Raw genomic sequence first — 56361 nt, forward strand, 5'->3', positions numbered from 1 at the left:
GATATCAGATGATAAGAATGGCCTCAACGCTGAAGGGATACTGGCCTAACCAGCTCAGCTTCAGGGAATCGACAGCGTGGGTGATGAAGCTGCTCTGGACACTCGAAGGCGCTTCGCCTGGGCGAATTCCGGAACTGGTAAAGGACGTAAGTTCGATAGCAGAGATGGTCAGACTGCCGGGACGACGGGAGCGCTCGTTCCCAAGGGTGGTGAAAGAGAGCCCCTATAAATATCCGACAGCAAGAAGAAAAAATGCCAGTCAGGCTTAACTGACTGGCATTAGGCCTTCGGGCCCGTTTTTGTTTCTACTGTTTAGTGCGCGCCGCCGCCACCGCCGCCCGCGCCAAATGGCGGACGTGCAAACCACACCAGAACCAGCAAGATCAAAAATACTCCCGCTGATGCCCAGAAGATCTCATTCGCTGAGATAATCAGGCCCTGGTTGGTAATTTGCTGTGCAATGTAGGCTGAAGCTTGCTGCTGCGTCATGCCCATGCTTTGCAGTTGGTCATACATCTGCTGCGAATTCGGGTTGAATGGATTCACCGATTCAGACAGATAGCTGTGATGCATCGATTCGCGATCCGTCCACATGGTGGTGGTGATCGACGTACCGATTGAACCGGCCAGCGTACGCACAAAGTTCGACAGGCTCGATGCTGCTGCCATACGCTCTGGCGGCAACCCTGACAGCGTAATGGTGGTCAGTGGCATAAAGAAGCACGCCACGGCAAAGCCCTGAATAAACTGCGGCCATGCCGACGCACCAAAATCCATCCCCGGCTCAAACGTATACGCACGCCAGTAGAAGCACACCGCGTACATGATAAAGCTAAAGGTCACCAATCGCCGCATATCCAGCTTGTGGGCAAAGCGACCAATGATCGGCGACAGGATCACCGGAATGATGCCGACCGGCGCTGACGCCAAACCTGCCCAGGTGGCGGTGTAGCCGTATACCTCCTGCAGCAACTGGGGCAGCAACACGATCGAGCCGAAGTAAAGCATGTAAGCCAGGCTGATCGACAAACAGCCGATGGTGAAGTTGCGCTTTTTAAACAGCGACAAATCGACAATCGGATGGTCGTCCGTTAGCTCCCACACCAACAACACTGCCAGCGCCACCACGGCGACTACCGTGAGTACGATGATTTCCGTGGAGCCAAACCAGTCGAGTTCTTTACCCCGGTCGAGCATCACCTGCAGCGAACCAATCCCCACGACCAACAGCACCAGACCGACGATATCAATCGGGCGGATCTCGGTTTTGGTTTCGCGTCCTCGCAGGGTTTGCAGAGTCAGCGCGACGACGACCACACCAATCGGGACGTTGATAAAGAAGATCCAACCCCAGTGGTAGTTATCACTGATCCAGCCGCCGAGAATCGGGCCGCAGATCGGAGCTACGATCACCGTCATCGCCCACAGCGAGAGGGCCACGCTGCGCTTGGCCGGCGGGTAGTTGTTCAATAGCAAACTTTGCGACAGCGGAATCAATGGACCGGCAACCACACCCTGAATGATACGGAAGAAGATCAGCATCTCCAGACTTTCTGACATGCCGCAGGCCCATGAGGCCAGTACAAACAGAATGGTCGACCAGGTAAACAGCTTCACTTCACCGATACGTTTGGCTAACCAACCGGTAATCGGTATCGAGATGGCATTTGCCACCCCGAATGAGGTAATCACCCAGGTGCCCTGTGAGTTCGAGGCACCAAGGTTACCGGCGATCGTTGGGATCGCCACGTTAGCAATGGTGGAGTCGAGAACCTGCATAAACGTCGCCAATGATAAGGCGATGGTCATCAGGACTAACGGCGCACCTTCAAGCGGTTTTTGTGCCATCACAGCCTCCCGCGGAATTAATCGGCGTTGGCACGAACGATATCAGTAATCAGCTTGTTAACCGGCGCGAGGTCGATTGCCAATGCGTTACTTTCATACGCCGCTTGTGGACGCACGCTACTGGCCAGTGTGGCCCCGTCTTTGTTCTGGGTATCCACTTTGACTAAGGTGGAGAGACCAATACGCAGCGGGTGTTCGGCCACCTGTTGCGGGTCTAGCTCAATACGCACCGGTAAACGCTGAACCACTTTGATCCAGTTACCTGTCGCATTCTGCGCCGGCAGCAGAGAGAAGGCGCTGCCGGTGCCCATATCCAGACCGACAACTTTGCCGCGATACTCCACGTCATCACCGTAAATATCGCTGATTACGGTAGCGGGCTGACCGATGCGCACGCCGGAAAGCTGCGTTTCTTTGAAGTTGGCATCAATCCACAAATTCGTGGCAGGCACTACCGCCAGCAGCGGCGTGCTGGTGGAGATCTGCGAACCGACCTGAACACTACGACGCGAAATATAGCCATCCATTGGACTACGGATATCGGTACGCTGCAGCGCCAGCCAGGCATCACGCAGTTCAGCCGCGCTTTGTTTGACGGCGGGTTGCTGTTCCAGATCGGTGTTCAGGATCATCGCCTGGTTCGCGTTGTACTGCTGCACGGCGACATCAAGTTGCGCTTTCGCCGTGGCCACGGCATCACGTGAGTGCTGCAGTTCTTCACGACCAATCAGGTTTGATGCACCCAGCGGCTCACGACGTTTCAGATCGGCTTCAGCCTGATCCAGCGCGGTCTGTTGCAGCTTGATGGTGGCCTGATACTGCTTGCCGTTGATCATCAATTGATGCGTCTGGCGGACGCTGGTGGCCAGTGCAGTCTGCGCTTTTTCAAACGCCTGCTCCGCATCGGTTTTATCCAGCGACACCAAAATATCGCCTTTTTTCACGAAGTCAGTGTCATCGAACCAGACTTTATTCACGCTGCCGGAAACCTGTGCCATCACCTGCACCTGATTACCTGACACATAGGCGTCATCGGTTTCCTGGAAATGGCGCAGCACCAAATACCAGTAGGCCAGATACGCCACCCCAATCAATACAAACACGATAGCCAGCAGGATCAGCACACCTTTGCGCTTCTTCTTTTTATTCGCTGGCTGTTGCGGGCTTTGCGCTTCCGCGGTCGCACTCATGTTGTTCTCCACGTTTTCCATTTAGCCGGGCTGTGTTGATCCATCAACACGGTTTCCCGAGTCGAAAAAGCCAGCGTATAAGACGCTGGCCGGATAAAAGGGGATTAAAATAGCGATTTCGGAAGGTGATTGTGTCGCACTTCTTGCTATTAGCGCGACAGGGAAGCGATAACCTGATCTTCATCCATTTTATCAAGACGGTTAAGCAACTTACGCGTAATCGCTTCCAGCTGATCCTGCTCGGATGTAGAGAGCGAAGACCACAGGTACTGCAGACTCTGATGCTGCGGTGGCAGCAGCTGACGTAAGAATTCGTTACCTTTCTCTGTCAGGTGCAGATGCAGGCAGCGACGGTCATTATCGCTCTCGCGGCGCTCGATCCAGCCGCGTTTTTCCAGCTCATCGGCAATACGTGTTGCATTAGTGCGTGAGGAACCCAGCGCAGAACTCAGTTCTGAAGGCTGGATGCTCTGGTTTTCTTGCGCATCAAGTGTAATCAGCGCCATGAATAAGGTCTCGTTAATTCCCTGCGCCTTCAACATCTTGTTGCGGTTATCCAGCAGTTTTCCCTGCATATGCATGCACAGACGAGTCAGGATGATTTCCTGCAACGGAAAATCTTTATGGCGGTTAGCACGGATGTTCAGCATCTGTTCAATGGGAGTAAACGAACTTTCCATTTTAAAAAAAACCTCTTAGTTGCAACTGGTATAGTAAGGATGGTGACAGATTAAGCGTAGTCATATTTTCCGCCAGTGATTGTTCGCACGATCACATTGTCAACATCTGGCGTTCCAGGTCGTTCCATAACCCTGGGCGCTTCGCCCTGACAACGTGCCACGCAGGATGGTTACATTGTCATCAATTCACATCGTGAAATATTTTTAAGAAAAAATAATTTCGCGAGAAAAAATAACTCTGGTGAATAACTGTGCTGCTAACCATAACAAACTCAATCATCAATGAATAGTCTCACTCACGTGATTGGGTTGGTCTTTACGCTTTCTAAACACTTTAGCTGAACGCATTACATCACGAAATCAATGGTTTAATTAACTTAATCGTAACAATTCCGGCACCAATACCGTACCAGCTAAAATGATGAATTGCATTCGTTGAGAGAATTTAACCTCAGGCATTGCAGAGATAAGTCTCGATTTAGCAGCATTCATGGCGGAAGAAAGGCGTAGATAATCATTTGTGGTTAATAGTAACCCAAAAAATTATTTCAATGGTGTGTTAATTGACAGGACGTACCAGTGCGCTATAACGCACGAACTGTGCGGGGATTGAGAACAAAAGCGGCCAAAAGGCCGCTTTTAAGGGAAGAGAATTACTTTGCCGCCGCTTGTGCGTCAGAAATCCACTTATCAAACTCGGCCTGATGGCCTTTGATCCAGCCATCTACGTGACGATTGATGTCAGCTTCAGAAGCCTGACCCGCATGCATGGCCGCGTTTTCGGCGTTGATATCACCAATCGGCAATTTCATTTCAGCAAACAGTTTTGCCGCCGCCGGGTTTTTCTCAGCCCAGGCTTTGTTGGCCACAATGTGCATAGTGTTGACCGGGAAACCGTAATTTTTACCATTAGGCAGTTTGGTGTCCACTTTGCTCTGCTCGCCTGGCAGGGAAGAGAATGGCACTTGCAGCCAAACCACATCTTTACCCGGTTTGAGCACGTCGCTCAGCCAGTAAGGTGTCCAGGTGTAATAAAGGATAGGTTTGCCTTGCTTGTAGCGTGCCAGGGTGTCAGCCACCATCGCTGAATAGTTACCCATGTTGGCCGTAACCGTATCCGCCAGGCCATAGGCTTTATTCTGGTGGTTAATCACCGCTTCACAGCCCCAGCCCGGCGTACAACCCGTCATGTCGGCTTTGCCGTCACCGTTGCTGTCGAACAGTTTGGCGATTTTCGGATCTTTAAGCTGTTCGATGTTGGTGATGTGATACTGCTCGGCGGTTTTCTTATCGATCAGATAACCCTGAGCAGCGCCGCCAACGTAAGTGCCTTCACGGTAAAACTTGTTATCACCGCCTGCAGCTTTATACATGTCGTCATGCAGCGGTTTCCAGTTAGCGGCCACAAAGGTGGCATCACCCGCCGCGATGGTGGTGTAGGCCACGTTGTAATCGACTTCGCCCGGCTTCTCAACGGTGTAGCCCAGTTTTTCCAGCGCGCGGCTGACAATCAGCGTCTGGAAAGTTTCTTCTGCGATAGTGCTTTGCAGAGGTTTAACGGTGATGCCTTTACCCGGCAGGTCGGCGGCGGACACGTGCGTCGCGGCGAACGTCGTCAGGACGGCAGCGAACAGAGCTGTCTTGCGCATAGTCATTCCTTATTTTACGTGTTGCGTCGGAGACGGACGGCCACGCTGGGCCGTCCATAGAAATCAGGCTTTTTTACTGAAGGGGCGCAGCAGCAGGCCAAGAGGACCTGAGCTATACCAATGACGGTTGCCACGGCTGCGGCTGTCGCGGGCAACCGACTGAGTCAGGCGATCAAGGATAATCGCCAGAATCACGATGCCCACGCCGCCGACAGTTGCCAGACCCATATCTAAACGACCGATACCGCGCAGCACCATCTGGCCTAAGCCACCCACAGCGATCATCGAGGCGATAACCACCATTGACAGCGCCAGCATCAGCGTCTGGTTCACACCGGCCATAATGGTCGGCATCGCCAGCGGCAACTGTACTTTGAACAGCATCTGACGCGGGCTGGCACCAAAGGATTCGCTCGCTTCGATCAAATCGGCAGGTACCTGCTTAATGCCAAGAATGGTCAGACGCACCATCGGCGGTAGCGCAAAGATGATGGTCACCACCACGCCCGGCACGTTACCGATACCGAACAGCATCACGATCGGCACTAAATACACGAAGGCCGGTGTGGTCTGCATCGCATCCAGCAACGGTCGGATAATGCGTGCCGCACGTTCACTGCGTGCCAGCCAAATCCCCAGCGGGAGGCCGATGATGATACAGAACAGCAGGGCGGTCAGTACCAGCGCCAGTGTCACCATCGCTTGCGACCACGCGCCAATAGCACCAATCGCAATCAATGAAATGAGAGTCGCGATTCCCATGGCCGGGCTGGCAATTTGCCAGGCAATCAACGCAAATACCACAATCGCCACGGGCGCGGGCATGCCCAGCAGCAACTGCTGAAATGCGCTGAGGATATAGTCGACCGGCACGCGAATGCCCTGGAATACCGGGCGGAAATGGCTAACGACCCAGTCGATGCCTTCGGTCACCCAGCTGTCGAGTGGGATCCAGGTCTTGTGGAACGGATCCATGATATTAAAATGCTCGGGAGCCGGAGCGGGCGCGCTGTTGAGCCAGTCACTGCTACTGGCGGCACTGCTGGCAGCATCATGTCCACCGCTCGCCGCTGATGGGTCACCCCATGCATCGGCTGAACCACTGCTACTGGCTGCGCTGCTGGCAGCATCATGTCCACCGCTCGCCGCTGAAGGATCGCCCCATGCATCGGCGGAACCGCTGCTGGACGTGCTGTCGGCGGGTGCGCTGCTGCTACTTCCGCCCCAGGGATCGATACTGCTGGCTGCCGCGCTCGAATCTGTGGTCGCGGGTTGCTGCGTGGTCTGGCTGGCGCTATCCCACGGATTGCTGGTTTGTTCACTCATGACTGGGCTCCTTCACGATCTAAAGCGCGCAATAGCATGCTTTTGGAAATAATACCGATGTACTGATTTTCTTCGCCGACCACCGGCACCGCGCAGGGCGCTTGTGCAACGTGGGAGAGCAAATCGTTCAGTGAGGTATCCGCAGGAACCGCTAACGGCGTCTCAAGCAGGGCGCTATCCAGACCTTCACCCGCAGCCAGTGCCGCTTTAAGTGAATCGGTTGAAACTACGCCGACAAATTTCTGTTTCTCCAGCACATAGCCATATTCGCGGTCTTCATCCTGAAGCAGTTTAATGGCGGAACGTGGGCCAAAACCGGCCGCTTTACGAATCAGTGCGCCGGCGCTACGACGGGCAATATCCCTGGCGCTAAACACATGGCTAATATCGACACCCCGGAAGAAGGTGCGCACATAATCGTTAGCGGGATTATTCAGGATTTCATCCGGCGTACCGACCTGTACCACTTCGCCACCCTGCATGATGGCGATGCGATCGCCAATACGCATCGCTTCATCGAGATCGTGAGAGATAAACACAATGGTACGCTGATGTTTCGCCTGCAGTTTCACCAACTCATCCTGCATTTCAGTGCGGATAAGCGGATCGAGGGCGGAGAAGGCTTCATCCATCAGTAAAATATCGGGATTGATCGCCAGCGCGCGCGCTAATCCGACACGTTGACGCATACCGCCGGAGAGTTCATCTGGATAGGAGTGAGCATAATTATCCAGTCCCACCTGACGCAATGCTTCCAGCGCTTTTTCCTGACGTTCCTGTAACGGCACGCCCGCTAATTCCATGCCGAAGGCGGTATTATTCAGCACCGTCATATGGGGCATTAATGCGAACGACTGGAATACCATGCTGATCTTATTTCTGCGCACTTCACGCAGTTCAGCATCCGATATTTTCGCAATATCGACACCGTCAATGATCACCTGGCCGCGAGTGGGCTCGATCAGACGATTGAGAAGGCGAACCATGGTGGATTTCCCTGAACCGGAGAGCCCCATGATGACGAAGATCTCGCCTTCTTCAATGGCCAGACTGGCATCTTTTACGCCGACGGAGAGACCGGTTTTCGCCAGAATACTCTCTTTGCTTTCGCCTTTCTCAATCAGCTTAAATGCCTTTTCGGGGTGATCCCCAAATACCTTATATAAATTCTTTACTTCGAGTTTAATTGCCATGCAGTAATTAATTTCCCGGTTAAATGTTTAGCTATTTCTTGTAGTGATCTCGATTAAATTTAAGCGCCCTATAACCTAGCATAGTGAGAATATCTGACAACCCTTGGTGCGGATATTTAGCTGAGCGAGTGCGTGCAGATTGGCGATAATTCCAGTGCTCACAAGGGATGAGAGCGAATCATTTTTTTCTGAATTTTTTATGAAATTAACCCGCTTTCACGGCAAATGCTCAGTGAAACACGAATAAATTGCGCTTATGTAGGCGATATAATGGACGAATTAATGGCGCTAAAATGACAAAATAATGAAGGTGAGAAACGGAAATAACGAGAGAATATTTGGTAATCTGAACGGGAAATATCAAGGCGCTGAAAGGGCGCGCTGTGGCGCGCCCTGTGCTACATGCCAGAGGCTAGAAATTCCAGTCCTCGTCTTCGGTTTCCACGGCTTTTCCCATCACGTAGGAAGAACCTGAACCGGAGAAGAAATCGTGGTTTTCATCGGCATTCGGTGACAAAGCCGAGAGAATGGCCGGATTCACCGTCGTCAGCTCTGACGGGAACAACGCCTCATATCCCAGATTCATCAACGCCTTGTTAGCGTTGTAGTGCAGGAAGGTTTTCACCTCCTCTGCCCAACCGACATCCGCATACAGCGCTTCGGTATACTCCACTTCGTTTTCATACAGCGCCAGCAGCAAATCGATGGCAAATTGCTGCAGCTCTTCACGGCGTGCATCGTCAACTTTTTCCAGTGCTTTCTGGTACTTGTAGCCGATGTAATAACCGTGCACCGCTTCATCGCGAATAATCAAACGAATCAGGTCAGCGGTGTTGGTCAATTTGCCACGGCTTGACCAGTACATCGGCAGCCAGAAACCGGAGTAGAACAGGAACGATTCCAGGAACACGCTGGCGATTTTCTTCTTCAGCGGGTCCTCGGCACGATAGTGCTCCAGCACAATCTTCGCCTTGTTCTGCAACGCTTCGTTTTCCTCACTCCAGCGATACGCCGCATCGACATCGGCGGTGTTACACAGGGTGGAGAAAATCGAGCTGTATGAACGCGCATGCACCGCTTCCATAAAGCTGATATTCGACAGCACCGCTTCTTCATGCGGCGTGATGGCGTCTTCCATCAGGCCCGGCGCGCCGATCACGTTCTGGATAGTGTCGAGCAGCGTCAAACCGGTAAACACGCGGATGGTCAGCTGCTGTTGCTGGTGGTCCAGCGACTGCCAGGCTGGCAGGTCGTTGGACAATGGCACTTTTTCCGGCAGCCAGAAGTTACTGGTCAGACGGTTCCACACTTCGAGGTCTTTTTCGTCCTGGATTCGGTTCCAGTTAATCGCTTGAATTTGTTTAAGTTGCATAGTTTTCATCACAATGAGCAGGAGACGCAGCCCTGGACTTCGGTGCCTTGCAGCGCCATCTGGCGCAGACGAATGTAATAGAGCGTTTTGATGCCTTTCTTCCACGCATAAATTTGCGCTTTGTTGATGTCACGCGTGGTGACGTCATCGCGGAAGAACAGCGTCAACGACAAGCCCTGATCGACGTGCTGCGTGGCTTCAGCGTAGGTATCAATAATCGCTTCCGGACCAATCTGGTACGCATCCTGATAGAGATCCAGATTCTCGTTGGTCATAAACGGCGCCGGATAGTAAACGCGGCCGGTTTTACCCTCTTTACGGATCTCAATGCGCGACACGATCGGGTGAATACTTGATGTCGCGTGATTGATGTACGAGATCGAACCGGTTGGCGGCACCGCCTGTAAGTTCTGGTTAAACAAGCCGTGTTGCATCACTGATTCGCGCAATGCCTGCCAGTCGGCCTGGCTTGGCAGCGCAATGCCTGCATCGGCAAAAATCTGTGCCACACGCGCGGTGCGTGGCAGCCAGGCGCGATCCACATACTTATCGAAGTAGTGACCGTTGGCGTACTGCGATTGTTCAAAGCCATCAAAACTCTGATTGCGCTCTTGTGCCAGCAGGTTCGACGTGCGCACCGCGTGATAGGTGACGCAGTAGAAGTAGAGATTGGTGAAATCCAGTGCCTCTTCCGAGCCATAAGCCATGCCTTCACGCGCCAGATAGCCGTGCAGGTTCATCTGACCCAGGCCCACCGCATGTGAACGACGATTGCCTTCCGCGACCGACGGCACCGAGTTGATTTCGCTCATCTCAGAAACCGCCGTCAATGCGCGCACGGCGGTTTCAACGGTCTGCGCCAGATTGCGGGAATCCATAGCATGCGCGATGTTCAGCGAGCCGAGGTTACAGGAGATATCCTTGCCCACGCGGCGGTAGTTAAGATCGTCATAGAATTCGCTGGCGCTGTTAACCTGCAAAATCTCTGAGCACAGGTTGCTCATATTGATGCGACCAGCAATCGGGTTGTGACGGTTCACGCTGTCTTCGTACATGATGTACGGATAGCCTGACTCAAACTGAATTTCTGCCAGCGTCTGGAAGAAGTCACGCGGCTTGATGTAAGTCTTACGGATACGATCGTCGGCCAGCATCTCTTCATACAGCTCGCTGATGCTGATATCACCGAACGCTTTGCCGTAAATGCGCTCAACGTCATACGGCGAGAACAGCGCCATATCGCGATTCTCTTTCGCCAGCTGGAAGGTGATATCGGGGATCACCACGCCCAGCGACAGCGTTTTGATACGGATCTTCTCGTCAGCGTTTTCGCGTTTGGTATCAAGGAAGCGGAAGATATCGGGGTGATGCGCATTCAGCCACACCGCGCCCGCGCCCTGACGCGCACCAAGCTGATTGGCGTAAGAGAACGCATCTTCCAGCATCTTCATTACCGGAATCACGCCAGACGACTGGTTTTCGATGCGCTTAATCGGCGCACCGGATTCACGCAGGTTAGAGAGCAGGAAGGCCACGCCGCCGCCGCGTTTTGACAACTGCAGCGCCGAGTTCACCGCACGCCCAATCGATTCCATATTGTCTTCGATGCGCAGCAGGAAGCACGAGACTAACTCGCCGCGCTGCTGTTTACCGCAGTTGAGGAAGGTTGGGGTGGCTGGCTGGAAGCGGCCGCTGAGCATCTCTGCCAGCAATTCGCGTGACAGCGATTCGTTGCCGCGTGCCAGCGTCAGCGCCACCATGCAGGCGCGCTGCTCGAAGGTTTCCAGATAGCGTTTACCGTCGAAGGTTTTCAGCGTGTAGCTGGTGTAAAACTTCCACGCACCGAGGAAGGTGTGGAAACGGAAACCCCAGGCATCGGCTTCATCGTGCAGCTGGCACAGGAAACTGAAGTCGTACTGATTCAGTACCGTGGCTTCATAGTAGCCTTCCTCAACCAGATAGCGCAGGCGATCGGCCGCCGAGGCGAACTGTACGGTATTCGGCTCTACATGCTGCAGGAAGAACTGGCGCGTAGCCTCGTGATCTTTCTCGAACTGAATGCGGCCATCGGCGTCATACAGGTTCAGCATCGCGTTGAGCGCGTGATAATCCAGCTGCGTGCTGTTCAGGGTGTCTGTCGTTGCCAAAATTGGGTTACTCCCGCTTTTACATTAGCGATATCGTCGGGGGTTCCCATCAGCTCAAAGCGGTAGAGATAAGGAACCTGACATTTCTGCGCAATGATGTCGCCTGCCAGGCAATAGCCTTCACCGAAGTTGCGGTTACCGGCAGCAATCACCCCGCGGATACCGCGTCGGTTGGCGTCATCATTAAGGAATTGAATCACTTGTCTGGGCACCGCACCCCGCGCACTGCCGCCGCCGTAGCTCGGCACCACTAAAATAAAGGGTTGGTCGATATGCAGGCGCTGCTTGCCATCAATCGGTATGCGGCAAGCAGGCAGTCCCAGACGAGTGATAAATCGGTGCGTGTTTTCCGACTGGCTAGAGAAGTAGACCAGTGGGAACATCGCCTTATCCCCCGACTGCAGCGAGCTGGCGCAGGCTGGCGATTTTGTCAGGGCGGAAGCCGCTCCAGTGGTCATCATGGGTCATGACGACGGGCACCTGGCGATAGCCGAGGGATTTGAGGTTATCAATGGCTTCCGGTTGAGTATCGAGGTTGATCAGCTGATAGTCGATACCTTTACGGTCCATGGCATTTTTTGTCGCGTTGCACTGGACACAGTTGTTTTTAGTGTAAATAATAATGCGCATGATTCGTATTTCCCTTTGATTGCGGTCTGGATGCGAGATACGAAGCAAAATCCTATTTGCAGCGAACTTCGTCCTTGACGACATCTGGTAGCGAGTTGATGGGTTGAATACTAGATGTAGTGCTCGTGGTGGTCAAGCCCACCAGATATAGGGATTTTGTATTTTTATCTTCGGATAAACGCTAACACCAGAGATCATGCACCTTCCAGGCCCGAAATTTTTTTTGTAAAGGCGAGGGAGGCAAAATTTAGGTCAAATTTTGTGCGCTTTCATTTGCGGCAGGCACAAAAAAGCCCCGCAATCGCGAGGCTCTCTTTAAACGCTAATGATGGTTAACGGCGTGACATTAACAGCGCACCTAACACCAGACCCACGGCTGCACCGACACCCACGCCATGCCAGGGTTTGTCATGCACGTAGGCATCAACTTGATAACTGGCGTCACGCGCTGCCTGAGAAACGCGGCTGTTGCCGCCGTTCAGTTTTGCGCGGGTCTGCTTCAGCAGCGACTGTGCTTTGCTGCGTGCGCTATCCACTTCATCTTTGGCTTCGCTGCCGTAAGATTTAAGTAATGCTTCGAGCGAATCTGCCAGCTCGTTTACATCCTGATTGATATCAATGTCATCGTTTTTGCTTACGCGATTAAACATTTTTTCGCTCCCTTTGATTTAACAAGTAATACTGAGTGTAGACGAAACGTGACTAAACGCAGGCGTATGCCAGGCTTTAGGGAAATTCCGAATGTCCTGTATGTCGGGCTGTTGTAAGGTTGCGGGGCTGTGAGAAGAGAGGAGCAAGCATGTATTTACGTCCGGATGAGGTAGCGCGCGTACTGGAAAAAGCAGGGTTCGAAATGGACACCCTGACGCCAAAAATCTACGGTTATCGTCGTGGTGAAAATTATGTCTACGTCAATCGCGAAGCGCGCATGGGCCGCACCGCATTGATCATTCACCCCACGCTGAAAGAGAAAAGTCAGCACTTTGCCGAGCCCGCCTCAGAAATGAAAACCTGCGATCATTACACCCAGTTCCCGCTTTATCTGATGGGTGAATCCCAGGAACACTACGGTATTCCGCACGGTTTTAGCTCGCGCATTGCGCTTGAGCGCTATCTGCAAGGCGTATTTGGCGCCTGATGTGGTGCCCCGTTGACGCGGGGCCACCCCCGACTTTTTAAAACCCTCACCCTTTGCCACGTTGCAAAATGATACGCTGGCGCGTATAACCCTGTGTCCATATAGATGTTCAGACGTCCATACGGATAAAAATAATGCAAACGCAGGATACTTCTTCGCAGGAAAACTTTAAGCGCACCATGAAAGTGCGGCATCTGGTGATGCTGTCGCTGGGAGGTGTGATTGGCACCGGACTGTTCTTCAACACCGGCTATATCATCTCAACCACCGGGGCGGCGGGCACGCTACTGGCATATCTGATCGGCGCGCTGGTGGTGTGGCTGGTGATGGTATGTCTCGGCGAACTGGCCGTAGCGATGCCGGAAACCGGGGCCTTCCATGTCTATGCTGCGCGCTATCTCAGCCCGGCAACCGGCTACACCGTGGCCTGGCTTTACTGGCTGACGTGGACGGTGGCGCTCGGCTCCAGCCTGACCGCCGCCGGATTCTGTATGCAGTATTGGTTCCCCACCACGCCGGTGTGGCTGTGGTGTCTGGTGTTCTGTATCGCCATCTATCTGCTGAATATCGTCTCCACGCGCTTCTTCGCGGAAGGGGAGTTCTGGTTCTCCATCATCAAAGTGGTCACCATCATTGCCTTTATCATTCTTGGTGCGGGCGCGATGTTTGGTTTTATCCCGATGAAGGATGGCAGTGCCGCACCGGGATTGAGTAACCTGACGGCTTCAGGCTGGTTACCGCACGGCACCTTGCCGATTCTGATGACCATGGTGGCGGTGAACTTCGCCTTCTCCGGCACTGAGCTGATTGGTATTGCCGCTGGCGAAACCGAGCAGCCGCAGAAAGCCTTGCCGCTGGCGATCCGCACGACCGTAGCACGATTGATTATCTTCTTTATTGGTACAGTATTTGTGCTGGCGGCGTTGATCCCGATGGATCAGGCGGGCATCGTCAAAAGCCCGTTTGTGCTGGTGTTCGAGAAGATCGGTATTCCCTATGCGGCTGATATCTTCAATTTCGTGATCCTGACGGCGATCCTGTCCGCCGCCAACTCGGGGTTGTATGCGTCGGGCAGGATGCTGTGGTCGCTGGCGAATGAGAACACCTTGCCGCGCTGTTTCGCCCAGGTGAACCGCCGTGGGATTCCGGTGCTGGCGATCACCGTCAGTATGCTGGGCGGCCTGCTGGCGCTGTTCTCCAGCGTGATCGCGCCGGATACCGTATTTGTGGCGCTGTCAGCCATTTCAGGTTTTGCGGTGGTGGCGGTGTGGCTGAGTATCTGTGCCTCGCACTATGTGTTCCGCCGTCGCCACTTGGCCGCAGGCGGTTCGCTGCAACAACTCGCCTATCGCGCGCCACTCTATCCTCTAACGCCGATTCTCGGTTTCCTGCTGTGCCTGCTGGCGTGTGTAGGGCTGGCCTTCGATCCGTCGCAGCGTATTGCGCTGTGGTGTGGCATTCCATTTGTGCTGTTCTGCTATGCCGCATACCATGTCACGCATCGACGTAACCTGAAGGCCGGGGAGGCCAATGATGTCGCGTAATCCTGTCGCAGAAGCCTTAGCACAACATGACACACTGATTCTGGATGGCGCGCTGGCCACCGAACTGGAGGCGCGCGGTTGCAATCTCGCCGATGCGCTCTGGTCTGCCAAAGTGCTGATGGAAAACCCTGAGCTGATTTATCAGGTGCATTACGACTATTTTGCGGCCGGCGCCAATGTGGCGATCACCGCCAGCTATCAGGCCACGCCGCAGGGCTTTGCGGCGCGTGGGCTGGATGAGGCGCAAGCGCTCACATTGATCGACCAAAGTGTGAAACTGGCACAACGTGCGCGTGATGATTATCGTGCGGCATCAGGCAGTGATGCCGCTTTGCTGGTGGCCGGTTCCGTTGGGCCCTATGGCGCTTACCTTGCTAATGGTGCTGAGTATCGCGGTGATTACGCTCTGCCAGAAGCGGAGATGAAAGATTTCCATCGCCCACGCGTCAAGGCGCTGTTGGACGCGGGCGTGGATTTGCTGGCGTGTGAAACCCTGCCATCGTTTGCTGAAGCGCAGGCGCTGGTAAGTTTGCTGGCAGAGTTCCCGAACAGCAGCGCATGGTTCTCCTTCACCCTGCGTGATGCGCAGCACATCAGCGACGGCACGCCGCTGAGTCAGGTCGCTGAACTGGTCAATGCGGCACCGCAAGTGGTGGCGATGGGCATCAACTGCGTAGCACTGGAGAGCGTGACACCGGCGCTGCAAGCCCTGCAGGCGCTGTGTGCGAAGCCGCTGCTGGTTTACCCCAATTCCGGTGAACAGTACGATGCCAGCAGCAAAACCTGGCACTCGGCGCCATCGGGCTGCACGCTGCAGGATAAATTCCCTGAGTGGCAACAAGCGGGCGCACGGTTGATTGGCGGCTGTTGCCGCACCACACCGCAAGATATCGCGGCGATTGCCGCCTGTTGTCAACCGCAATAAAGGCCAGAAAAGCAGCACTGATAGGGCGATTGAGGCGAGTGAAAAGCAGGATAGGGCAGTTTAGACTGTCCTATCTGATTCTATAGCGGACCTGCCATGAACCTGCGACACCTTCTTCCTGCCACTGCATTGCTGCTGAGCGGCTGTGCCACCATTGTCGGCACGGAAACGCAGCCGGTAAAAATCGACTCTGTCCCGCAAGGCGCGCGTTTCACCGTACAGGATGAGACCGGCCGCGCGGTGGCGCAGGGCTACACGCCACAAACCGTCGAGCTGGCAAAATCCACTGGTAATTACTTTGGTAAAAAACATTATCAGGTGATGCTGGAGAGTCCGGGCTATGTACCGGTGACGCTGCCGATCGAGGCCAGTGCCAACCTGTGGTATCTGCTGGGTAATATCCCGTTACTGGGCTTCCCCGGCTGGCTGCTGGTGGATCCTTTCTATGGCGGCATGTACGACCTGAAACCTGAACATCCGCAGCCACGTCTCAACGTGGTGGGTGCGCGCGGCGGTTAAACCGCATGGCGTGGTCGCGGCGCAATTTTTTGTGCATCTCCGAAGCAGGTATGTCGCTGAGAGATGCGCGATACACCGCGCTGCTAAGGTTCAGCATCATCTTTTTGGTTAAAAGCGATAAATCACATAGCTGCCGTTTGATATTCAAGACGGCAGCGACAATGAGAGCCGATTTCAAGCTATTGTGCTGTCGGCTTCACCATGGCATGACCGGATTTATGCTGCGCCAGATACTGCTGCTGGAAAATGCACATGCGAATGGTATTGCGGTATTCACCATTGATGAAAAATTCGTGCTTCAGCACGCCTTCCACTTCAAATCCCAGTTTGGTGTAGATGTGAATCGCTTTCTCATTCTCCTGATCAACAATCAGGTAGAGTTTGTAGAGATTGAGCACCGAAAAGCCATAATCCATCGCCAGTTTAGCCGCCTGACTGGCTAAGCCTTTGCCCTGATGCCCCGGATCAATGATGATCTGAAACTCAGCGCGACGATGCACGTGATTGATCTCGACCAGTTCCACCAATCCCGCTTTTTGCCCATCGTGTTCAACGACAAAACGACGCTCTGTTTGATCGTGGATATGCTTGTCGTAGAGATCCGAGAGCTCGACAAAAGCTTCGTACGGCTCCTCAAACCAATAACGCATCACGCTGGCGTTGTTGTCTAACTGGTGCACAAAGTGCAGATCTTCTCGCTCAAGCGGACGCAATTTCACCGTCATACGGTGTTCCTTCTGTTGAAAAATTGGCGTGATTATAGCGCCATCCGCCGAAGGTTGCTTTCGCACCAGTGTGATCATCGGCATAGGGTTTATGCACCGTTTCAGTGCGCGATCTCAACCCCCTCTCCCCATCACAATGGGCTTTCACAATCTGGCACAGCCATTGCTTGGCTTGTATAGATAAGACTATACAACCGTTGTTTTTCATCACCTTTATCAGGAGTGGAAGATGGGCAAGCCAGTGAAACTCGTTGTTCGTGCATTAACCGCCGCAGTCCTGTGCGCCAGTGCTTTAGGAGCACAGGCGGCCGACACCAAAGTCGCCATCGGTATTTCCGGCTGGACTGGATTTGCCCCACTGACGCTGGCCGATAAAGCTGGGATTTTCAAAAAGCACGGCCTTGATGTCGATGTGAAGATGATCCCGCAGAGCAGCCGACATCTGGCGGTGGCTTCCGGCACCATTCAGTGCGCGGCGACCACGGTAGAAACCTACATCTCCTGGAACGCCGCAGGCGTGCCGATTAAGCAGATCGTTCAGCTGGACAAATCTTACGGTGCCGATGGCCTCGCCGCCCGCAGTGACATCACCAGCATCAAAGATTTGAAAGGCAAAACCATCGCGGTGGATGCGCCCGGCACCTCACCGTATTTCCTGCTGGCGTGGATGCTGGACAAAAACGGCATGACGATGAAAGACGTGCGTCTCGCGACCATGGCACCGCAGGCGGCGGCACAATCTTTTGCTGCGGGTCAAAACGATGCGGCAGTGACCTATGAACCTTATCTCTCGGTGATCCGCAACCAGCCTAAGGCAGGCAAGATCCTCGCCACCACGCTGGATTATCCGATGGTCATGGACACGCTCGGCTGTACGCCAACGTTCCTGAAAGAACATCCTCAGGCCGCGAAAGCGCTGGTGGCCAGCTATTACGATGCGCTGGAGATGATCAAACAGCAGCCGGACAAGTCTAACGAGATTATGGGTGCAGCAGTAAAATCCACGGGCAAAGAGTTTGCGGAGTCAGCCAGTTATTTGCGTTGGCAAGGGCCGGAAGAGAACAAGAAATTCTTCAATGGCGAAATTGAAACCTTCAGTGATGAAGCCGGCAAACTGCTGCTGCGTGCAGGGGTGATCAAGAAAATGCCGGATGTGAAAAGCCTGTACGACGCCAGCTTTGTGCAGTAAGCAGGAGAAAGGAGATGGAGATGAGTAAAAGCCAACCCGTGACTCCGCCAGCAGCACTGCCGGATGCGCCGCAGCGCTGGCACAATCCGTTGATGGTGCCGCTGAAAGCGATTTCGCTGCGCTTACGTATCGCGCTCGGCATAGCGTTTTTTGTGCTGTTTATCGCGGTGTGGACGTTGGTAACGTTGGGCGGCATGGTGTCGCCCACTTTCCTGGCCGATCCGCTGACTATGCTGCAGCAGGGTGTGGTGCTGTTCACCGAGTACAACTTCTCGCTGGATATCGGCATGACGGTGATGCGCGTTCTGTCGGGCTTCCTGCTGGCGGCCGTGATAGGTGTGCCGCTGGGCATCATGATGGGCGCTTACAAAACCTGGGAAGCGTTTCTTGAACCCTTCGTCTCCTTTTGCCGTTATTTACCGGCCTCGGCGTTTGTGCCGTTGCTGATTCTGTGGGCCGGTATCGGTGAAACCCAGAAAATCCTGGTGATCTTTATTGGCTCCTTCTTCCAAATCGTCTTGATGGTGGCGGTCACCGTGAGCGGCGCACGTCGCGATCTGGTGGAGGCGGCCTACACGCTAGGCTGCAGCAACCGCTCGATCGTGCGTCGCGTGCTGATCCCCGGCGCGGCACCGGGCATTGCTGAACTGCTGCGCCTGGTGCTCGGCTGGGCGTGGACTTACGTCATCGTCGCCGAATTGATCGGATCGGAAAGCGGCATCGGCCATATGATCGTCGACAGTCAGGCATTGCTGAATACCGGGCAGATCATTTTCGGCATCATTGTGATCGGCTGCATTGGCTTGATCTCAGACTACTTGTTCAAAGTGCTCAATCGGCGCTTGTTTGCATGGAGCACCCTGTAATGAAACACAGCAAACTCAACGTGCGCGGCGTGGAACGCATTTTTACCGGACCGAAAGGGGAACAGACCCAGGCGCTGCAGCCGATCCACTATCAGGTGGAGGAGAATGATTTCATCACTATCCTCGGTCCCTCAGGCTGCGGTAAATCCACTCTGCTGCGTATCATCGCCGGACTGGACACACCCACGCGTGGAGAAATCTGGCTGGACGGTAAAAGCGTGGAAGGGCCGGGCGCCGATCGCGGCATGGTGTTCCAGAGCTACACGTTGTTTCCGTGGCTGACGGTGGAGGAGAATATCCGCTTTGGCCTGCAGGAGCGTGGCATCAGTGCAGCGCAGCAGAAAGAGCGCAGCGACTACTACATCCAGCAGGTGGGATTACGCGGCTTTGCGCAGCACTATCCGCGCCAACTCTCGGGCGGCATGCAGCAACGTACCGCGATTGCGCGCGCACTGGCCAACGATCCCAAGGTGTTATTGATGGATGAGCCGTTTGGCGCCCTGGATAATCAGACGCGCGTGATGATGCAGGAGCTGTTGCTGTCGGTGTGGGAGCAGTCGCGCAAGACTGTGCTGTTCGTCACCCACGATATCGATGAAGCAATTTTCATGGCTAACAAGGTAGCGATTTTCAGCGCCCGGCCGGGCCGCATCAAGCAGGAGGTGGCAGTGAATTTCAACAATGGGCGCGATTACACCATTAAAACCTCACCCGAGTTTATGGCGTTAAAGGCCGAAGTGACCGAGTCGATTCGCAGCGAGACGCTGCAGGCGATGGCGCATTAAGCAGAGATCAAATTTGGCGTAAATTGAATGGTGCATCAATTTACGCCTGTCCGTGGCGGCACGATGGAGCATGCATCTGTTTGCGATATGATCGCTTTAGATGCGGATGAAAAATCGCGCCGCAACGGTTGAGTGAAAATGCGTTAACCGACAATCCGACCCAATGCCATATGCGCCGCGCGGTCGCACATATGATCAATCACATCGGGATCGTGACTTACCAGCACCATGGTCAACCCGTCATTCTGCTTCAAATCATTCAGCAGATTCAGGATCTCCGCCTGCACCGACATATCCAGTGCCGAGGTTGGCTCATCCAGCAACAGGATTTTCGGCTCCAGTAGCAGGGCGCGCACAATCGCCACGCGCTGTCGCTGGCCGCCGGACAGCTGATGCGGATAACGATCCGCCAGCGCTGGATCCAGCCCGACATGGCGAAAACCCTGATTGATGCGGTCGTCGATATTATCGCGCTTCAGCATCTTCAACGGTTCGGCCAGCGTACGGCGCAGACGATGGCGTGGATGCAGTGAGGCATACGGATCCTGAAACACCATCTGCACATCACGACGCAGCGGGCCGGTAAAGGCTTTACCTGGCTGCACATCGGTGCCGGCCAGTTGCATGCTGCCGCTCCAGAAGGGATTCAGTCCGGCCATCACCCACAGCAGCGATGACTTGCCGCAGCCCGATGGCCCGACCAGGCCAAAACACTCGCCCGCGGCCACCTGCAAGGATACGTCATGCACCACGGTGCGCAGTTCATAACCCTGCTTATGCGACACGCTCAGATTGTTTAACTCAATCATGGTCTGCCTCCAGCGCAGCACTATCCAGCACCGGCAAGCGTTCACCGTGCGTCGCTTTACTGGGACGACAAGCCCATAGCGTGCGTGTGTAAGGATGAGTCGCATTAGATAGCTCTGCCGCAGGCAACGTATCCAGCAATTTGCCTTTGTACATCACCATCACGCGATCGCAGTGCTCAGAGACCTGCTGCAGATCGTGGCTGATCAGCAGTAAGCCCATATTGCGCTGCTCCACCAAACGACGAATCAGTGCCAGCACTTGATCGCGCATCGCATGATCAAGCGCCGAGGTCGGTTCATCGGCAATCAGCAGATCGGGATCGGTGATCAAAGCGATCGCCAGCATCACACGCTGCCCCATGCCGCCGGAAAGCTGATGCGGATAACGCTTCATCAACTGACGGGGATCCGGCAGGCCGACCGCATCCAGCATCTCGCACACTTTCTCTTTACGTTCGGCACGGCTCAGTTTGCGGTGTAGCACCAGCGGTTCTTCGACCTGCCAGCCAATAGTGCGAGTCGGGTTGAGGGCGTATTTCGGATCCTGCATCACCATCGCGACTTTGCCGCCGCGCAGGGCGATCCAGTCGCGTTCGCGCAGGTTGAGCGCATCGGCACCCACCACCTGTAAGCGATCGGCCTGCAGGTGCAATGAAGGAGAGAGCAGCCCCATCAGCGAGCGGGCCGTCAGTGATTTGCCCGAACCGGATTCACCCACCAGCGCCACGCGCTCACGGCCAATTTGAAAGGCGATATTATCCACTAACAGCGTATCTTCGCTGCGGATGGTCAGCCCCTGCACATCAATTAACAGATCATTTGGCATGACGGGTATCCAGTCGGTCGCGCAGGCCATCGCCTGTCAGATTAAACGCCAGACTGGCGAACAGAATCGCACCGCCGGGGGCGGCAGCCACCCACCATTGGTCGAAAATCACTTTACTGCCTTCCGCCACCATCGAACCCCATTCGGCGGTTGGCGGTTGCACGCCCATGCCCAGGAAGCCGAGGCCCGCAGCGGAGAGAATGATGCCGCCGAGACTCAGTGCCGCACGTACCACGGCCGTTGGCAAACACAGCGGTAAAATATGGCCGAACATTAAGCGCAAACCGGTAATACCCTGCATGCGCGCAGCCGCCAGATAATCACTGCGGCGCAGTGCCAGGGTTTCCGCACGCGCCTGACGGGCAAACGGTGGCCAACTGGTGAGCGCCAGCGCCAGTGCGCCGTTCATCAATCCCGGACCGAGCATGGCCACCAGCGCCAGCGCGATCACCAGATTCGGCAGCGACAGGAAGATATCCGTTATGCGCATCAACACGCGTTCGGTCCAGCCGCCCACATAGCCGGCAGTAATCCCGACCAGCAGGCCCACCGGAATGGTCAGTACCAGAATCAGTGACACCAGCAGCAGCGTAGGACGCGCACCGTAAATCACGCGAGACAGCAAATCGCGGCCAAAGCCATCGGTGCCAAACCAGTGCAGCGCGGAAGGGGCCTGCAAACGCTGGGCGATCACCTGGGCGTTAGGATCAAAGGGTGCCAGCAGCGGGGCAAACAGCGCCATCGCCACCACGATCACCACCAGCGTTAGGCCGATGGTCAGTGAAGTCACGCGCGCACGGCGGCGGCGCGGACGAACTGTCTCCAGTTCAGAGAGTTGTTGAGTCATCGGGTTCTCGGATCGGTTAACCAGGTGAGGGCATCGGCCACGGCATTAAGCAGAATAAAGCAGCTGCCAATCAGCAGGGTCGAGCCGAGAATCGCTGGTGTATCAGAGGAAAACAGCGCGTTGGTCATATAGCGTCCGACACCGGGCCAGGCGAAGACGGTTTCGGTTAACACCGAACCTTCTAGCAGGGTGGCGTAGGAGAGGGCAATCACGGTGATCAGCGTCCCCAGCACGTTGGGGAAGATGTGGCGCAGCAGGATGCGAGTCCGTCCTGCACCTTTGGCGCGTGCCAGAATCACATACTCTTTGCTGCTCTCTTCTAATAGCGCCGCACGCAGCAAACGCGTAATGCCTGCCATCGCCAGCAGGCCAAGAATCACCACTGGCAGCCACAAGTGGGCAATCGCATTGCGGAACATCTCAGGATCGCCAGATAGCCAGCTATCGATCAGCACAAAGCCGGTTTTCGGCTCCAGCGTGTAGATCCAGATATCATCCAACTGTCCCGGCCCGGCAGACCAATGCAACACCGCGTAAAACAGCAGCAGGCCCAGCAGACCCAGCCAGAATACCGGAACGGAATAGCCGAGCAGCGAGATAAAGCGCGCTACGTTATCGATCACACTGCCCGGCTTCCACGCGGCCAGCAAGGCTAATGTGATGCCAAACACGGAGGCAAAGATCATTGCGCAGGTGGCGAGTTCAATGGTGGCGGGGAAGGTGCGCATCAGATCCGCGCTGACAGGCTGATTGGTCAGATGCGAGAGTCCTAAATTTCCCTGCGCCAGATGGCTGATATAGCGCCAGAACTGTACCAGCACCGGCTGGTCGAGGCCGAGATCGTGGCGCACCTGTGCATAGGTGGCTTCGCTGGCGTGATCGCCGGCGATTTGCTGCACCGGATCAACCGGCGACAGGTGCGACAGCATGAAAGTGAACGCTAACAAACCAATCAACGTCACCAGCAGCGATAACAGGCTGGTGACCAGACGGCTAAAACGTTGCCAGAGTGGCCGGGCGAACCCGGCCTGTGAAGCAGACACTGCCATTACTTAGAAACCTGCGAGTAATACACCATGTCTGGGTTAATCCCCTGCACATAGCCTTTCAGGTTATCGCGCAGCGCAATCAGGTTGCGCGCCTGCAAGCCGATCACGTAGGGCGAGTTCTTCAGCACTTCACGTTGCATCGCCTGATACAGCTCAACGCGTTTATTGCTATCAGCTTCGGCGGTGGCGGCCAGCGTTTGCTTGCTCAGCTCTGGAATGTGCCAGTCCGAACGATAAGCGATGGTTTTGCTGCCATCTTCCGGGTTATAGGCGAACGAGGCGGCATTGGTATTCGGATCGAAGTAGTCCGCCCCCCAGGCGTTCAGCGTGGCTTCGTACTGATGCGCTTTCACGCGAGTAGAGACTTCAGAACTCAGACCCGGCTGCACTTCCACTTTCACGCCACCCTTGGCAAAGCTGCCCTGTAACGCCTGCGCAATATCCAGATATGGCGGTTGATTGCTGGTCGAGAGCTTAAAGCTGACGTTGGTTAAACCTGCTTTCTTCAGAATCGCTTTGGCTTTTTCCGGATCGTAGGTGTACGGCGTGTCATTCAGCGCACCAAGGAAACCTTTAGGCAGGAAGGTTTGATGTACTTCGAACTGGCCTTTCAGCAGGTCGTTAGCAATACCTTTGTAGTCGAACAGGTAACGCGCCGCTTCCCACAGTGCCGGGTTCTTCAACACCGGATTCTCACCGACGTTGAACTGAATGTAGTAGAGCGAGGCCATCGGAATCGCTTCGGTCTTCACGCCCGTTTTGCCTTTCAGCGCCGCAATTTGGTCTGCGCCGAGGTTACGAGCAATATCCACATCGCCCTGTTCCAGCAGCAGACGACGCGCAGCAGGTTCCGGCACGTTCTTGATCAGGATGTTCTTCAGCTTCGGTGCGCCCGCCGGTGAGGTCGGGTTGGCGGTCAGCAGTACCACTTCATGCAGCACCACTTTACGAATCTGATAAGGGCCGCTACCCGCTGAATTGGTGCCTAACCAGGCATGACCGAAGTCACCGTTTTTGGCATTCGCCTGTGCAGTTTTCTCATCCACAATCGAAGAGACCGGTGCAGACAGCAGGCTCAGCACATAGGCCGGGCTGACGTTGGCGCTCCAGCTGATCTGCACATGGTTGTCATCGACTTTTTTCAGGAAGGTATCGACGTTGTCTTTATTCCAGCCGAGCTGCGTCAGAATAAAGGAAGGGTCGAGGTTAAGTTTCACCACGCGACCCAGCGAGAAGATCACATCTTCCGGACGCAGCGGATTACCGCTGGCGAATTGCGCGCCTTTGCGCAGTTCAAAGGTCAGGCTGCGGTTGTCACTGCCTGGCGTCCAGGAGGTGGCCAGCGTTGGCTTTAGATCGGTAGGGTTAGTTGGATCCGACTGAACCAGACGTTGATAGATGTTAGTGAATGCTTGCACTGTGGTGAGTTCAAAGCCCTGTGCCGGATCGAAGCTATCAGCATCATCAGTCGACTGCGCAATCACCAGCGTATCTTTTGGTGTTGCGGCCTGAGCAGAGAAGGCGGCTACCAGCGATAAAGCCAGCAGTGAGGGAATGATTTTTTTCATGTTGTTTCCTTGCCTTAAAAAAGTAACGCGAGTGTACGAGAGCGCCGTAATGAAGAATAGTCAATTTATGGCTATACATATGCTTTACGGTTCTAAGCGCGACGGATTGGTTATAAGCCTGTTAAATATGCTGTTATTGTTATCGCACCGTGCTGTGCTAGAGACTCGCCAGTTTATGCCCTTTCATCAACCAAATCACAACGGAAATTAAACTCGTTGCTGAACGGAAATAATTAACTTTACTTCGCTTCGCTCAGGAATATAATGGCGCCAACTTCAAACAGGAGAATTCAGTTGGACAGTCACCCTTTTAGATGGCAACACAAGGCAAGCTGACGCGCGAATTCTTTTGTCGCTGCTTGCCAACACGGCGGGCAGCAATCCTCTCTTCTCTCTGATGATTGTTCCCCTTTAAACGACAGTAGCGGGTTGATGCCCGTGGGGATTTCATCATGCACATGATTTTAAACGCACTTTTTCCTCCACCTCGATGCGCGCGCTGATTTTCAGCGTGCATAATTAACCGCTGTTTTAGCACGTTTTGGCACGTCCGTGCTCAGGCTACCTGGCAAATCTGGGCTGACTGAAGATCGCTTTCAGCGGCATCATTGACATCGTCATCGCTATTTCTCGTTATTTTAACGAGCGAATTTCTTCGTCTTTTATTTACGGGAGGTCATATGGAAATTCCCGATAGGTTATTTTTAATCATCTAACGCATCGTCGTTAATTTAATTTATCCCCGTTAATGTGCTCCCCGCACAGGGACTGTTATTGCCGTAAAAAATAGAGGAATGTCATCATGACTGACATGAAACTCAACCAGGAAAAAAAATCCTGGAGCAACGCCCGCCCGCAGCGTCAGAAAACGCCGCGCTATCTGATTGAAGATGAAGCCGGTTTCACCGCCGATGAAACCCTGGTTCGCCTGCGCAGTGATGCGCTGGGCCTGAGCGAACGCGAAGCCGAAGCGCGTCTGGAAGTCTATGGCCGCAATCAGGTGGCGCATGATAAAGCGCCGCACGCGCTGATTCAGCTTATCCAGGCATTCAATAACCCCTTCATCTACGTATTAATGGCGCTGGCAGCGGTGAGTTTTTTCACTGACTACCTGCTGCCATTACGTAAAGGCGAGGAGACCGACCTGACCGGTGTCATCATCATTGTGACGATGGTAACGCTCAGCGGTTTGCTGCGCTTCTGGCAGGAGTTCCGCACCAATAAAGCCGCGCAGGCGTTGAAATCCATGGTGCGCACTACCGCTACCGTACTGCGCCGGGAATCTGCCCAACAGCCCCCGGCTAGACAGGAAGTGGATATTGCCACTTTAGTCCCCGGCGACATTATCTATCTATCGGCTGGCGATCTGGTGCCTGCCGACGTACGTTTGCTGGATTCGCGTGACCTGTTTATCAGCCAGGCGATCCTGACCGGTGAATCACTGCCCGTTGAGAAATATGACGTCACGGGCCACGTCACCAGCAAAGGCGCGGGAGCGAGCGATCACGGGGCTTCACTGCTGGAACTCGGTAGCGTGTGTCTGATGGGCACCAACGTCTCCAGCGGCAGCGCCAAAGCGGTGGTAGTGGCAACCGGCGGCGAAACCTACTTTGGCAGCCTGGCGAAATCGATTGTCGGCAACCGTACCCAAACCGCTTTTGATCGCGGCGTGAACAGTGTCAGCTGGCTGCTGATCCGCTTCATGCTGGTGATGGTGCCGGTGGTGCTGCTGATTAACGGGCTAACCAAAGGCGACTGGCTGGATGCCTCGCTGTTTGCGCTGGCCGTGGCGGTGGGTCTGACGCCGGAAATGCTGCCGATGATTGTCAGCTCGAATCTGGCAAAAGGCGCGATTGCCATGTCACGCCGCAAAGTGATTGTGAAACGGCTGAACGCGATTCAAAACCTTGGTGCGATGGACATCCTGTGTACCGATAAAACCGGCACGCTGACCCAGGACAACATCATTCTTGAGCATCATCTGGATTGCGCCGGGGTGGAAAACTCTCGCGTACTGATGCTGAGCTGGCTCAACAGCCACTATCAGAGCAGCACGCCGAATCTGATGGATCGTGCGATTCTGCGCTACGGCAAGGATCGTGTAACGGCGGACATGGGCGACTATTACGCCAAAGTGGATGAGTTACCGTTTGATTTTGTGCGTCGCCGCGTTTCTGTTGTGGTGCGCGATCGTCGTCTGAATCAACAGATGCTGATCTGTAAAGGCGCGGTAGAAGAGATGCTGAGCATCGCCACGGCTGAGCGTGAAGGAAAACTGGTTCAGCCGCTGGATGAAAAACGCCGTGCAGAATTGTTAGCTCTGGCACATCACTACAACGAGCAAGGTTTCCGTGTATTGCTGGTGGCGAGTCGTGCACTGGAAGAGCCGGGCTTGCAGCAGGCATTGAGTGTGGCAGATGAGCAGGGGTTAACCGTGGAAGGGTTACTTACTTTCCTCGATCCACCTAAAGAGAGTGCCGCCAAAGCCATTAACGCGCTACGTGAAAACGGCATCAGCGTCAAAGTGCTGACCGGCGACAACCCGGTGGTCACGGCACGTATTTGCCAGCAAGTTGGTATCGACAGTGGCGATATCGTGACTGGCGATCAGATTGCGATGATGAGCGACGAGCAACTGGCGGAGGCGGCAGCGCATAGCGCAGTGTTCGCCAAACTGACGCCGCTGCAGAAATCTCGCATTCTGCGCGCGCTGCAGCAGCAAGGACACACCGTCGGTTTCCTCGGTGACGGAATTAACGATGCGCCTGCGCTGCGTGATGCCGACGTCGGGATTTCAGTGGATAGTGCAGCAGATATCGCGAAAGAGTCTTCTGACATCATCCTGCTGGAAAAAGATCTGATGGTGCTGGAAGAGGGGGTGATGAAAGGACGCGAAACCTTCGGCAACATCATCAAGTATCTCAACATGACCGCCAGTTCCAACTTTGGCAACGTGTTCTCTGTGCTGGTGGCGAGCGCCTTTATTCCGTTCCTGCCAATGCTGGCGATTCATTTGCTGATTCAGAACCTGATGTATGACCTGTCTCAACTGGCGCTGCCATGGGACAAAATGGACCGTGAGTTCCTGCGCAAACCGCGCAAATGGGACGCGCGTAATATCAAACGCTTTATGCTGTGGATTGGGCCTACATCATCAATCTTTGATATCACGACTTTTGCTGTGATGTGGTACGTGTTTGCCGCCAACACGCCGGAAATGCAGTCACTGTTCCAGTCCGGTTGGTTTGTAGAAGGATTGCTGTCGCAGACGTTGGTAGTGCATATGCTGCGCACCCAGAAAATTCCGTTCATCCAGAGCCGTGCTGCACTGCCGGTGCTGCTGACTACGGCGTGTGTGATGATTGCAGGCATTCTGCTGCCATTCTCCCCGTTGGGACACATGGTGGGATTGACCCCGTTGCCCTGGGCTTACTTCCCATGGCTGGTCGCGACCTTGTTAGGTTACTGCGTGGTCGCACAGGGCATGAAAATGCTCTACATCAAACGCTTCGGCCAGTGGTTCTAACTCCATGGAGGCGCTATGCGGAATCGGAACCTTAATAAGGTGGTGTGCCATCTGCTAATCATGATGGTGGTCATCGTCGTACTAACGCTGGTGTTTCGTTAGACAAACCAAGGGCAGGTTATCCTGCCCTTTTGCCTTTTAACTGCGGGAAGGGACAAATGAGCCAAACAAAACGCGCGTTAATTATCGGTGCTTCAAAGGGGATTGGACTGGCGGTGGTGCAGCAACTTCTGGCCGATGGCTGGGACGTTACGGCAACTTATCGCAACACTGCCGTTTCCTATCAGCATGAAAAACTGCGCTGGCTGCCACTGGATATCACTATTGCCACACAGCGTGAGCAGTTACTTCAGCAGCTCAAAGGTGAGCAATTTGACCGCGCGCTGATCAATGCCGGGATTCTCGGCCCGGATTCAATGGAATTGATCGCCACTTCCGATGATGAACTGATACAGCTGTTTATGACCAATAGCGTTGCGCCCGTGCGCATGGCGGAAGGTCTGTTGCCGTTGCTGACAGAAAAACAGGGTGTGCTTGGCATCACCACATCTCGTCTCGGCAGCCTGACGGAAAATGCCGAGGCGATTCGCCCTTACTACTCAGCCAGCAAAGTGGCGCTGAATATGCTGAGTCGTGCGCTACTGCAGCAGATGGATCAGCGTGGTACAACCTTGCTGTCACTGCATCCGGGCTGGGTGAAGACCGATATGGGCGGGGATGATGCGGATATTACTGCAGTAGAAAGTGCTCAGGGATTAGTGACGCAACTGAACCGTTTTGCCGGGCAGGGCGGACATCATTACGTTGATTACAGCGGCAGGCAGTTAGCCTGGTGATAGTGAGCGCCTGCTGACCGATGCCAGCAGGCGACATCCTTATTCGTCGGGCTGGTAGTACTGCACACCAATCTCAATACGTTCACGCCCGCTGGCCACGCGATGGCGATTGCTGTCGCGCAGCGAGTAGATGCAGCCGCAGTACTCCTGCTGATAGAAACGCTCGCGCTTGCTGATCTCGATCATGCGTGATGATCCGCCGCCTTTACGCCAGTTAAACTCCCAATACAGCATGTCAGGATAGTGCGCTGCTGCACGCACACCGCAGTCATTAATCTGCTTCATGTCCTTCCAGCGCGAAATGCCCAGCGAACTGGTGATCACCGGGAAGCCATTTTCATGCGCATACAGCGCAGTGCGTTCAAAGCGCATGTCGAAACACATGGTGCAGCGTACGCCACGCTCCGGTTCCCACTCCATGCCGCGCGCCCGATCAAACCAGTTATCTTTATCGTAATCGGCATCCACGAAAGGCACACCGAACTGCTCAGCAAAGCGGATATTTTCTTCTTTGCGCAGCTCGTACTCTTTCAGCGGATGAATGTTTGGGTTGTAAAAGAAGATGGTGTAATCGATTCCGGAAGCCAGCATCGCTTCCATCACCTCACCCGAGCAGGGTGCGCAGCAGGAGTGCAACAGCACTTTGTTGTGACCGTTGGGTAAAGGCAAGGGCTGGCGTTTGAAGGTGTCAGACATAAGAAAAAATGGTTAATGAGTGTTGAGCGAAGTGTAAGTCGATATCGAGCCGGACGCAAAGCGGCAAAAACGAAAAAGGCCGCAATCGCGGCCTTTCGGGTTTCTGTCAGAAGAACTTATTCAGTCACTTTCTTCTTCAGATCGCTGGCACCTTCTTTGGTTTTGTTCCAGCCTTTAGTCGCACCTTCTTTGGTAGCATCCCACCCTTTTTCAGTGCCTTCTTTGGTTTTGTTCCAGCCTTTCTGTGCGCCTTCGCTCACTTTGCTGCTGGTGCTGTCGCTCTTACCTTCAACAGCATGCTTGGCTTTCAGCTTCTGCTCTTCGCCCTGATGCTGCGCCTGATGCAGCTTCTCTTTCGCAGTGTCAGCGCCCGCTTGTGCGTTCGCGACGGTTTCGTCAGTAGCATGTGTAGTGGCGGCAAAAGCCGAAGAAGCCAGCAGCAGGGCAGATACAGCAATAATTGTCTTTTTCATGAATATTCCCTCATCAATCGCTCTATGAGTTATGAGCGTAGTTAACAATGGCACGCTCAGCCAGAATTGGCTCCAGGAATAACCTTAATTGAATCATCGGGTTTGCCCGGTGAAAAAATGTGCGCGGTGGCCCGCTAGGGATGGGATAGCCGCTGTGCCAGCCTCTCGAGTTTTACCGTCAGCCACAGAATCACCGCCACCAGCACAATGGTCAGGGCGGAGCCATCGGCAATGCTGCCACGATCGGTCAGGCTGAAAATCGCCACCGGCAATGTAGTCCAGCCCGGCGGATAAATCATTACTGTGGCGCCAAGTTCGCCCATTGACAGTGACAAACTCAGTGCCAGCGCGGACAACATCCACGGCATCAGCAGTGGCAGCGTAATATGGCGCAGACGATATGCAGGGGACGCGCCCAGACTCGACGCCACGTTCTCGATATCAGCCGAAATACGCGCCAGCCCGGTAGAGAGGTTACTGAAGCTAAATGCGGATATCAGGACAAAATGCGCGACCAGGACAATCCACACGGTGCCGTTCATCTGCAACGGCCCCTGACTGAAGGCCACCAGAATGCCCAATCCCACTGACACAGAGGGCACCGCGCTGGGCAGGAAGAAGATGATGCCGAGACGCTTTTGCCATTGCACACTGTATTGACGCAGTGCCAGTGCCGCCCAGCAGCCACAAAACAGGGCAAACAGACTAGCAGCAAATCCCACCACCAGGCTGGAGAACAATGCATCCCAGGCGGCTCCTCTAAAAGCGTTGATGAAGTGATCAACAGTAAAGCCTGATGGCAAAAAACCATTCCACTGCTGGCTGAAGCTGGAAAGCAGGATCACCATTAGTGGCAGAAGGAAGAACAGGGTAAACAGCGTGACAGCAGCAGCGCTGGTCAACCTGCGAGCGCGGCGTGACCAAACTAGCATGATGAGCTCCTTGCGCCAGCGCGACCGGCCGCGAGGCGATACAACAGAAACAAGCCGAGCGACAGCAGAATATTGATAACGGCAATGGCGCAGGCGCTGGCGTAATCGGATTCAAGAATCGCCTTGCTGTACACCATCATTGGCAGGGTATTCACACCTTTAGCGCCGATAAACAGCACGATGCCAAACTCATTGGTTGCCAGCAGCAAGCACAGACTGCCCCCCGCCAGCAGTGCGGGCAGGGCCGCAGGGAAAATCACCTGAGCGATAACGCGTAGAGGATGCGCACCCAGCACGCTCGCGGCTTCTAATTGGCTTCGGTCCAGTTGGCGCAACGCAGCCATCAGCGGGCGCATCACCAGGGGCATGAATACCGTAATTTCCGCCAGAATCACTCCCGGCATGGAGTAGAGGAAATCAATCGGCGGCAATTCGAAATGAAACAGCGCCATCAGTCCACCATTCAGTAAACCGGCGGAACCATAAATAAAGGTGAACGCCAGGGTGATAAGAAAGGTCGGCAGCGCGATAAAGGTATCGATCACCAGGCTGATAAACCGGCTGCCGCTGAAGGGGATAAAGACCAGAATCAGAGACATCACGCTGCCTAACAGTAAGCAGCCGAAGGTAGTGAACAGCGCGATTTGAACGGTGTTTAACAATGCACTGATAAAGCGGCGTGATTCCAGCACCTGCAAAAATGCAGCGAAACTGCTGTGGCCGCTGTTGTCCTGCAGGGCTTGTTGCACAATCAGTAACAACGGATAGAAGAATAACGTGGTGAGCACCAGCAGCGGTAACAGCAAGCTGCCATGACGTTGAAGCGCCAGGCTACGCCGTAATGGGCGCAGTACAGGGAGGGTGTCAGACATGATCAACCTCCAGCAACACCGCATCTTCCGGTTCAAACCACAACGTCAACGCATCTCCCACTTGTGGCAGAGGATTAAGTTGCGTCAACACCACGCGCACTGTTTCCCCCGCCACATCACATAAAAGATGGGTGAGATCGCCTTGCCAGTGCAGTGATTGCAGAGTGGCATTCAGGCGATTGCTGCGTGGCGAACGTGGCTGCAACGTAATGTGCTGCGGGCGTACGCAGAGTAACTTGTTGCGGCCGCGCATGTTGCCCGAGGTACAGGCGTTGACCAGCGTACCGCCACTACTGACACACACTTCACCTGACTGCTGCTGCACCTCCAGCGCGGTGGCTGCAAGGATGTTGGCGCGTCCAAGGAATTCCGCGGCAAAGCGATTGGGCGGTCGCTGATACAGCGTGTGCGTTTCACCGTACGCCACCATCGAACCCTCTTTCATGATGCCGATTTTATCCGCCAGCGTCAGGGCTTCGGTCTGATCATGCGTGACGTAAAGGATAGTCAGTTCAGGTAATTCCCGGTGCAACCGCGCGATTTCCTCCACCATGTTGTGGCGAATCTGTGCATCCAGTGCCGATAGCGGCTCATCCAGTAACAACACTTGCGGACGCGTGGCGATAGCGCGGGCAATTGCCACGCGCTGTTGCTGGCCGCCAGAAAGCTGGTGCGGGTAACGAGTGGCGAAATCACACATTCCCACCATTTTCAGGGCATCCTGCACGCGCTCAGCGATCAGCGCCCTGGGCTGCTTTTGTGCACGCAGACCGAACGCCATGTTGTCCTCCACTTTCATGTGTGGGAACAAGGCATAGTTCTGTACCACCATGCCGAGTCCGCGCTGATAAGGTGGTAATGCACTGATATCGCGATCGCCCAGCAAAATGCGCCCCCCTGCGGGAGGCACAAAACCTGCAATCGCACGCAATACCGTGGTTTTTCCCGAGCCGGAAGGCCCAATCAATGCCAGCACTTCACCGGGTTCAATGGTAAGGGTGAGCGGTTTGAGCACGACCTGGTCGTGATAAGCCACACGCAAGTTGTCCAGCACGATGCCCGAGGTGTTGGCTGCGATATCCGGTGCGGCGACAGAGGTTTTCATCAGCATCACGGGTTACTCGCTGTCAGTCACGTTGTGCCATTGCGCGATATCGGTTGAGAGTGAATTTGCCACCTCATTCCAGTCTGGCTGCCACACTTTCACGCCCTGTAATGCGGCTGTTGCTTGCTGATAATTGCTGTCATCCGGCGTGATATCACGGCGAACGGGCATGCCCCATGCCAGAGAGCTGACCTGCATTTGCGCGGCGTTATCCAACAGGAAGTTGATCAGTTTTTTACCGTTCTCGCTTTGTGGCGCGTTTTGCACCAGACCAATCACATAGGGCAGGGCCAATGCGCTGCGTTCACCCTGAGCATCCGCTGGCCAGAAGATCTGGATATTCGGGTTTTGCTTCATTTGCGACAGGTTCATCTGCAGGTCACCGTTCGCCACATACAGCTCGCCTTTATTCACCAGGGCAGTCAGTTTGCCAGTGGAGGCGGATGGACCCACGTTGTTGGCTTGCAGCTTACCCAGATAATCGAAGGCGGCGGGTTTGCCGCCAAAGCTGTGGAACGCTTGCAACATGACTGCGGTGCCATCGCCCGCCTGACCAGGCGTAGAGTATTGCAGCTTGTTCTTGAAGCGGTTATCGAGCAGATCCTGCCAGCTGGCAGGAGCGGATTTCAGTAACTTGCGGTTGTAAATGAAGCTCAAATAGTTGTTCACCAGAGGCACATAACGCGCGGTGGCTCCGGGAATTTGCGCGGCGGCATCCGGCTTGAAATCGGCTAACAAGTCGTTGCTGGCGGCACGTTGGATGAACGGTGGCACGGTGACTAAAACATCTGCCTGAGGATTACTGCGCTCTTTCGCCAGGCGTTCGACAATCGCCCCCGATCCGCTCTCTACGTACTGCACTTTGATTCCCGTGGCTTGCGTGAACGCGGCAAATTCTGCCTGGTACCAGCTGTTTTCCCCATCGTGCAGGCCATCGGCCGAGTAGACGGTGACAACCGAATCTGCCCAAACCGGGCTTGAAGCAACAGCAAGAGCGGACAGCAGAGCAAGGTGAGAGAGTTTCATCTGTTGGGCCTCGTAGCGTGTGAAAGTTAATCTGGTATGTACCAGAATTGCTTTTAACGCTAATCGGCATATGTGACAGAAAAATGAAGCAGGCAAAAAAAAGCCCCGCTCATCACTGAGCAGGGCTTTTTTATTCGCAGGGATTAATGAGTGTCCACCTCGATCCGCAGGCTGTCATGGCGCCAGAACTCGATATCGTAATCGAGTACGCGACCATGCTGGTCGTAATTGAGCCGACTCAGTTGCAGCGCCGGCAAGCCCTCCATAATCCCCAGCGCGGCCGCAGCATGCGCCGGAATGGAGGTTGGGTAAAAGGTCAGATGCATGCTGGTGTAAACCAGGTCGTAATGGCTTTGATAGACCTCGGTCAGACTGCCATTGAGGTCATGACGCAGCAGCTCAGGGACTCGCGCGGGGAGGCAATGGTTTTCGCAATAACAGATAGCGCGACCATCGGCGTAACGCAGGCGCGCGAGCAGATAAATCTGGTCGAATGGCTGCAGTTCCAGTGGCTTCATGACATCAAGCGGCACGGTGGTCAGGCGGCCACTGAGCAATACTGTTCTCGGCTCACGACCCTGTTCAAGACAGAGTTTGTGGAAGTTGGTGTTCTGTGTGGGATCAAGCCAAAGGCGTTCCGGAGTGACAAACCAGCCACGGCGATCGGAGCGATAAATGACGCCGCTCGCCTCCAGCTGCGCCAGACTTTCGCGGATGGTGGTGCGGGTGGTGGAGAAGATCGCACACAACTCGCGCTCTGACGGCAATTTATCACCGGTTTTCAACGCACCACTTTGAATGCGCGCCTGAAGCTCGGCCTTGATCAGCAGGTATTGCGGGATATCACTGGTTAACGATTTCATGCGGATTCGCTGTAGTTTTTTAAGACGTCATTATACATGCCCAGATGAATTTTTTGTTGCAGTGGCGATTTCTCCTTGTGGTGACGAAAGCGATTCTCTAATAATAAATGTCATCTGGTATATACCAATGGTGAAAAAATGACTTCCCGTAATTACCTGTTGCTTACACCCGGTCCACTGACCACCTCTAAAACCGTAAAAGAAGCCATGCTCGCTGACAGTTGCACCTGGGATGATGATTACAATCTTGGTGTGGTTCAGACCATCAGGCGGCAGCTGGTTTCATTAGCGACGCCTGCTGCGGGTTACACTTCTGTACTGTTGCAAGGCAGCGGCAGCTATGCCGTGGAAGCGGTGTTAGGCAGTGCGATTGGCGATGCCGGCAAAGTGCTGATTGTCAGTAATGGCGCGTATGGTGCGCGCATGATTGAGATGGCATCACTGATGGGCATCGCGCATCGTGCCTATGATTGTGGCGAAGTGGCACGCCCGGATGTGGCTGAGATCGAACGCGTGCTGCGCGAAGACCACAGCATTACCCATATCGCCATGGTGCATTGTGAAACCACCACCGGCATGCTGAATCCGATTGCCGAGGTGGCAGCCCTGGCCCGGCAGTACGGCAAGATCTATATCGTCGATGCGATGAGCAGCTTTGGCGGTATCCCGCTTGATGTCGCAGCACTCAATATCGATTTTCTGATCAGCTCTGCCAATAAATGCATCCAGGGCGTACCCGGCTTTGGCTTTGTTATCGCGCGCCAGAGTGAGCTGGAAAAGTGCAAAGGGCGCTCCCGCTCCCTCTCACTGGATCTCTATGCGCAGTGGCACTGCATGGAAGAGAACCACGGCAAATGGCGCTTCACATCACCCACGCACACGGTACTGGCTTTTGCTCAGGCACTTAAAGAGCTGGCGGAAGAGGGCGGTGTGGCGGCTCGCCATTCACGCTATCGCCAGAACCAGCTGAAGCTGGTGGCGGGCATGCGTCAGTTGGGCTTTGAAACCTTACTGGAAGATGCGATGCACTCGCCCATCATCACCGCGTTTTATTCTCCCAAGGCCGAGACCTATCGATTTGCCGATTTTTATCAGCGATTGAAAACACAAGGTTTTGTGATCTATCCCGGCAAGGTTTCAAAAAGCGACTGCTTCCGCATCGGCAATATCGGTGAGGTGTATGCAGCGGATATCGCCGGCCTGCTCAACGCCATCGAACATGCCATGTATTGGAAAAAATGAGGACATACCATGCAACGTATTAGCGCCGTAATTCTGGATTGGGCGGGCACCACCGTGGATTTCGGCTCCTTCGCACCCACGCAAATTTTTGTCGAAGCCTTTCGTCTGGCATTTGATATGGAAATCACGCTGGAAGAGGCACGCGTGCCGATGGGGCTGGGAAAATGGCAGCACATTGAAGCGCTTGGCAAGTTGCCAACCGTGGATGCGCGCTGGCAACAGCGCTTTGGCCGGGCGATGAGCAAGGAGGATATCGACGCTATCTACCAGGCTTTTATGCCGCTGCAAATTGCCAAAGTGGTCGATTTCGCCCAACCCATCGCAGGGGTAACCGAGGTGATAACCCAGCTCCGCGCCGATGGCATCAAAATCGGCTCCTGTTCTGGTTATCCGCGTCCGGTAATGGAGCGACTGGTGCCCGCCGCTGCCGAGGCAGGTTACGCGCCGGATTACTGGGTAGCTGCTGACGATCTTGCGGCTGGATCGCGTCCTGGTCCGTGGATGGCTCTTCAGAATGTGATTGCACTGGGCATTGATGCGGTCGGTCACTGTGTAAAGGTCGACGACGCCGTGCCAGGCATCGAAGAAGGGCTGCGCGCCGGGATGTGGAGTGTTGGTTTGTCGGTGTCCGGGAATGAATTTGGTGCGACCTGGGAAGAATATCAGCAGATGGATGGTGCTGAGATTGCGCGTCGCCGTGAAGTGGCGCAGCAGAAACTGAGCGCAGCGGGAGCGCACTATGTTATCGATACGCTGGCGGATTTACCGACGGTGATCACAGATATCAATGCCCGACTGGCGCGGGGTGAACGGCCTTAATTTACCAGGGGCGGCGAAGAGGAACTTTGCTGCCCTAATCTTCATCCCGTTCTTTAGCTGCTCGCTGGCGATCGTAATACTCATCTTCCGCAGAAATGATTTCATCCAGCAGGGAATCCATATCTACAGCATGCACTTCTTCCACAAACAGACCGGTTAAAACGGTTTCAGGCGTTAACTTACCGTCTTCAAATAGATGCCAGATCTCTTTGGCATAACGCGTTTCTAATATCTGCGGGGCAAACTGACCGTAATATTGGGTGATATTATTCACATCGCGCTCAAACATTGATTCGGCGTGGTTGTTTGCTGAGGCATCCACTGCTTGCGGCAGATCGATGATCACCGGCCCATGCTCATCTTGCAGCACGTTAAACTCTGACAGATCGCCATGCACAATGCCGGCACACAACATGCGTACGATATTGCGAATCATGGTGGCGAAATCAGTCAGAGCTTCCTCTTGCGATAAAATCACATCGCTCAGACGTGGTGCTACTGCGCCATCTGCATCAGTGACCAACTCCATTAACAACACACCGTCGAGGCACATATAGGGTTCAGGCACGCGAACGCCGGCTTTGGCCAGACGGAACAGCGCATCGACTTCTGCGGTATGCCAGACTTCCTCTTGCTGCTTGCGTCCGAATTTGGAGCCTTTTTGCATTGCACGCGCGCTACGGGAGTTGCGAACTTTGCGCCCCTCCTGATATTGCACGGCCTGCTTAAAGCTGCGCTGAGAAGCTTCTTTGTAGACTTTAGCGCACTGGACTTTACCGCCGCACATGACAGTGTAAACGTCAGCTTCTTTGCCGCTTTTCAAGCGCTGAAGCACGTTATCAATCAGGCCGTCATCGACCAGCGGTTGGATTCGGTTTGGAATTTTCATGCGGCTTTATACCTTATTTAAGAGGCTTTCCGCATCAAGAACATGGTGAGTTACATGGGAAAAACCAAACGAGCATCGATAGTTGCAGAGGCCTGGTACATCATCCCACAAAACCACTGGCACAAAAAAGCCCGCAAGGGTTTCACCTTACGGCTCCTGGGACTCCATCGCATGGCTCTGGTGCCATCCATGGGGCCAAAATCCAAGGATCCAGAGCATGGCTATTTACGTCATCAAATTGAATAGCACCTTAATTAAAAGCATCGAGCCGGCTAAGACGGTAACGGCAAGATCCTTAACTGAAAAAAGTGGTGCATCAGATATTCAGCCTCCATAACTAAAAAACGCACAAAAATGAATATGGAGGCTTGGTCGTATTTTACATCAGACAGAAGGGGAGAGATTTCGTGGCGATAGTCAGCCATATGAAATTTGGTTGCAACAAGTAAATTAACTATTAGTGCTTACAATTATATTGCGAATGGCTTTGTGAGGTTGTGAATTCTATTTTACGAGGTGGTGATAATTTATTTTTTAAATTAAAATTATTATCCAGGTGTTATAAGTATGTCTAATGTATAAATTATTTTCTGGTGAAGCTATTGGATTAAGTATTGGTGTTTCATTTTTCATCAATCCTTTGAAATTCATTTCTTCTATTTCCTATAGCAATGCAGATGCCGTCAACCATGCTAATATAGTAATAGACAGGATTCGGGAAATGTTCCATCATCCACGGAAGTTCGTCATTGTATTTTATGTCTGAAGTGGAAACGATCCAGACTGGCTCACCACTTAAAATGGTCTTCTCTGCTTCATGGTATTTCTCATCCCACCCTTTTTCACTTTTTTGAGCATATTCTTTCGCTATCTGTATCGCTTTTTCTTTAGAAATCATCGTTGCGCTCCGTACCACACTGTGTACATCAATCCACCAACAACCACTGGGCCTAAAAGGATTCCTTTCGCTTCATTTCTTAAAAATGAAAAAGTTATCTCATAAGTGTTGCCTAATGGGAATTTAAAACCCTCGACAATATATTCACGATGCATGCCTCGCGCCCTTAATAAGCCAATAGTCTCTGCAAACGCTTCTTCAAGATAACGTAAAATAAATGACTTATTATAGGCGCTTTGACGCATAAAGACCCTGAGTTCTCTTAGTAAGTAAAATTTTGGAGCAATAAACATGTGCACCTGCTCATGGTAAAGTGTCGTAAGCATTTTCAAGTGCGCCTCATCTTTCGACATTGCCCCCGGATAATAATTACGACCAACTACAGCATCACCCCAGGGCTTTGTTGCACCCTGGATAACATCTTTATGTTTAGTTATTTTTATTTTTGGAGTATAGCGCCATCCGCCATTTCTCGGCAGGCTCATGCGTTTACCAATATCATTACTGTATCTGGGCATGGATTTTCCCTTAAAAGGAATTTTAAAGGTATCCCCCGGTTTTTTCTTTAATAAAACAGCCAGAACAGCATCAACGCCGATCAGAGTTATAGCATCAGCCAAATTTTCTGCCGCCACATCGAGATCTGCCTCATTGCGAGCATTGTTAGTTTTGATAGCAAAATCATACAGCTTCTTCCCGGCTTCAAGCGCCACACCACCTACAGCAGCCCACCCCACAATCAACAGAATGACATCTGCAATTTCACCAATTCCAAAAAAATGCGCACCGGCCCAGACAATCACTATCGCTGCCATTGTTGCCAATACCTGAGGACTAATCATTGCAAGAAGCTGCTGTCCCATTTCGTAAGGCAACCGAGCCGCAGCTTTGGTCAGGACTATTTCAAGTCTTGATTGTAAATTCAGGCTAGTGATGTCCATCAGGCAATCTCCGTGACCGATTTGAACAAAGAATAACCTTAGTTGCCAGAAAATCTTTAGGAAAATTCATATATCTGAAATCGCGCACAAATCAACGGTAGGAATAAATTCAGTTATTCAGGGCTGCCACAATAAGGTTATCTGAGCTCAGTGGTGCCTGGCTTAACCAAGCTCAATGACAGAACCATTCCCAACAATTCTCACTTGAAAACGATAGACACAAAAAAGCCCGCAGGGCTTGCGCCGTGCGGGCTTTCAGGACTTCAGCGGACGATTCTGGTATCGCCGCGAAAGAATTTTGGTGGAGCTGGCGGGAGTTGAACCCGCGTCCGAAATTACTACACCGTCGGTACTACATGTTTAGTCAGTCTTTACATTCGCCGGCCAGCTGCGGACAGACACGCCACTGACAAACTAGCCTGATTAGATTTAGTGCTTCAACCCCAGGCAAGGCATCCACACGATCTCTTTTGGGTTTGACCTCTCTTGATCCCCGTCTTAAGAGCGGAAGCTAGGGAGAGAGGGCTCTTGGCAGGTTATTAAGCTGCTAAAGCGTAGTTTTCGTCGTTTGCGACTATTTTTTTGCGGCTTTTAACGAGGCAAACCGCCCCTCGACATGCACCTAAGGCTTCACAATCCCGTCGAGTCCAGAATCAGCCCCAAGAACTTCTTATACTACAGAATAGTGACGGATGAATCCAGTGCTTAACGCTTTGAATTCTTCATAATACGTGCTTTATCCATCTGCCATTCGCGATCTTTCACATCGTTACGCTTGTCGTGTTCTTTCTTACCGCGCGCCACACCGATCTTCAGCTTGGCCCAGGCGTTTTTCCAGTACATCGACAGTGCAACCACCGTAAAACCTTCGCGGTTGACTCGGCCGTAAAGCGAATCGAGTTCGCGCTGCTTCAGCAACAGCTTGCGGCTACGCGTGGGGTCACACACCACGTGCGTAGAGGCAACAGCCAGCGGCTGGAAAGTGGAACCGAACAGATAGGCTTCGCCATCGCGCAGCAAAATGTAGCTGTCGCTGATATTGGCTTTACCGGCGCGGAGTGATTTAACTTCCCATCCCTGTAGCGACATCCCCGCTTCGAACTCTTCTTCAATGAAGTATTCGTGGCGAGCGCGTTTGTTGAGGGCAATAGTGGCTGAACCGGGTTTGTGAGCTTTTTTCTTTGTCATAGTGCGGCGTAGTCTACATCACTCAGTCTGTGGGCGCATCCCCCTGTCCTGGGGGCGGTAAAAAACACACTATTTTAGCACAGCTGGCAAACCCGTGAATTTTGTTTGGTGTCCGAAAATGGTATTATTCAACGGTTTTGTGATGAACAGGAACCATTATGGCCCAGATTAGCCGTTCGGCGTTGGTCCCCTATAGCGCTGAGCAGATGTATCAGCTCGTGAATGATGTGGACGCTTATCCTCAGTTTCTTCCGGGCTGCACCGGCAGTCGCGTGCTGGATAACAGCGGAAATCAGATGACGGCAGCGGTAGATGTCTCGAAAGCGGGCATCAGTAAAACCTTTACCACACGTAATACCCTGATCAGCAATCAGAGCATTTTAATGCAGCTGGTTGATGGTCCGTTCCGCAAGCTGACCGGTGGATGGCACTTCACGTCTCTGGGTGATGATGCCTGCAAAGTGGAGCTGAGCCTCGACTTCGAATTCACCAACATGCTGGTTGAAATGGCTTTCGGCCGTATCTTCAAAGAATTGGCCAACAGCATGGTGCAAGCGTTCAGTCAGCGTGCGAAAGAGGTTTATCGTGCCTGATATCACCGTTGAGGTCGTTTATGCTCTACCTGAAAAGCAGTATTTGCGTTCGGTAACCCTGGAAGAGGGTGCGACCGTAGAGCAGGCGATTAAAGCCTCGGGCTTGTTATCACTGCGCAGAGACATCGACCTTTCCAACAACAAGGTGGGTATTTTCAGCCGGCCAGTAAAGTTGGGTGATGCGGTTCAGGATGGCGACCGCGTGGAGATTTACCGCCCACTGATTGCGGATCCTAAAGAGATGCGTCGCCAGCGAGCAGAACGCTCGGCGAGCAACAAATAGCGGAATCGCAGACACAAAAAAGGCGCTTAAGCGCCTTTTTTGTTGCCGATCACTTAGCCTTCTTTGCCAGTGAGTTTCGGTTTGTTATCGATATTGGTCAGCGTACCGTTACTGTCAAAGGTCAGCGTCAGGGTTTGCTGCTTCACGCCTTCATGGCCCGGTTCCTGACGGAACACGTAATACCAGACATTGCTGCCAAACGGATCGTGCATCATCGGTGTGCCGAGAGTGTAGGCAACCTGCTGCTGCGTCATGCCGGTGTGAATCTTCGAAACATCGTTGGCGACCAGGTAATTGCCCTGATTGATATCCGGACGATATACAACGCGCTCAAGGGTGGAACATCCGGCGGTCATCATCAACATTACCACTGCCGCGGCAGTCAGCGTTTTACAGCGCATCTATACATTCCTTTTCTGGGGCCAAACGCCTTTTGTCAGGCTGTTTTGTTGCCATCAAATTCTGAACTCTGCTTACGGCAGGCTTTATTATGGCGATATAACTGCCGATGATAATAAACCTTTGTCCTATTGGAAACCTCTACAGAGCAAGCATATGACCACCAGGCCAGAAAAAAGTGCGGAATCAGGCTGCTAAAAGTTCTTTTGCGTTGGCCAGCGTGTTGCGCGTGACTTCGCTACCGCCTAACAAACGTGCCAGTTCCTGCAGGCGGGCTCGTTTATCCAGCGGCTGCATATGGGTTTCGGTCATCTCGCCATCGGTCTCTTTGCTGACGTAGAAGTGCTGATGTCCACAACCGGCAACCTGCGGCAAGTGCGTCACACACATCACCTGGGTGGATTCGCCGAGTTGACGCAGCATCTGACCGACGACCGCAGCCGTTGGGCCACTGATACCGACATCCACTTCATCGAAGATCATGGCCGGGGTTTCCATTTTCTGTGCGGTAATCACCTGAATCGCCAGCGCAATACGCGACAGCTCACCCCCTGATGCCACTTTGCCGAGTGGTTGCAACGGCTGGCCAGGGTTGGTGGTCACGCGGAAATCAATGCGTGTAGCGCCATCTGCCGTGAGTTGATCGGCTTTGAACTCCAGTTCAATGGCAAACTGACCGTGCGGCATCGACAGGGTACGCATGCTCTGGGTGATCAGCTGGCTAAGTTCATGCGCCGCCTGTTCACGTAGCTGATGCAGTTTTTCCGCGCAGGCCACAGCCGCCAGATGGTGTGAACCCACTTCATTTTGCAGCGTTTCCTGATCGCTCTCTTGCTGCGACAGTTGCTCTGCTTCGTCCAGCAGCTGCTGATACAGCACCGGCAAGGTTTCAGGTGACACGTGATGTTTACGCGAGAGGGCAATCTGGCGTGACAAACGTTGTTCCAGTTCATGCAGACGATTGGGATCGAGATCCAGACGTTCACAATAGTGGCGTAGTTCGTCGCTGGCTTCGCTCAGTTGAATCGCTGCCTCTTCCAGCAAATTGAACACGCCGCTCACTTTGTCATCCAGCGATACTAATTCGCCGAGCATATTGCGCGCGCTATACAGCAAGCTTTGCAGGTTAGTGTCATCGCTATCGGCGAGAATTTGCAGAGCCTGCTGACTCGTAGAGAGCAGTTGACCGCTGTTAGCGAGACGTTTGTACTCTTCATCAATCTGCTCAAATTCGCCCGGCTGTGGGGAAAATTCATTCAGTTCTTTCAGCTGATATTGCAGCAGTTCACGGCGTGCTTCACGCTCCTGTGACAGCTGCTGATGCTGAGCCAGCGCACGACAGCTTTGATGCCAGCGCTGGTAGTGCTGACGCATCTCATCAAGCAGGTCATCATGAGCCGCATAAGCATCCAGCAGATGTTTTTGGTGGTCTGGCTTGAGCAGCAGCTGGTGCGCATGCTGGCCGTGGATTTGAATCAGCAGCTGTCCGAGTTCACGCAGTTGTGACAGCGGCACCGAAGTGCCATTGATGAAGCCACGAGAGCGGCCATCGGCACTGATCACGCGGCGCAGCAGGCATTCGTTGCCTTCATCGAGCTGATTCTCCATCAGCCAGCGCTGTGCAGAAGGTGAGGCTTTGAGTTGGAAACGCGCGCAGATATCGGCACGACTGGCACCCTGACGCACCATATCTGCTTCAGAGCGGCCGCCCAGACACAGGCCCAGCGCATCGATTGCGATGGATTTACCTGCGCCGGTTTCCCCCGTGATCGCTGTCATCCCACGATGAAAGTCGATCTCCAGTTCACGAACGATAGCAAAGTTACTGATGGTCAGTTGTGCCAGCATGAAATCACCTGTATGTAAAAACAGATATGGTTTTTCATACAGTATAAACTGGTTTTTTATACAGTAAAGTGGCTGGCGGTGATTTTCAGAACAATTTTTTTGACCAGCCCAGCTTCGAGCTTAACGTATTAAAATAATTGTAATTTTTAGGATGGATCAGGTTGAGATGATGCGCGCTACGGCGAATCAACACATCTTCTCCTTCCTGGATAGGCAGCGCAATCTGGCTATCGCAGCTGATCTCCAGGTCGCTACGCAGAGATGAGAAACGCAGTCGAATGGTGCTGCTGCTGTTGATCACCAGCGGGCGGGCAGAAAGCGTGTGCGGGAACATCGGCACAATGGCGATGGCATCCAGTGATGGCGTCAGAATCGGGCCACCTGCTGAGAGGGAATAGGCGGTTGAGCCGGTAGGTGTCGAGATGATTAAGCCATCCGAACGCTGGGAAAACGCAAAGACCTCATCGATATACACCTCGAATTCAATCATGTGCGCCACTTTCCCCGGATGCAGCACCACTTCATTAATGGCACTTCCGATCCGCGGCGAGCACGCTTCTTTGCACACCTGCGCCTCCAGCAGGAAACGGCTTTCGACAAAGTATTCGCCCTGCAGTACGTCATCGAGCTGTTGCTGGGCATTATCCGGGTCGAGATCGGTGAGAAAACCGAGATTACCGCGGTTAATCCCAATCACTTTGATGTCATAACGTGCCAGCACGCGTGCGGCGCCCAGCATATTGCCATCACCGCCCACTACCACGGCTAAATCTGCACGTTGGCCGATTTCCGCCAGGCTGCCGGTTTCCACATCTTTCAGGTTCAGTTCGCGCGCAATCTGCTGCTCGACGATCACCTCATAGCCTTTTGCTGTCAGCCAGCGCCAGAGCATTTCATGGGTGGTTAACGCAGTAGGATGGCGCGGATGGCCGACAATCCCAATGCAGTTAAAGTGTTTGTTCATTTAGCGCGTGTTCCTCATAAGCCAAAACGGCCAGGCAATGTGATGGGTTCACTTGAAACCGTCAAACTGATCCCCATAATAAGCCAACCAGCGAGATGAATGTGCAAAACGCGGAGAAATTCATGAGTAGTAAAGAACAGAACACCCCTAACGAGCAAGTCTCAGACGAAATTCAACAGGATCAGCAGCACGTGGACGCAGAGACGGCAACTGAGGTGGATCCGCGTGATGAGCGTATCGCGCAACTGGAAGCGGAATTAGCCCAGTCGCAAGGTGGCGTGCGTGAAGCACAGCTGCGCGCTCAGGCGGAGATTGAGAACATCCGTCGCCGTGCCGAAATGGATGTGGAAAAAGCGCACAAGTTTGCGCTGGAAAAATTTGCCAACGAACTGCTGCCAGTGATTGATAGCCTGGAGCGCGCGCTGGAAGTGGCTGATAAAGAGAACACCGAACTGGCTTCGATGATCGAAGGCATCGAACTGACGCTGAAATCCCTGCTGGGTGCCGTGCGTAAGTATGGTGTTGAAGTAGTCGGTGAAACCAACGTGCCATTCAATCCGGATGTGCATCAGGCGATGTCGATGATTGAATCAGAAGATATGGCGCCGAACCATGTACTGATGGTGATGCAGCGTGGTTATACCCTTAATGGCCGCCTGTTGCGTCCAGCGATGGTGGCAGTGACCAAAGCTAAAGGCTGATTGCCCTGCTAAACACAAAAACGGCCGCTGATTGCGGCCGTTTTTATTTCTATGGCAGAACGGGCATCCAGTCGATCGGCGTCTGACCAGACTGGCTCAACAGCGCATTCGCTTGTGAAAAGTGTTTGCTGCCAAAAAAGCCGCGATGGGCGGAAAGCGGGGAAGGGTGCGGCGCTTTCAAAACATGGTGGCGCTGGGTGTCGATAATGCTGCCTTTCTTCTGCGCATGCGAACCCCACAGCAGGAAAATCACGCCTTCACGGTGCTGGTTGATCGCGCTAATCACATTGTCGGTAAAGGTTTCCCAGCCGAATCGCGCGTGGGAATGCGCTTTACTGGCTTCTACCGTGAGCACCGTGTTCAGCAGCATCACACCTTGTGTGGCCCAGCTTTCGAGAAAGCCGTGTTGTGGGCGCGTAAAGCCCGCAATATCCTGCTCCAATTCTTTGTACATATTCAGCAGTGAAGGAGGCGTGGGCACGCCGGGAAGCACGGAGAACGCCAGACCGTGCGCCTGATTCGGGCCATGGTAGGGATCCTGACCCAGAATCACCACCTTGATGTCACCCAGTTCCGTCAGACGGAAGGCATTGAACACGTCTTTTTGCGGCGGATACACGGTCACACCTGCGGCACGTTCGTTGGCGACCGCTTTTAAGGTTTCGACGAAGTAAGGTTTTTCTTTCTCTTCAGCCAGCACGTCGTGCCAGGTCAGCTTCTCAGCCATCGTTAACTCCCTGCAAAATTTTGCGCCTAGCTTAACGTGTCGCACGCGGCAGCAGAAGGGTAAAAATAATTTGAAAAAATACAGAAAAAGTTTTTATGCGTAATGGTTGTAAATCAATTTGTTAGCGATGAAGCGCATTTCGCTTGCCAGCATAATTGATACAGGTCAAAACGGCGGCAAATCCTCAGTGGTATATCAATGTGTCAGATCAATGGATACACCGCGTGATAGGAAACATCGCGCACTAAAGCCCTGGAGGTCACTATGATTACCGGTATTCAAATTACTCAGGCCAATAACCCACAACTGCTGAACTCATTCTGGTTGCTGGATGATGAGAAAGCGGAAGCCCGTTGCCTGTGCGCAAAAGGCGATTTCACGGAAGATCAGATCGTTGCGATCAGCGATTTGGGCGACATTGCTTACCGCGAAATCCCGCTGGAGCAGAAACCCGAGGTGCGTATTGAAGGGGGCCAGCACCTGAACGTCAACGTGCTGCGCCGCGAAACCTTAGAAGATGCGGTTAAGCATCCGGAAAAATATCCGCAGCTGACCATTCGTGTGTCTGGTTATGCGGTGCGCTTTAATGCGCTTACCCCTGAACAGCAGCGCGATGTGATTACCCGTACTTTCACTGAAAGTCTGTAATTGATCGGCTGACGAAAAGTCACACAGCAATCCAGGCCGCGCTGATACCTTTCGGCGCGGCTTTTTTGTCTTTATCTATCCTGAAAGGGAATGCCGGAAAGGGGATTCACAGCAAAAATATAACCGAAGCGTTATTTTGGCAGGCTAAAGATAAAAAAAACGCCTCATCAGAGGCGCTTTATTGAGTGCGTGCTGATTTATTCTGCACCGCTTTCTGGTGTGCTGCTGCCGCTGGCCTTACGACGTTTACCGACATTTTTGGTGTCGCGATGACGTTGTTTAACACGCGGTTTTTCAGCTTCTTTCTCTTTGCGCTCTTTACGCTTCGCAAGGGCTTTTTTCGACGGTTTACCCGTGACTTTAGCACTCGGTGCACGCGATTCCGGACGCAACTCTTCGATGATGCGCGCTTTAATCGGTTCGTTGATATAACGGGTAATTTTACCCAGCAACACATGATCATGTGCCTCAACCAACGAAATCGCCGTGCCTTTACGTCCAGCTCGCGCCGTACGACCAATGCGGTGCAAGTAGATATCGGCAGTAAGAGGCAGGTCATAGTTGATGACGTGAGTAACGTCATCAATGTCGATACCGCGTGCCGCAACATCTGTCGCAATCATCACATTGACGCGATTTTCGTTGATACGCTTAATCGCTTCATTGCGGTTTACCTGCACCATCTCACCTTCAAGATAGCTGGTACGAATGCCGGCTTCGTGCAGCCAGGTCACCAGTTCATGCAGGCGCTCACGCTTACGCACAAACACCACCACGCGCTTGGCTTCAGGCTGTTTTAACAGGTGCACCAGCAGCTTGGTTTTGTGCTCAAGGTTGTCAGCACGATAAAACCACTGTTGAATCTTTTTACGTTCGCTTTTGCTGGGATCCGCTTCAATTGATACCGGATCGTTGAGCAGACGCTCGGCAAAATCTTTGATGTTCTCGCCTTCCAGCGTGGCGGAGAACAGCAGCGTCTGTTTGCGCCAGCGGGTTTCCGCTGCGATGGTTTCAATATCCTGCGCGAAGCCCATGTCGACCATGCGGTCGGCTTCATCCAGAATCAGCGTTTCTACTGCGCGGCAGTCAAAGTTTTCTTCTTTGATGTACTGCAGCAGGCGACCGGTGGTGGCCACCACGATGTCCTGGTTTTCGCTGAACACTTCGGCGTGGTTCATATAAGCCACACCACCGGTGATGGTAGCGATATCCAGGTGCGTGTGTTTAGCCAACTCACGTGCGTGATCGGCAACCTGCATCGCCAGTTCGCGGGTTGGCGTGAGGATCAAAATACGTGGCGGGCCCGATTTTTTGCGTGGGAAGTCGAGCAGATGCTGTAAAGCGGGCAGCAGAAAAGCAGCGGTTTTCCCCGTTCCGGTTGGCGCCGAACCCAGAACGTCACGGCCTTCCAGCGCGGCAGGAATGGTCTCAGCCTGAATGGCAGTGGGGCGCGTGAAGCCTTTTTCCTGCAGCGCTTGCAGCAGGCTTTCGTCGAGTTCGAGTTCGGAGAATGTGGTTACGGTCATGGTCTACCTCAGTTTGGGGCGCTGATTATAGACAGAACAGACATAATCTTCATCTGTTTGTGTGCAGCAGGTGAAGGTGAATTCCCCTCACGACCACGTTACACTCCCCGCAGTAGATAATTCAACGGTAGTGAAGTATGTCTCAGGACCAGCCGCAGACGCGGGCAATGTTAAGAAAAGATGGTTTTACCTTTAAGCAATTTTTCGTGGCGCATGACCGCTGCGCGATGAAAGTCGGCACCGATGGCGTGTTACTGGGTGCCTGGGCGCCAGTGGCAGGCGCGCGACGAATTCTGGATATTGGCTGCGGCAGCGGATTGATTGCGCTGATGCTGGCACAGCGTACGCCACAACAGGTGATGCTGGATGCCGTCGAGCTGGAAACCAGTGCGGCTAGCCAGGCTGAGGAAAACGTGCAGGCTTCTCCCTGGGCCGATCGCATCACTGTACATCAACAGGACATCGTCAGCTGGAGCGAGCAATCGGAAAAACGCTACTCCCTGATCGTCAGCAATCCACCTTTTTTTGCGCCGGGAACGGCGTCAGCCAGCGCAGAGCGTGATAGCGCGCGCAGTACCACCACACTTGATCATCCCACGCTATTGCGTTGTGCCGCTCAGCTAATTGAAGAAGAGGGGATTTTTTGCGTGGTGCTGCCCGAAGATGCGGGAGAAAATCTTATTCCACTGGCGCTGGCTGAAGGCTGGCATCTGCGGTATCGCTACGACGTGGCGGCTTACGCGCATCGTCCGCCGAATCGTCTGGTGTTAGGTTTCTCGCCCACGGCAGGCGAAACGTTGCTGGAACGTCTCGCCATTCGTGATGAAGATAAGAGCTATTCGGCTGACTGGCTGAGTCTGGTGAGTGATTTCTATCTGTTCCGATAATGCTCTGGCTGGAGTTGAGTCGGTAAAGCTTCCGGGAGTTGATCGGGATAATCAGGCGTATAGTGCAGGCCGCGACTCTCTTTGCGTTCCAGCGCACAGCGGACCATCAACTCCGCCACCTGCACCAGATTGCGTAACTCCAGCAGGTTATTGGAGAGGCGGAAATGCGCGTAATACTCATCGATCTCCTGCTGCAGTAAATTAATTCTGCGCAGTGCGCGCTCAAGCCTTTTGGTGGTGCGCACAATTCCCATGTAATCCCACATGAACAGGCGCAGTTCATGCCAGTTGTGCTGAATCACTACGCGTTCGTCCGCGTCATCGACCCGGCTTTCATCCCAGGCCGGCAGTTGCTCGACGGCGGCAACATCCGGCAAGCGGCGAATCATGTCCTCCGCCGCAGACCAGCCATATACCAGACACTCCAGCAAAGAATTCGATGCCATACGATTGGCACCGTGCAGGCCGGTGTAGCTCACTTCACCAATGGCATACAGCCCATCGACATCGGTGCGGCCCTGCTGATCCACCATCACGCCGCCGCAGGTGTAGTGCGCGGCAGGCACGATGGGAATTGGCTGTTTGGTCAGGTCCAGTCCGAAGGTCAGCAATTTCTCGTAGATCATTGGGAAGTGCGCGCGGACAAAACTCTCTGGCTGATGGCTGATATCCAGATACATGCAATCGACACCTAAACGCTTCATTTCATGATCGATAGCGCGCGCCACGATATCGCGCGGGGCCAGTTCAGCGCGCTCGTCAAAATCAGGCATAAAACGGGTACCATCCGGGCGCAACAGCCATGCGCCTTCGCCGCGCAACGCTTCCGTGAGCAAAAAGTTCTGTGCCTGAGGATGGAACAGACAGGTGGGGTGGAACTGATTGAATTCCAGATTGGCGACACGGCAGCCAGCACGCCATGCCATCGCAATACCATCACCAGAGGCCACATCCGGGTTGGTGGTGTACTGATACACTTTTGCTGCACCGCCAGTGGCCAGTACCACCGCACGAGCACGACAGGTTTCCACCTGTTCGCGATTGCGGTTCCAGATCCACGCGCCCACCACCCGACGCTTACCCGGCAGCCCCAGTTTGTCGGAAAGAATTAAATCAACGGCGTTAGTGCGTTCAATAATACGGATGTTGGGATGGCTTAGCGCCTGGCTCACCAGCGTGGTTTCCACCGCGCGGCCAGTGGCATCGGCGCTGTGCAGGATTCGACGATGGCTGTGACCACCTTCGCGCGTCAGATGGTAACGCGCTTCGCCGTCACCTTGTGGTTCCTTGTCGAAGGCCACGCCGTTATCAATCAACCACTGCACGCAATGGCGCGCATTGCTGGCGATAAAGCTAACGGTTTCGCGCTCACATAAGCCTGCACCGGCAATTAATGTGTCTTCGACGTGAGATTCAATGCTGTCTGTTTCATCAAACACCGCGGCGATACCGCCCTGGGCATACAGCGTCGAACCTTCGTTCACCTGTGCTTTGCTTAACACGGTCACCTGGTAATAGGGTGCCAGTCGCAGCGCCAGAGAGAGGCCTGCAGCACCGCTACCCACAATTAACACATCACATTGGTAATCAGGATTCGATGTCATGGTGTTTAATTTACTAAACAAAAGGTTTTCCGAGCATAAGCCTGGAAGCCGGTCCTGTGAAGTATTTTGAACAAATTACGCGGTAAAATTATCCAGAGCGGCGACATAATCACGCGATTTCAGTAAGTTATGTCCGAAAATAAGCACATCGTGTTTTTTATACCAAACACTCTGAAAATTCAGGTAATAAAGGTGAAAATTAGGGCGTCATAGGGTACTCTCCCAGCGATTATCGGTGCCGCAAATGACGCCAACGGCGTAGCCAGTCGCTACACTGAAAGACAATCAACAACAATGATGTCGTGGTTCCGATACGGAAAATATCTGGTCGTGGTGAACTTCAGGCCAACATATGACTCTAAGCGCATGCTTGCTCAGAACAATGAGATGTGCTGGCAGTTCACTTACGCATAAAAAGAGATTTGGGGAGACATTACCTCGGATGAGCGAGCAGTTAACGGATCAGGTTCTCGTTGAGCGGGTTCAGAAGGGAGATCAAAAGTCATTTAATTTACTGGTGATTCGATACCAGCATAAAGTGGCGAGCCTGGTTTCACGTTATGTCCCTTCAGGCGATGTGCCTGATGTGGTTCAGGAATCCTTTATTAAAGCGTATCGCGCACTGGAATCTTTCCGTGGCGATAGCGCCTTTTATACATGGCTGTACCGCATTGCGGTGAATACAGCAAAAAACTATTTAGTGGCTCAGGGGCGTCGTCCGCCATCCAGCGATGTGGATGCTATCGATGCAGAAAATTTCGAAAGTGCGGGAGCATTAAAAGAAATTTCGAACCCTGAGAACTTAATGTTGTCAGAGGAACTGAAACAAATTGTTTTTCGGACCATTGAGGCGCTTCCCGAAGATCTGCGTATGGCCATCACCCTCAGGGAGTTGGATGGTTTAAGTTACGAAGAGATTGCCGCCATCATGGATTGCCCGGTGGGTACCGTTCGTTCGCGTATCTTCCGTGCCCGAGAGGCCATTGATAATAAAGTTCAACCGCTTATCCAACGTCAGTGATAACGGCTACTGGAAGGGTACCAAAGCATGCAGAAAGAAAAACTTTCCGCTTTAATGGATGGTGAAACTCTCGATAACGAGCTGTTGGCGTCGTTGTCGAAGGATGCAGATCTTCAAAAAAGCTGGGAGAGCTACCATCTAATCCGCGACACCTTACGAGGTGATGTCGGTGAAGTGCTGCATTTTGATATCTCCGCACGCGTTGCAGCGGCCATTGAAAATGAGCCATTGCGTAAAGTGACTCCGCTGATTCCTGAAGCGCAGCCTGAGCCATCACGCTGGGAGAAAATGCCGTTCTGGCGTCGTGGCGGCACCTGGACTGCACAACTGGCGCAGATTGGTGTGGCTGCCTGTGTCTCGCTGGCGGTGATTGTCGGTGTTCAGCACTACAATACTCAGCCTGGCAGCAGTGCAACGGAAACCTCAGATTCTCCAGCGTTTAATACGCTGCCGATGATGGGTAAAGCTTCTCCTGTCAGTCTTGGCGTCCCTTCTGACGCGTTTGACACCAATAGCTCTAACCAGCAGGTACAGGAACAGCGTCGTCGTGTGAATGCCATGCTGCAGGACTATGAACTGCAACGCCGTCTGCATGCTGATCAGGTCCAGTTCGATGAAAAGAATGATCCACAGCAGGCGCAAGCTAATGTTCCCGGAAATCAGTCGTTAGGAACTCAACAGCAGTAATGAAGCAACTTTGGTGTGCCGTTAGCCTGCTGGCAGGCAGCCTGCTTTGGTCCTCCACCGCCCCGGCGCAGACATCTGCTTCCGGGGCGTTGTTACAGCAGATGGAGCAGGCAAGCCAGAACCTCAACTACGAATTCGCCTACATCAATGTCTCTCGTCTTGGCATTGAATCTCTGCGCTATCGTCATGCAGTTATCGATAATCGTATCTTTGCCCAACTGTTGCAGATGGATGGGCCGCGTCGTGAAGTGATTCAACGTGGCAATGACATCAGCTACTTCGAGCCTGGACTTGATCCTTTCTCACTACCGGGCAATCACATTATTGATGCGCTGCCTGCATTGATGTTTGCTGATTTCTCCCGCCTTGGTGATGCCTACGATTTTATTCCGGTAGGACGTTCACGTATGGCCGATCAAATGTGCGAAGTGGTGCGCATCGTGTCGCGTGATGGCACGCGCTACAGCTATGTCGTGTGGCTGGATGTTGATACTAAATTGCCGCTACGCATTGATTTGCTGGATCGTGATGGTGAAACGCTGGAGCAGTTCCGTGTCATCAGCTTTGCGGTGGATGAAGGCGTGCGTAATCTGATGCAGGGGCTGGAAAAAGCCAATCTGCCGCCAACGCTGTCATTACCGGCGGGCGATAAAGTGCAGCTCAGCTGGCAGCCAGGCTGGTTGCCAGCGGGTATGACACTGATTTCGCAGAGTCGCCGCGATATGCCAGCCATGAATAAAACCGTAGAATCTCGTCTGTACAGCGATGGCTTATTTAGCTTTGCTATCAACATTACGCCTGCCGATAAAAGCAGTGTGCCGCAGTCATTGCGCACTGGGCGTCGTACGGTGCAGACAGAAGTGCGCGATAATCGTGAAATCACCGTGGTGGGCGAATTACCGCCTGCAACGGCCAAACGTATCGCGGACAGCATAGATTCAGGTGCACAAAAATGATGAGAGAATGGGCCACCGTGGTGGCGTGGGAAGAAGGCATTGCCACGCTGCACTCGGAAGCGAAAACCTCCTGTAACAGCTGTTCAGCCCGCAAAGGCTGCGGCAGCCACGCGCTCAATCAACTTGGGCCGAAAAATGCTCATGTCATGACCATTGCCAGCCCGGAGCCTTTACAGCCCGGACAGCGCATTGAATTGGGTATCCGTGAAAGCAGTCTGCTGGGTTCAGCGCTGCTGGTTTACATGACGCCGCTGTTTGGCCTGTTTTTAGTCGCAGGTCTGTTTCAGATGCTGTTCCACAGCGATCTGGCGGCGGCCTGCGGTGCACTGTTAGGCGGCATTGGTGGCTTTATTGTGGCTAAAGGGGTTTCCAGCGTGTTCGGTCATCGGGAAGCCTTTCAGCCGATCATCCTCAGCGTTGCGTTACCGCCCGATGCCATGCGCGTAGAAAATGAAGGTTGATCCCTGCCAGGGCCGCGCAATGCGCGGCTTTTTCATTTAGGCTTACCCGCTGAAATCTGTTGCGATTCCCCACAGTTCCATTCTTTAACGCGCGGCGTTAACAGTGTAATATGCGTCGTCATTAATGAGGCTGACAGGATTCCGGGTAAAGCTCACTTTCCTGAATGTGTCTGTGCTCAAGTTTTCCACTGATTTTTTACGTGAAGATATTCATATAAATGAAGCACATACGAAATTTCTCCATCATCGCACACATCGACCACGGCAAATCAACGCTCTCTGACCGCTTGATTCAGATTTGTGGTGGCCTCAGCGATCGTGAGATGGCGGCGCAGGTTCTGGATTCTATGGATCTGGAGCGCGAGCGCGGCATTACCATCAAAGCGCAAAGCGTCACGCTCGATTACAAAGCGCTGAACGGTGAAACTTACCAGCTCAATTTTATCGATACTCCCGGCCACGTTGACTTCTCCTATGAAGTTTCCCGCTCTTTAGCGGCTTGTGAAGGGGCTTTGCTGGTGGTCGATGCAGGTCAGGGCGTTGAAGCACAGACGCTGGCGAACTGCTACACCGCAATGGAAATGGATCTGGAAGTGGTACCGGTTCTGAACAAAATCGACTTGCCTGCGGCCGATCCTGAGCGCGTGGCGGAAGAGATTGAAGATATCGTCGGTATTGATGCGGCTGATGCCGTGCGCTGCTCGGCGAAAACCGGCGTTGGCGTTCCGGATGTGCTTGAGCGTCTGGTGCGTGATATCCCACCACCGGAAGGTGATCCGGAAGGCCCACTGCAGGCGCTGATCATCGACTCATGGTTCGATAACTACCTGGGCGTTGTGTCACTGATTCGTATCAAGAACGGTACGCTGCGTAAAGGCGACAAAGTGAAGGTGATGAGCACCGGTCAGACCTATAACGCTGATCGCTTAGGTATCTTTACACCGAAACAGGTTGACCGTAATGAACTGAACTGCGGTGAAGTAGGCTGGTTGGTTTGCGCTATCAAAGACATCATGGGCGCGCCAGTCGGTGACACCCTGACGCTGCAACGCAATCCTGCTGAACATGTCCTGCCAGGCTTTAAGAAAGTGAAGCCACAGGTATATGCTGGCCTGTTCCCGATCAGCTCTGATGACTATGAAGCGTTCCGTGATGCGCTGGGCAAACTGAGCCTCAACGATGCCTCACTGTTCTATGAGCCAGAAAGCTCAACGGCGCTGGGCTTCGGCTTCCGCATCGGCTTCCTCGGTCTGCTGCACATGGAGATCATTCAGGAACGTCTGGAGCGTGAATACGATCTCGACCTGATTACTACAGCGCCAACGGTAGTTTATGAAGTCATCACCACCGACGGCCAGACCGTCTATGTTGACAGCCCTTCGAAGCTGCCACCGCTGAACAATATTGAAGAACTGCGCGAACCGATCGCCGAGTGTCATATGCTGCTGCCGCAGGAATTCCTCGGCAACGTCATCACCCTGTGTATTGAGAAACGCGGTGTGCAGACCAACATGGTTTACCACGGTAAACAGGTTGCGCTGACCTATGAAATCCCGATGGCAGAAGTGGTACTCGACTTCTTCGACCGTCTGAAATCAACGTCTCGCGGCTATGCATCGCTGGACTATAACTTTAAACGTTTCCAGGCCTCTGACATGGTGCGTGTCGACGTGATGATTAACTCAGAACGTGTTGATGCGCTGGCGCTGATTACCCACCGTGATAACTCTCAGTATCGTGGCCGCGACCTCGTGGAGAAGATGAAAGATCTGATCCCACGTCAGCAGTTCGATATTGCGATTCAGGCGGCAATCGGCAACCACATTATCGCTCGCTCAACGGTCAAGCAGCTGCGTAAAAACGTCCTGGCGAAATGCTATGGCGGTGACGTGAGCCGTAAGAAGAAACTGTTGCAGAAGCAGAAA

The 56361-nt window shown here is 53.5% G+C and carries 56 protein-coding genes, 1 other RNA gene and 1 pseudogene (1 of these 58 only partly in view); 23 read left to right on the top strand and 35 right to left on the bottom strand.

Annotation, left to right across the window (positions count from 1 at the left end; all coding sequences use genetic code 11):
• Window positions 1–269 (top strand): annotated as a pseudogene (locus tag F3J37_RS28045) (IS4 family transposase); the annotation flags it as partial.
• Window positions 270–312: 43 nt separating this feature from the next.
• Here the strand turns inward: F3J37_RS28045 and emrB are convergent.
• The 11 genes from emrB to F3J37_RS23575 form a co-directional block, all read right to left on the bottom strand.
• The gene (gene emrB, locus F3J37_RS23525; RefSeq protein WP_141399025.1) at window positions 313–1851 is read right to left on the bottom strand and encodes a multidrug efflux MFS transporter permease subunit EmrB; all 1539 of its coding nucleotides are present in this window, start codon (window positions 1849–1851) and stop codon (window positions 313–315) included.
• Between the two features lie 14 nt (window positions 1852–1865).
• Window positions 1866–3038: a multidrug efflux MFS transporter periplasmic adaptor subunit EmrA gene (emrA, locus tag F3J37_RS23530; RefSeq protein WP_160869395.1), complete on the bottom strand. Its 1173-nt coding sequence runs from the start codon at window positions 3036–3038 to the stop codon at window positions 1866–1868.
• A 149-nt stretch (window positions 3039–3187) separates the two neighbouring features.
• Entirely contained in the window at window positions 3188–3718 is a 531-nt protein-coding gene (gene mprA / locus F3J37_RS23535; RefSeq protein ID WP_034825472.1) for a transcriptional repressor MprA, read from the bottom strand.
• Window positions 3719–4371: 653 nt separating this feature from the next.
• Window positions 4372–5367 (bottom strand): glycine betaine/L-proline ABC transporter substrate-binding protein ProX, encoded by a 996-nt coding sequence (gene proX / locus F3J37_RS23540; protein ID WP_034825474.1) that lies wholly within the window; start codon window positions 5365–5367, stop codon window positions 4372–4374.
• 63 nt (window positions 5368–5430) lie between these two features.
• Complete coding sequence (gene proW / locus F3J37_RS23545) at window positions 5431–6693, bottom strand: glycine betaine/L-proline ABC transporter permease ProW (RefSeq protein WP_166936185.1); 1263 nt, start codon at window positions 6691–6693, stop codon at window positions 5431–5433.
• Complete coding sequence (gene proV, locus F3J37_RS23550) at window positions 6690–7886, bottom strand: glycine betaine/L-proline ABC transporter ATP-binding protein ProV (protein WP_166936187.1); 1197 nt, start codon at window positions 7884–7886, stop codon at window positions 6690–6692. Before proV ends, proW begins: the two co-directional genes overlap by 4 nt.
• 412 nt (window positions 7887–8298) lie before the next feature.
• On the bottom strand, window positions 8299–9258 hold the full coding sequence (nrdF, locus tag F3J37_RS23555) for a class 1b ribonucleoside-diphosphate reductase subunit beta (RefSeq protein WP_038649925.1): 960 nt from the start codon (window positions 9256–9258) through the stop codon (window positions 8299–8301).
• A gap of 8 nt (window positions 9259–9266) precedes the next feature.
• Window positions 9267–11405 (bottom strand): class 1b ribonucleoside-diphosphate reductase subunit alpha, encoded by a 2139-nt coding sequence (gene nrdE, locus F3J37_RS23560; protein WP_160869403.1) that lies wholly within the window; start codon window positions 11403–11405, stop codon window positions 9267–9269.
• A complete protein-coding gene (gene nrdI, locus F3J37_RS23565; RefSeq protein WP_166936190.1) occupies window positions 11384–11788 on the bottom strand; it encodes a class Ib ribonucleoside-diphosphate reductase assembly flavoprotein NrdI in 405 nt (134 codons plus the stop codon). The genes nrdE and nrdI overlap by 22 nt, the downstream gene beginning before the upstream one ends.
• Before the next feature lie 4 nt (window positions 11789–11792).
• Window positions 11793–12035, bottom strand: a complete 243-nt coding sequence (locus F3J37_RS23570; protein ID WP_038645282.1) for a redoxin NrdH — start codon at window positions 12033–12035, stop codon at window positions 11793–11795.
• A 332-nt stretch (window positions 12036–12367) separates the two neighbouring features.
• Window positions 12368–12685 (bottom strand): DUF883 family protein, encoded by a 318-nt coding sequence (locus F3J37_RS23575; protein ID WP_058959185.1) that lies wholly within the window; start codon window positions 12683–12685, stop codon window positions 12368–12370.
• Window positions 12686–12834: 149 nt separating this feature from the next.
• On the opposite strand from F3J37_RS23575, the gene F3J37_RS23580 reads away from it, so the two are divergent.
• The 4 genes from F3J37_RS23580 (at window position 12835) to F3J37_RS23595 (ending at window position 16161) form a co-directional block, all read left to right on the top strand.
• Complete coding sequence (locus F3J37_RS23580; RefSeq protein ID WP_034825485.1) at window positions 12835–13173, top strand: DUF2002 family protein; 339 nt, start codon at window positions 12835–12837, stop codon at window positions 13171–13173.
• A 134-nt stretch (window positions 13174–13307) separates the two neighbouring features.
• Entirely contained in the window at window positions 13308–14717 is a 1410-nt protein-coding gene (gene mmuP / locus F3J37_RS23585) for an S-methylmethionine permease (protein WP_160869407.1), read from the top strand.
• A complete protein-coding gene (gene mmuM, locus F3J37_RS23590) occupies window positions 14707–15642 on the top strand; it encodes a homocysteine S-methyltransferase (protein WP_166936192.1) in 936 nt (311 codons plus the stop codon). The genes mmuP and mmuM overlap by 11 nt, the downstream gene beginning before the upstream one ends.
• A gap of 96 nt (window positions 15643–15738) precedes the next feature.
• Entirely contained in the window at window positions 15739–16161 is a 423-nt protein-coding gene (locus tag F3J37_RS23595) for a hypothetical protein (RefSeq protein WP_038645291.1), read from the top strand.
• Between the two features lie 179 nt (window positions 16162–16340).
• Here F3J37_RS23595 and speG read toward each other — a convergent pair whose 3' ends face one another.
• Complete coding sequence (gene speG, locus F3J37_RS23600; RefSeq protein ID WP_034825496.1) at window positions 16341–16886, bottom strand: spermidine N1-acetyltransferase; 546 nt, start codon at window positions 16884–16886, stop codon at window positions 16341–16343.
• 229 nt (window positions 16887–17115) lie between these two features.
• Between speG and F3J37_RS23605 the strand changes: the two genes are divergently transcribed.
• The 3 genes from F3J37_RS23605 to F3J37_RS23615 are packed head-to-tail and all read left to right on the top strand — an operon-like array spanning window position 17116 to window position 19726.
• Window positions 17116–18075 carry an ABC transporter substrate-binding protein gene (locus F3J37_RS23605; protein WP_058959181.1) on the top strand — a complete coding sequence of 320 codons (960 nt, stop codon included), beginning with the start codon at window positions 17116–17118 and terminating at the stop codon, window positions 18073–18075.
• Window positions 18076–18095: 20 nt separating this feature from the next.
• On the top strand, window positions 18096–18941 hold the full coding sequence (locus F3J37_RS23610; RefSeq protein ID WP_058959202.1) for an ABC transporter permease: 846 nt from the start codon (window positions 18096–18098) through the stop codon (window positions 18939–18941).
• Window positions 18941–19726: an ABC transporter ATP-binding protein gene (locus tag F3J37_RS23615; protein WP_058959180.1), complete on the top strand. Its 786-nt coding sequence runs from the start codon at window positions 18941–18943 to the stop codon at window positions 19724–19726. Before F3J37_RS23610 ends, F3J37_RS23615 begins: the two co-directional genes overlap by 1 nt.
• A gap of 143 nt (window positions 19727–19869) precedes the next feature.
• Here the strand turns inward: F3J37_RS23615 and F3J37_RS23620 are convergent, their stop codons facing one another.
• The 5 genes from F3J37_RS23620 to F3J37_RS23640 are packed head-to-tail and all read right to left on the bottom strand — an operon-like array spanning window position 19870 to window position 24825.
• Window positions 19870–20535, bottom strand: a complete 666-nt coding sequence (locus F3J37_RS23620; RefSeq protein WP_034825502.1) for an ABC transporter ATP-binding protein — start codon at window positions 20533–20535, stop codon at window positions 19870–19872.
• The gene (locus tag F3J37_RS23625) at window positions 20528–21361 is read right to left on the bottom strand and encodes an ABC transporter ATP-binding protein (RefSeq protein WP_166936194.1); all 834 of its coding nucleotides are present in this window, start codon (window positions 21359–21361) and stop codon (window positions 20528–20530) included. The genes F3J37_RS23620 and F3J37_RS23625 overlap by 8 nt, the downstream gene beginning before the upstream one ends.
• A complete protein-coding gene (locus F3J37_RS23630; RefSeq protein WP_034825506.1) occupies window positions 21351–22208 on the bottom strand; it encodes an ABC transporter permease in 858 nt (285 codons plus the stop codon). Before F3J37_RS23630 ends, F3J37_RS23625 begins: the two co-directional genes overlap by 11 nt.
• Window positions 22205–23257 carry an ABC transporter permease gene (locus F3J37_RS23635; protein WP_166936196.1) on the bottom strand — a complete coding sequence of 351 codons (1053 nt, stop codon included), beginning with the start codon at window positions 23255–23257 and terminating at the stop codon, window positions 22205–22207. The genes F3J37_RS23630 and F3J37_RS23635 overlap by 4 nt, the downstream gene beginning before the upstream one ends.
• Window positions 23257–24825: an ABC transporter substrate-binding protein gene (locus F3J37_RS23640; RefSeq protein ID WP_166936198.1), complete on the bottom strand. Its 1569-nt coding sequence runs from the start codon at window positions 24823–24825 to the stop codon at window positions 23257–23259. The genes F3J37_RS23635 and F3J37_RS23640 overlap by 1 nt, the downstream gene beginning before the upstream one ends.
• A gap of 802 nt (window positions 24826–25627) precedes the next feature.
• Here F3J37_RS23640 and mgtA point away from each other — a divergent pair.
• The gene (mgtA, locus tag F3J37_RS23645; RefSeq protein ID WP_166936200.1) at window positions 25628–28351 is read left to right on the top strand and encodes a magnesium-translocating P-type ATPase; all 2724 of its coding nucleotides are present in this window, start codon (window positions 25628–25630) and stop codon (window positions 28349–28351) included.
• A 158-nt stretch (window positions 28352–28509) separates the two neighbouring features.
• Window positions 28510–29187, top strand: coding sequence for an SDR family oxidoreductase (locus F3J37_RS23650; RefSeq protein ID WP_166936202.1), 678 nt, complete (start codon window positions 28510–28512; stop codon window positions 29185–29187).
• A 39-nt stretch (window positions 29188–29226) separates the two neighbouring features.
• On the opposite strand, the gene F3J37_RS23655 is transcribed toward F3J37_RS23650, so the two are convergent.
• The 7 genes from F3J37_RS23655 to phnR form a co-directional block, all read right to left on the bottom strand.
• Window positions 29227–29883, bottom strand: coding sequence for an epoxyqueuosine reductase QueH (locus F3J37_RS23655; RefSeq protein WP_034825520.1), 657 nt, complete (start codon window positions 29881–29883; stop codon window positions 29227–29229).
• Window positions 29884–29999: 116 nt separating this feature from the next.
• The gene (locus tag F3J37_RS23660) at window positions 30000–30356 is read right to left on the bottom strand and encodes a KPN_00521 family repetitive protein (RefSeq protein WP_166936204.1); all 357 of its coding nucleotides are present in this window, start codon (window positions 30354–30356) and stop codon (window positions 30000–30002) included.
• A 134-nt stretch (window positions 30357–30490) separates the two neighbouring features.
• Window positions 30491–31288, bottom strand: coding sequence for a 2-aminoethylphosphonate ABC transport system, membrane component PhnV (gene phnV / locus F3J37_RS23665; RefSeq protein WP_166936206.1), 798 nt, complete (start codon window positions 31286–31288; stop codon window positions 30491–30493).
• Complete coding sequence (phnU, locus tag F3J37_RS23670; RefSeq protein WP_166936207.1) at window positions 31282–32160, bottom strand: 2-aminoethylphosphonate ABC transporter permease subunit; 879 nt, start codon at window positions 32158–32160, stop codon at window positions 31282–31284. Before phnU ends, phnV begins: the two co-directional genes overlap by 7 nt.
• Window positions 32153–33271 (bottom strand): 2-aminoethylphosphonate ABC transport system ATP-binding subunit PhnT, encoded by a 1119-nt coding sequence (gene phnT, locus F3J37_RS23675; protein WP_166936209.1) that lies wholly within the window; start codon window positions 33269–33271, stop codon window positions 32153–32155. The genes phnU and phnT overlap by 8 nt, the downstream gene beginning before the upstream one ends.
• A 6-nt stretch (window positions 33272–33277) precedes the next feature.
• Window positions 33278–34291: a 2-aminoethylphosphonate ABC transporter substrate-binding protein gene (locus F3J37_RS23680; RefSeq protein ID WP_166936211.1), complete on the bottom strand. Its 1014-nt coding sequence runs from the start codon at window positions 34289–34291 to the stop codon at window positions 33278–33280.
• A gap of 143 nt (window positions 34292–34434) precedes the next feature.
• A complete protein-coding gene (gene phnR / locus F3J37_RS23685) occupies window positions 34435–35154 on the bottom strand; it encodes a phosphonate utilization transcriptional regulator PhnR (RefSeq protein WP_166936213.1) in 720 nt (239 codons plus the stop codon).
• A 138-nt stretch (window positions 35155–35292) separates the two neighbouring features.
• Between phnR and phnW the strand changes: the two genes are divergently transcribed.
• On the top strand, window positions 35293–36396 hold the full coding sequence (gene phnW / locus F3J37_RS23690; RefSeq protein ID WP_166936215.1) for a 2-aminoethylphosphonate--pyruvate transaminase: 1104 nt from the start codon (window positions 35293–35295) through the stop codon (window positions 36394–36396).
• 9 nt (window positions 36397–36405) lie between these two features.
• Window positions 36406–37215, top strand: coding sequence for a phosphonoacetaldehyde hydrolase (phnX, locus tag F3J37_RS23695; RefSeq protein WP_166936217.1), 810 nt, complete (start codon window positions 36406–36408; stop codon window positions 37213–37215).
• Between the two features lie 34 nt (window positions 37216–37249).
• On the opposite strand, the gene F3J37_RS23700 is transcribed toward phnX, so the two are convergent.
• A complete protein-coding gene (locus F3J37_RS23700; protein WP_166936219.1) occupies window positions 37250–38104 on the bottom strand; it encodes a PA4780 family RIO1-like protein kinase in 855 nt (284 codons plus the stop codon).
• A 54-nt stretch (window positions 38105–38158) separates the two neighbouring features.
• On the opposite strand from F3J37_RS23700, the gene F3J37_RS23705 reads away from it, so the two are divergent.
• Window positions 38159–38350, top strand: a complete 192-nt coding sequence (locus F3J37_RS23705) for a hypothetical protein (protein WP_160869437.1) — start codon at window positions 38159–38161, stop codon at window positions 38348–38350.
• Between the two features lie 376 nt (window positions 38351–38726).
• On the opposite strand, the gene F3J37_RS23710 is transcribed toward F3J37_RS23705, so the two are convergent.
• The 4 genes from F3J37_RS23710 to smpB all read right to left on the bottom strand — a co-directional run bounded on the left by F3J37_RS23710 (window position 38727) and on the right by smpB (window position 41131).
• On the bottom strand, window positions 38727–39002 hold the full coding sequence (locus F3J37_RS23710; protein WP_166936221.1) for a hypothetical protein: 276 nt from the start codon (window positions 39000–39002) through the stop codon (window positions 38727–38729).
• A complete protein-coding gene (locus F3J37_RS23715) occupies window positions 38999–39943 on the bottom strand; it encodes a hypothetical protein (protein WP_166936223.1) in 945 nt (314 codons plus the stop codon). Before F3J37_RS23715 ends, F3J37_RS23710 begins: the two co-directional genes overlap by 4 nt.
• A 299-nt stretch (window positions 39944–40242) precedes the next feature.
• Window positions 40243–40604: a transfer-messenger RNA gene (gene ssrA / locus F3J37_RS23720) on the bottom strand.
• Window positions 40605–40648: 44 nt separating this feature from the next.
• Window positions 40649–41131 (bottom strand): SsrA-binding protein SmpB, encoded by a 483-nt coding sequence (smpB, locus tag F3J37_RS23725; RefSeq protein WP_034825578.1) that lies wholly within the window; start codon window positions 41129–41131, stop codon window positions 40649–40651.
• Between the two features lie 158 nt (window positions 41132–41289).
• On the opposite strand from smpB, the gene F3J37_RS23730 reads away from it, so the two are divergent.
• A complete protein-coding gene (locus F3J37_RS23730; protein ID WP_034825580.1) occupies window positions 41290–41724 on the top strand; it encodes a type II toxin-antitoxin system RatA family toxin in 435 nt (144 codons plus the stop codon).
• Window positions 41717–42007, top strand: a complete 291-nt coding sequence (locus F3J37_RS28200; protein ID WP_166936224.1) for an RnfH family protein — start codon at window positions 41717–41719, stop codon at window positions 42005–42007. The genes F3J37_RS23730 and F3J37_RS28200 overlap by 8 nt, the downstream gene beginning before the upstream one ends.
• Before the next feature lie 53 nt (window positions 42008–42060).
• On the opposite strand, the gene bamE is transcribed toward F3J37_RS28200, so the two are convergent.
• The 3 genes from bamE to nadK all read right to left on the bottom strand — a co-directional run bounded on the left by bamE (window position 42061) and on the right by nadK (window position 45218).
• Entirely contained in the window at window positions 42061–42408 is a 348-nt protein-coding gene (bamE, locus tag F3J37_RS23740; RefSeq protein ID WP_034825584.1) for an outer membrane protein assembly factor BamE, read from the bottom strand.
• 184 nt (window positions 42409–42592) lie between these two features.
• Window positions 42593–44254 carry a DNA repair protein RecN gene (gene recN, locus F3J37_RS23745; RefSeq protein WP_166936226.1) on the bottom strand — a complete coding sequence of 554 codons (1662 nt, stop codon included), beginning with the start codon at window positions 44252–44254 and terminating at the stop codon, window positions 42593–42595.
• An 85-nt stretch (window positions 44255–44339) separates the two neighbouring features.
• Window positions 44340–45218, bottom strand: coding sequence for an NAD(+) kinase (gene nadK, locus F3J37_RS23750; protein ID WP_034825588.1), 879 nt, complete (start codon window positions 45216–45218; stop codon window positions 44340–44342).
• 122 nt (window positions 45219–45340) lie between these two features.
• Between nadK and grpE the strand changes: the two genes are divergently transcribed.
• Complete coding sequence (gene grpE, locus F3J37_RS23755) at window positions 45341–45919, top strand: nucleotide exchange factor GrpE (protein WP_034825591.1); 579 nt, start codon at window positions 45341–45343, stop codon at window positions 45917–45919.
• Between the two features lie 49 nt (window positions 45920–45968).
• Here grpE and ung read toward each other — a convergent pair whose 3' ends face one another.
• Window positions 45969–46646: a uracil-DNA glycosylase gene (gene ung, locus F3J37_RS23760; protein ID WP_058959166.1), complete on the bottom strand. Its 678-nt coding sequence runs from the start codon at window positions 46644–46646 to the stop codon at window positions 45969–45971.
• 264 nt (window positions 46647–46910) lie between these two features.
• Here ung and grcA point away from each other — a divergent pair, with 264 nt between their 5' ends.
• Window positions 46911–47294 (top strand): autonomous glycyl radical cofactor GrcA, encoded by a 384-nt coding sequence (gene grcA, locus F3J37_RS23765; protein ID WP_038645342.1) that lies wholly within the window; start codon window positions 46911–46913, stop codon window positions 47292–47294.
• Between the two features lie 197 nt (window positions 47295–47491).
• On the opposite strand, the gene srmB is transcribed toward grcA, so the two are convergent.
• Window positions 47492–48820: an ATP-dependent RNA helicase SrmB gene (srmB, locus tag F3J37_RS23770; RefSeq protein WP_034825597.1), complete on the bottom strand. Its 1329-nt coding sequence runs from the start codon at window positions 48818–48820 to the stop codon at window positions 47492–47494.
• Between the two features lie 137 nt (window positions 48821–48957).
• Between srmB and trmN the strand changes: the two genes are divergently transcribed.
• Window positions 48958–49707, top strand: a complete 750-nt coding sequence (trmN, locus tag F3J37_RS23775; RefSeq protein WP_166936228.1) for a tRNA(1)(Val) (adenine(37)-N(6))-methyltransferase TrmN — start codon at window positions 48958–48960, stop codon at window positions 49705–49707.
• Here the strand turns inward: trmN and nadB are convergent.
• A complete protein-coding gene (nadB, locus tag F3J37_RS23780; RefSeq protein WP_166936240.1) occupies window positions 49692–51311 on the bottom strand; it encodes an L-aspartate oxidase in 1620 nt (539 codons plus the stop codon). The genes trmN and nadB overlap by 16 nt on opposite strands.
• Window positions 51312–51753: 442 nt before the next feature.
• On the opposite strand from nadB, the gene rpoE reads away from it, so the two are divergent.
• The 5 genes from rpoE to lepA form a co-directional block, all read left to right on the top strand.
• Entirely contained in the window at window positions 51754–52332 is a 579-nt protein-coding gene (gene rpoE, locus F3J37_RS23785) for an RNA polymerase sigma factor RpoE (protein ID WP_038645348.1), read from the top strand.
• Window positions 52333–52359: 27 nt separating this feature from the next.
• Window positions 52360–53019, top strand: a complete 660-nt coding sequence (gene rseA, locus F3J37_RS23790; RefSeq protein ID WP_034825605.1) for an anti-sigma-E factor RseA — start codon at window positions 52360–52362, stop codon at window positions 53017–53019.
• Window positions 53019–53975 (top strand): sigma-E factor regulatory protein RseB, encoded by a 957-nt coding sequence (rseB, locus tag F3J37_RS23795; RefSeq protein WP_034825608.1) that lies wholly within the window; start codon window positions 53019–53021, stop codon window positions 53973–53975. The genes rseA and rseB overlap by 1 nt, the downstream gene beginning before the upstream one ends.
• On the top strand, window positions 53972–54436 hold the full coding sequence (gene rseC, locus F3J37_RS23800; RefSeq protein ID WP_166936230.1) for a SoxR-reducing system protein RseC: 465 nt from the start codon (window positions 53972–53974) through the stop codon (window positions 54434–54436). Before rseB ends, rseC begins: the two co-directional genes overlap by 4 nt.
• Window positions 54437–54654: 218 nt before the next feature.
• A protein-coding gene (lepA, locus tag F3J37_RS23805; protein ID WP_034825613.1) for a translation elongation factor 4 crosses the window boundary here: on the top strand, window positions 54655–56361 show its 5' portion. The gene runs 93 nt beyond the window's last position; the window shows 1707 of its 1800 coding nt (coding positions 1–1707); its start codon is at window positions 54655–54657; its stop codon lies beyond the right edge, outside the window.

Source organism: Candidatus Pantoea communis (genome assembly GCF_011752685.1).
GTDB classification, from domain to species: Bacteria; Pseudomonadota; Gammaproteobacteria; order Enterobacterales; family Enterobacteriaceae; genus Pantoea; species Pantoea communis.

Bases quoted from the DNA above. Each gene is read 5' to 3' on its own strand.
- F3J37_RS23640 (WP_166936198.1), bottom strand. From the start codon at position 24,825: ATGAAAAAAATCATTCCCTCACTGCTGGCTTTATCGCTGGTAGCCGCC.
- F3J37_RS23655 (WP_034825520.1), bottom strand. From the start codon at position 29,883: ATGTCTGACACCTTCAAACGCCAGCCCTTGCCTTTACCCAACGGTCAC.
- F3J37_RS23605 (WP_058959181.1), top strand. From the start codon at position 17,116: ATGGGCAAGCCAGTGAAACTCGTTGTTCGTGCATTAACCGCCGCAGTC.
- nrdF (WP_038649925.1), bottom strand. From the start codon at position 9,258: ATGCAACTTAAACAAATTCAAGCGATTAACTGGAACCGAATCCAGGAC.
- proW (WP_166936185.1), bottom strand. From the start codon at position 6,693: ATGAGTGAACAAACCAGCAATCCGTGGGATAGCGCCAGCCAGACCACG.
- srmB (WP_034825597.1), bottom strand. From the start codon at position 48,820: ATGACCGTAACCACATTCTCCGAACTCGAACTCGACGAAAGCCTGCTG.
- rseC (WP_166936230.1), top strand. From the start codon at position 53,972: ATGATGAGAGAATGGGCCACCGTGGTGGCGTGGGAAGAAGGCATTGCC.
- rseB (WP_034825608.1), top strand. From the start codon at position 53,019: ATGAAGCAACTTTGGTGTGCCGTTAGCCTGCTGGCAGGCAGCCTGCTT.
- F3J37_RS23660 (WP_166936204.1), bottom strand. From the start codon at position 30,356: ATGAAAAAGACAATTATTGCTGTATCTGCCCTGCTGCTGGCTTCTTCG.
- F3J37_RS23715 (WP_166936223.1), bottom strand. From the start codon at position 39,943: ATGGACATCACTAGCCTGAATTTACAATCAAGACTTGAAATAGTCCTG.
- F3J37_RS23635 (WP_166936196.1), bottom strand. From the start codon at position 23,257: ATGGCAGTGTCTGCTTCACAGGCCGGGTTCGCCCGGCCACTCTGGCAA.
- phnU (WP_166936207.1), bottom strand. From the start codon at position 32,160: ATGTCTGACACCCTCCCTGTACTGCGCCCATTACGGCGTAGCCTGGCG.
- rpoE (WP_038645348.1), top strand. From the start codon at position 51,754: ATGAGCGAGCAGTTAACGGATCAGGTTCTCGTTGAGCGGGTTCAGAAG.
- trmN (WP_166936228.1), top strand. From the start codon at position 48,958: ATGTCTCAGGACCAGCCGCAGACGCGGGCAATGTTAAGAAAAGATGGT.
- F3J37_RS23615 (WP_058959180.1), top strand. From the start codon at position 18,941: ATGAAACACAGCAAACTCAACGTGCGCGGCGTGGAACGCATTTTTACC.
- F3J37_RS23610 (WP_058959202.1), top strand. From the start codon at position 18,096: ATGAGTAAAAGCCAACCCGTGACTCCGCCAGCAGCACTGCCGGATGCG.
- mprA (WP_034825472.1), bottom strand. From the start codon at position 3,718: ATGGAAAGTTCGTTTACTCCCATTGAACAGATGCTGAACATCCGTGCT.
- nadK (WP_034825588.1), bottom strand. From the start codon at position 45,218: ATGAACAAACACTTTAACTGCATTGGGATTGTCGGCCATCCGCGCCAT.
- rseA (WP_034825605.1), top strand. From the start codon at position 52,360: ATGCAGAAAGAAAAACTTTCCGCTTTAATGGATGGTGAAACTCTCGAT.
- F3J37_RS23625 (WP_166936194.1), bottom strand. From the start codon at position 21,361: ATGCCAAATGATCTGTTAATTGATGTGCAGGGGCTGACCATCCGCAGC.
- F3J37_RS23700 (WP_166936219.1), bottom strand. From the start codon at position 38,104: ATGAAAATTCCAAACCGAATCCAACCGCTGGTCGATGACGGCCTGATT.
- smpB (WP_034825578.1), bottom strand. From the start codon at position 41,131: ATGACAAAGAAAAAAGCTCACAAACCCGGTTCAGCCACTATTGCCCTC.
- ung (WP_058959166.1), bottom strand. From the start codon at position 46,646: ATGGCTGAGAAGCTGACCTGGCACGACGTGCTGGCTGAAGAGAAAGAA.
- F3J37_RS23570 (WP_038645282.1), bottom strand. From the start codon at position 12,035: ATGCGCATTATTATTTACACTAAAAACAACTGTGTCCAGTGCAACGCG.
- nrdI (WP_166936190.1), bottom strand. From the start codon at position 11,788: ATGTTCCCACTGGTCTACTTCTCTAGCCAGTCGGAAAACACGCACCGA.
- F3J37_RS23730 (WP_034825580.1), top strand. From the start codon at position 41,290: ATGGCCCAGATTAGCCGTTCGGCGTTGGTCCCCTATAGCGCTGAGCAG.
- phnX (WP_166936217.1), top strand. From the start codon at position 36,406: ATGCAACGTATTAGCGCCGTAATTCTGGATTGGGCGGGCACCACCGTG.
- mmuM (WP_166936192.1), top strand. From the start codon at position 14,707: ATGTCGCGTAATCCTGTCGCAGAAGCCTTAGCACAACATGACACACTG.
- bamE (WP_034825584.1), bottom strand. From the start codon at position 42,408: ATGCGCTGTAAAACGCTGACTGCCGCGGCAGTGGTAATGTTGATGATG.
- mmuP (WP_160869407.1), top strand. From the start codon at position 13,308: ATGCAAACGCAGGATACTTCTTCGCAGGAAAACTTTAAGCGCACCATG.
- F3J37_RS23630 (WP_034825506.1), bottom strand. From the start codon at position 22,208: ATGACTCAACAACTCTCTGAACTGGAGACAGTTCGTCCGCGCCGCCGC.
- grcA (WP_038645342.1), top strand. From the start codon at position 46,911: ATGATTACCGGTATTCAAATTACTCAGGCCAATAACCCACAACTGCTG.
- F3J37_RS23620 (WP_034825502.1), bottom strand. From the start codon at position 20,535: ATGATTGAGTTAAACAATCTGAGCGTGTCGCATAAGCAGGGTTATGAA.
- phnT (WP_166936209.1), bottom strand. From the start codon at position 33,271: ATGCTGATGAAAACCTCTGTCGCCGCACCGGATATCGCAGCCAACACC.
- proX (WP_034825474.1), bottom strand. From the start codon at position 5,367: ATGCGCAAGACAGCTCTGTTCGCTGCCGTCCTGACGACGTTCGCCGCG.
- recN (WP_166936226.1), bottom strand. From the start codon at position 44,254: ATGCTGGCACAACTGACCATCAGTAACTTTGCTATCGTTCGTGAACTG.
- nadB (WP_166936240.1), bottom strand. From the start codon at position 51,311: ATGACATCGAATCCTGATTACCAATGTGATGTGTTAATTGTGGGTAGC.
- phnR (WP_166936213.1), bottom strand. From the start codon at position 35,154: ATGAAATCGTTAACCAGTGATATCCCGCAATACCTGCTGATCAAGGCC.
- F3J37_RS23595 (WP_038645291.1), top strand. From the start codon at position 15,739: ATGAACCTGCGACACCTTCTTCCTGCCACTGCATTGCTGCTGAGCGGC.
- F3J37_RS23575 (WP_058959185.1), bottom strand. From the start codon at position 12,685: ATGTTTAATCGCGTAAGCAAAAACGATGACATTGATATCAATCAGGAT.
- speG (WP_034825496.1), bottom strand. From the start codon at position 16,886: ATGACGGTGAAATTGCGTCCGCTTGAGCGAGAAGATCTGCACTTTGTG.
- mgtA (WP_166936200.1), top strand. From the start codon at position 25,628: ATGACTGACATGAAACTCAACCAGGAAAAAAAATCCTGGAGCAACGCC.
- phnV (WP_166936206.1), bottom strand. From the start codon at position 31,288: ATGCTAGTTTGGTCACGCCGCGCTCGCAGGTTGACCAGCGCTGCTGCT.
- F3J37_RS23580 (WP_034825485.1), top strand. From the start codon at position 12,835: ATGTATTTACGTCCGGATGAGGTAGCGCGCGTACTGGAAAAAGCAGGG.
- F3J37_RS23650 (WP_166936202.1), top strand. From the start codon at position 28,510: ATGAGCCAAACAAAACGCGCGTTAATTATCGGTGCTTCAAAGGGGATT.
- phnW (WP_166936215.1), top strand. From the start codon at position 35,293: ATGACTTCCCGTAATTACCTGTTGCTTACACCCGGTCCACTGACCACC.
- F3J37_RS23705 (WP_160869437.1), top strand. From the start codon at position 38,159: ATGGGAAAAACCAAACGAGCATCGATAGTTGCAGAGGCCTGGTACATC.
- grpE (WP_034825591.1), top strand. From the start codon at position 45,341: ATGAGTAGTAAAGAACAGAACACCCCTAACGAGCAAGTCTCAGACGAA.
- emrA (WP_160869395.1), bottom strand. From the start codon at position 3,038: ATGAGTGCGACCGCGGAAGCGCAAAGCCCGCAACAGCCAGCGAATAAA.
- proV (WP_166936187.1), bottom strand. From the start codon at position 7,886: ATGGCAATTAAACTCGAAGTAAAGAATTTATATAAGGTATTTGGGGAT.
- F3J37_RS23680 (WP_166936211.1), bottom strand. From the start codon at position 34,291: ATGAAACTCTCTCACCTTGCTCTGCTGTCCGCTCTTGCTGTTGCTTCA.
- F3J37_RS23710 (WP_166936221.1), bottom strand. From the start codon at position 39,002: ATGATTTCTAAAGAAAAAGCGATACAGATAGCGAAAGAATATGCTCAA.